At 69.9% G+C, this 56,591-nt stretch carries 48 protein-coding genes, 1 pseudogene and 1 riboswitch (1 of these 50 running past the window's edge); of the genes and pseudogenes, 11 read left to right on the top strand and 38 right to left on the bottom strand.

The window, feature by feature from the left end; all coding sequences use genetic code 11:
* The 16 genes from ACFWJW_RS22170 to ACFWJW_RS22095 all read right to left on the bottom strand — a co-directional run.
* A protein-coding gene (locus ACFWJW_RS22170; protein WP_387243960.1) for a TauD/TfdA dioxygenase family protein crosses the window boundary here: on the bottom strand, positions 1-136 show its start. The gene continues 764 nt to the left of window position 1, outside the view; the window shows 136 of its 900 coding nt (coding positions 1-136); the start codon lies at positions 134-136; the stop codon falls past the left edge of the window.
* A gap of 13 nt (positions 137-149) precedes the next feature.
* Positions 150-1,538, bottom strand: a complete 1,389-nt coding sequence (locus ACFWJW_RS22165) for an LLM class flavin-dependent oxidoreductase (RefSeq protein WP_387243957.1) — start codon at positions 1,536-1,538, stop codon at positions 150-152.
* 43 nt (positions 1,539-1,581) lie between these two features.
* The gene (locus ACFWJW_RS22160) at positions 1,582-2,610 is read right to left on the bottom strand and encodes an ABC transporter permease (RefSeq protein WP_387243954.1); all 1,029 of its coding nucleotides are present in this window, start codon (positions 2,608-2,610) and stop codon (positions 1,582-1,584) included.
* Positions 2,607-3,470, bottom strand: coding sequence for an ABC transporter ATP-binding protein (locus ACFWJW_RS22155; protein ID WP_387243951.1), 864 nt, complete (start codon positions 3,468-3,470; stop codon positions 2,607-2,609). Before ACFWJW_RS22155 ends, ACFWJW_RS22160 begins: the two co-directional genes overlap by 4 nt.
* 4 nt (positions 3,471-3,474) lie before the next feature.
* Positions 3,475-4,560 carry an ABC transporter substrate-binding protein gene (locus ACFWJW_RS22150; protein WP_387243948.1) on the bottom strand — a complete coding sequence of 362 codons (1,086 nt, stop codon included), beginning with the start codon at positions 4,558-4,560 and terminating at the stop codon, positions 3,475-3,477.
* A 347-nt stretch (positions 4,561-4,907) separates the two neighbouring features.
* A complete protein-coding gene (locus tag ACFWJW_RS22145; protein WP_387243945.1) occupies positions 4,908-5,045 on the bottom strand; it encodes a putative leader peptide in 138 nt (45 codons plus the stop codon).
* Positions 5,046-5,162: 117 nt separating this feature from the next.
* Positions 5,163-6,287, bottom strand: coding sequence for an LLM class flavin-dependent oxidoreductase (locus ACFWJW_RS22140; protein WP_387243942.1), 1,125 nt, complete (start codon positions 6,285-6,287; stop codon positions 5,163-5,165).
* Positions 6,284-7,675 (bottom strand): NtaA/DmoA family FMN-dependent monooxygenase, encoded by a 1,392-nt coding sequence (locus ACFWJW_RS22135; RefSeq protein WP_387243939.1) that lies wholly within the window; start codon positions 7,673-7,675, stop codon positions 6,284-6,286. Before ACFWJW_RS22135 ends, ACFWJW_RS22140 begins: the two co-directional genes overlap by 4 nt.
* Before the next feature lie 18 nt (positions 7,676-7,693).
* Entirely contained in the window at positions 7,694-8,950 is a 1,257-nt protein-coding gene (locus ACFWJW_RS22130) for an LLM class flavin-dependent oxidoreductase (RefSeq protein WP_387243936.1), read from the bottom strand.
* A gap of 87 nt (positions 8,951-9,037) precedes the next feature.
* Positions 9,038-9,574, bottom strand: a complete 537-nt coding sequence (locus ACFWJW_RS22125) for a flavin reductase family protein (RefSeq protein ID WP_387243933.1) — start codon at positions 9,572-9,574, stop codon at positions 9,038-9,040.
* A 92-nt stretch (positions 9,575-9,666) separates the two neighbouring features.
* Positions 9,667-10,404, bottom strand: a complete 738-nt coding sequence (locus tag ACFWJW_RS22120; protein ID WP_387243930.1) for a GNAT family N-acetyltransferase — start codon at positions 10,402-10,404, stop codon at positions 9,667-9,669.
* 153 nt (positions 10,405-10,557) lie between these two features.
* On the bottom strand, positions 10,558-11,583 hold the full coding sequence (locus ACFWJW_RS22115) for an ABC transporter substrate-binding protein (RefSeq protein WP_387243928.1): 1,026 nt from the start codon (positions 11,581-11,583) through the stop codon (positions 10,558-10,560).
* Positions 11,584-11,762: 179 nt separating this feature from the next.
* On the bottom strand, positions 11,763-12,566 hold the full coding sequence (locus tag ACFWJW_RS22110; RefSeq protein WP_387244056.1) for an amino acid ABC transporter ATP-binding protein: 804 nt from the start codon (positions 12,564-12,566) through the stop codon (positions 11,763-11,765).
* A 116-nt stretch (positions 12,567-12,682) separates the two neighbouring features.
* Entirely contained in the window at positions 12,683-13,732 is a 1,050-nt protein-coding gene (locus tag ACFWJW_RS22105; protein ID WP_387243925.1) for an amino acid ABC transporter permease, read from the bottom strand.
* Between the two features lie 335 nt (positions 13,733-14,067).
* Positions 14,068-14,176: riboswitch (SAM riboswitch) on the bottom strand.
* Positions 14,177-14,383: 207 nt separating this feature from the next.
* Positions 14,384-14,980, bottom strand: coding sequence for a hypothetical protein (locus tag ACFWJW_RS22100; protein ID WP_387243922.1), 597 nt, complete (start codon positions 14,978-14,980; stop codon positions 14,384-14,386).
* A gap of 109 nt (positions 14,981-15,089) precedes the next feature.
* Positions 15,090-15,728 carry an LPXTG cell wall anchor domain-containing protein gene (locus tag ACFWJW_RS22095; protein ID WP_387243919.1) on the bottom strand — a complete coding sequence of 213 codons (639 nt, stop codon included), beginning with the start codon at positions 15,726-15,728 and terminating at the stop codon, positions 15,090-15,092.
* Positions 15,729-16,829: 1,101 nt separating this feature from the next.
* Here ACFWJW_RS22095 and ACFWJW_RS22090 point away from each other — a divergent pair.
* Positions 16,830-17,075, top strand: a complete 246-nt coding sequence (locus tag ACFWJW_RS22090; RefSeq protein ID WP_387243916.1) for a hypothetical protein — start codon at positions 16,830-16,832, stop codon at positions 17,073-17,075.
* A gap of 598 nt (positions 17,076-17,673) precedes the next feature.
* Here ACFWJW_RS22090 and ACFWJW_RS22085 read toward each other — a convergent pair.
* A complete protein-coding gene (locus tag ACFWJW_RS22085) occupies positions 17,674-18,876 on the bottom strand; it encodes a DUF2993 domain-containing protein (protein WP_387243913.1) in 1,203 nt (400 codons plus the stop codon).
* A 241-nt stretch (positions 18,877-19,117) separates the two neighbouring features.
* On the opposite strand from ACFWJW_RS22085, the gene ACFWJW_RS22080 reads away from it, so the two are divergent.
* Positions 19,118-19,999 carry an LLM class F420-dependent oxidoreductase gene (locus tag ACFWJW_RS22080; protein WP_387243910.1) on the top strand — a complete coding sequence of 294 codons (882 nt, stop codon included), beginning with the start codon at positions 19,118-19,120 and terminating at the stop codon, positions 19,997-19,999.
* Between the two features lie 129 nt (positions 20,000-20,128).
* Positions 20,129-20,758, top strand: a pseudogene (locus ACFWJW_RS22075) (histidine phosphatase family protein); the annotation flags it as partial.
* 46 nt (positions 20,759-20,804) lie between these two features.
* Here the strand turns inward: ACFWJW_RS22075 and ACFWJW_RS22070 are convergent.
* From ACFWJW_RS22070 to ACFWJW_RS22055, 4 genes are all read right to left on the bottom strand, one after another.
* Positions 20,805-22,166, bottom strand: a complete 1,362-nt coding sequence (locus ACFWJW_RS22070; protein ID WP_387243907.1) for an aldehyde dehydrogenase family protein — start codon at positions 22,164-22,166, stop codon at positions 20,805-20,807.
* Complete coding sequence (locus ACFWJW_RS22065; RefSeq protein ID WP_387243904.1) at positions 22,166-23,224, bottom strand: AMP-binding protein; 1,059 nt, start codon at positions 23,222-23,224, stop codon at positions 22,166-22,168. The genes ACFWJW_RS22070 and ACFWJW_RS22065 overlap by 1 nt, the downstream gene beginning before the upstream one ends.
* Before the next feature lie 68 nt (positions 23,225-23,292).
* Positions 23,293-24,387, bottom strand: coding sequence for an NAD(P)/FAD-dependent oxidoreductase (locus ACFWJW_RS22060; RefSeq protein WP_387243901.1), 1,095 nt, complete (start codon positions 24,385-24,387; stop codon positions 23,293-23,295).
* Entirely contained in the window at positions 24,384-25,352 is a 969-nt protein-coding gene (locus ACFWJW_RS22055) for a hypothetical protein (protein ID WP_387243899.1), read from the bottom strand. Before ACFWJW_RS22055 ends, ACFWJW_RS22060 begins: the two co-directional genes overlap by 4 nt.
* A gap of 353 nt (positions 25,353-25,705) precedes the next feature.
* On the opposite strand from ACFWJW_RS22055, the gene ACFWJW_RS22050 reads away from it, so the two are divergent.
* Positions 25,706-26,002, top strand: coding sequence for a hypothetical protein (locus ACFWJW_RS22050; protein ID WP_387243895.1), 297 nt, complete (start codon positions 25,706-25,708; stop codon positions 26,000-26,002).
* A gap of 291 nt (positions 26,003-26,293) precedes the next feature.
* Here ACFWJW_RS22050 and ACFWJW_RS22045 read toward each other — a convergent pair whose 3' ends face one another.
* The 5 genes from ACFWJW_RS22045 to ACFWJW_RS22025 form a co-directional block, all read right to left on the bottom strand.
* Positions 26,294-27,580 (bottom strand): MFS transporter, encoded by a 1,287-nt coding sequence (locus ACFWJW_RS22045; protein WP_387243892.1) that lies wholly within the window; start codon positions 27,578-27,580, stop codon positions 26,294-26,296.
* Complete coding sequence (locus ACFWJW_RS22040) at positions 27,564-28,439, bottom strand: TauD/TfdA dioxygenase family protein (RefSeq protein ID WP_387243889.1); 876 nt, start codon at positions 28,437-28,439, stop codon at positions 27,564-27,566. Before ACFWJW_RS22040 ends, ACFWJW_RS22045 begins: the two co-directional genes overlap by 17 nt.
* A 45-nt stretch (positions 28,440-28,484) precedes the next feature.
* Positions 28,485-29,456 carry a quinone oxidoreductase family protein gene (locus ACFWJW_RS22035; RefSeq protein WP_387243886.1) on the bottom strand — a complete coding sequence of 324 codons (972 nt, stop codon included), beginning with the start codon at positions 29,454-29,456 and terminating at the stop codon, positions 28,485-28,487.
* 26 nt (positions 29,457-29,482) lie between these two features.
* Positions 29,483-30,541, bottom strand: a complete 1,059-nt coding sequence (locus ACFWJW_RS22030; protein WP_387243883.1) for a 3-keto-5-aminohexanoate cleavage protein — start codon at positions 30,539-30,541, stop codon at positions 29,483-29,485.
* Between the two features lie 171 nt (positions 30,542-30,712).
* The gene (locus ACFWJW_RS22025; RefSeq protein WP_387243880.1) at positions 30,713-31,732 is read right to left on the bottom strand and encodes an AraC family transcriptional regulator; all 1,020 of its coding nucleotides are present in this window, start codon (positions 31,730-31,732) and stop codon (positions 30,713-30,715) included.
* A gap of 247 nt (positions 31,733-31,979) precedes the next feature.
* Here ACFWJW_RS22025 and ACFWJW_RS22020 point away from each other — a divergent pair, with 247 nt between their 5' ends.
* Entirely contained in the window at positions 31,980-32,468 is a 489-nt protein-coding gene (locus tag ACFWJW_RS22020; protein WP_387244053.1) for a GNAT family N-acetyltransferase, read from the top strand.
* Between the two features lie 73 nt (positions 32,469-32,541).
* Here ACFWJW_RS22020 and ACFWJW_RS22015 read toward each other — a convergent pair whose 3' ends face one another.
* Genes ACFWJW_RS22015 through ACFWJW_RS22000 form a run of 4 tightly spaced genes read right to left on the bottom strand, consistent with a single transcriptional unit; the run spans position 32,542 to position 37,937 of the window.
* Positions 32,542-34,356: a prolyl oligopeptidase family serine peptidase gene (locus tag ACFWJW_RS22015; protein WP_387244050.1), complete on the bottom strand. Its 1,815-nt coding sequence runs from the start codon at positions 34,354-34,356 to the stop codon at positions 32,542-32,544.
* Position 34,357: 1 nt separating this feature from the next.
* Positions 34,358-35,593 (bottom strand): MFS transporter, encoded by a 1,236-nt coding sequence (locus ACFWJW_RS22010; RefSeq protein WP_387243877.1) that lies wholly within the window; start codon positions 35,591-35,593, stop codon positions 34,358-34,360.
* Positions 35,590-36,756 (bottom strand): cytochrome P450, encoded by a 1,167-nt coding sequence (locus ACFWJW_RS22005; protein WP_387243874.1) that lies wholly within the window; start codon positions 36,754-36,756, stop codon positions 35,590-35,592. The genes ACFWJW_RS22010 and ACFWJW_RS22005 overlap by 4 nt, the downstream gene beginning before the upstream one ends.
* An 11-nt stretch (positions 36,757-36,767) precedes the next feature.
* Entirely contained in the window at positions 36,768-37,937 is a 1,170-nt protein-coding gene (locus tag ACFWJW_RS22000) for a cytochrome P450 (RefSeq protein WP_387243871.1), read from the bottom strand.
* A gap of 850 nt (positions 37,938-38,787) precedes the next feature.
* Here ACFWJW_RS22000 and ACFWJW_RS21995 point away from each other — a divergent pair.
* Positions 38,788-40,440, top strand: a complete 1,653-nt coding sequence (locus ACFWJW_RS21995) for an APC family permease (RefSeq protein WP_387243868.1) — start codon at positions 38,788-38,790, stop codon at positions 40,438-40,440.
* Positions 40,441-40,686: 246 nt separating this feature from the next.
* Here the strand turns inward: ACFWJW_RS21995 and ACFWJW_RS21990 are convergent, their stop codons facing one another.
* The 5 genes from ACFWJW_RS21990 to ACFWJW_RS21970 form a co-directional block, all read right to left on the bottom strand.
* The gene (locus ACFWJW_RS21990) at positions 40,687-41,859 is read right to left on the bottom strand and encodes a hypothetical protein (protein WP_387243865.1); all 1,173 of its coding nucleotides are present in this window, start codon (positions 41,857-41,859) and stop codon (positions 40,687-40,689) included.
* A gap of 46 nt (positions 41,860-41,905) precedes the next feature.
* A complete protein-coding gene (locus ACFWJW_RS21985; RefSeq protein WP_387243862.1) occupies positions 41,906-42,712 on the bottom strand; it encodes a dioxygenase in 807 nt (268 codons plus the stop codon).
* Between the two features lie 276 nt (positions 42,713-42,988).
* A complete protein-coding gene (locus ACFWJW_RS21980) occupies positions 42,989-45,358 on the bottom strand; it encodes a LuxR C-terminal-related transcriptional regulator (protein ID WP_387243859.1) in 2,370 nt (789 codons plus the stop codon).
* An 824-nt stretch (positions 45,359-46,182) separates the two neighbouring features.
* Positions 46,183-46,443, bottom strand: a complete 261-nt coding sequence (locus tag ACFWJW_RS21975) for a hypothetical protein (protein WP_387243856.1) — start codon at positions 46,441-46,443, stop codon at positions 46,183-46,185.
* Positions 46,444-46,621: 178 nt separating this feature from the next.
* Entirely contained in the window at positions 46,622-46,912 is a 291-nt protein-coding gene (locus ACFWJW_RS21970) for a hypothetical protein (protein WP_387243853.1), read from the bottom strand.
* 683 nt (positions 46,913-47,595) lie between these two features.
* Here ACFWJW_RS21970 and ACFWJW_RS21965 point away from each other — a divergent pair.
* The 5 genes from ACFWJW_RS21965 to ACFWJW_RS21945 all read left to right on the top strand — a co-directional run bounded on the left by ACFWJW_RS21965 (position 47,596) and on the right by ACFWJW_RS21945 (position 52,037).
* A complete protein-coding gene (locus tag ACFWJW_RS21965) occupies positions 47,596-48,324 on the top strand; it encodes a class I SAM-dependent methyltransferase (protein WP_387243850.1) in 729 nt (242 codons plus the stop codon).
* Complete coding sequence (locus ACFWJW_RS21960) at positions 48,321-48,851, top strand: DedA family protein (protein WP_387243847.1); 531 nt, start codon at positions 48,321-48,323, stop codon at positions 48,849-48,851. Before ACFWJW_RS21965 ends, ACFWJW_RS21960 begins: the two co-directional genes overlap by 4 nt.
* Before the next feature lie 167 nt (positions 48,852-49,018).
* Positions 49,019-49,663 (top strand): GNAT family N-acetyltransferase, encoded by a 645-nt coding sequence (locus ACFWJW_RS21955; protein ID WP_387243844.1) that lies wholly within the window; start codon positions 49,019-49,021, stop codon positions 49,661-49,663.
* Between the two features lie 199 nt (positions 49,664-49,862).
* Positions 49,863-50,873: a DMT family transporter gene (locus ACFWJW_RS21950; RefSeq protein WP_387243842.1), complete on the top strand. Its 1,011-nt coding sequence runs from the start codon at positions 49,863-49,865 to the stop codon at positions 50,871-50,873.
* Positions 50,874-50,978: 105 nt separating this feature from the next.
* Entirely contained in the window at positions 50,979-52,037 is a 1,059-nt protein-coding gene (locus ACFWJW_RS21945; protein WP_387243839.1) for an RICIN domain-containing protein, read from the top strand.
* A 54-nt stretch (positions 52,038-52,091) separates the two neighbouring features.
* Here the strand turns inward: ACFWJW_RS21945 and ACFWJW_RS21940 are convergent, their stop codons facing one another.
* The 3 genes from ACFWJW_RS21940 to ACFWJW_RS21930 form a co-directional block, all read right to left on the bottom strand.
* The gene (locus tag ACFWJW_RS21940) at positions 52,092-53,723 is read right to left on the bottom strand and encodes a serine/threonine-protein kinase (protein ID WP_387243836.1); all 1,632 of its coding nucleotides are present in this window, start codon (positions 53,721-53,723) and stop codon (positions 52,092-52,094) included.
* A 123-nt stretch (positions 53,724-53,846) separates the two neighbouring features.
* The gene (locus ACFWJW_RS21935; RefSeq protein WP_387243833.1) at positions 53,847-54,521 is read right to left on the bottom strand and encodes a DUF5825 family protein; all 675 of its coding nucleotides are present in this window, start codon (positions 54,519-54,521) and stop codon (positions 53,847-53,849) included.
* Between the two features lie 47 nt (positions 54,522-54,568).
* A complete protein-coding gene (locus ACFWJW_RS21930; protein ID WP_387243830.1) occupies positions 54,569-56,503 on the bottom strand; it encodes a RiPP maturation radical SAM C-methyltransferase in 1,935 nt (644 codons plus the stop codon).
* Positions 56,504-56,591: the final 88 nt, after the last annotated feature.

Here is a 56,591-nt window from a genome sequence, read left to right as displayed (position 1 = left end):
CCTTGTGTTCCAGCAGAGCCGCATTGATCTCAGTGACGATCGCCGGGTCGAGGTCGGCGGAGAGGTCGACGCCCTTGATCTCGGCGCCGATTCGTCCGCCGATCCGGCGGATGTCGAAGCCTGTGCTGGTGCTCATGTGCGGGTTCCTTTCAGGAGTTTCGGCCGTTCGGGATTTCGGGAGTTTGGGAGTCTCGGGTGTTCCGGCCGTTGTCGTCGGCCAGGCGGCTGCGGGGCCGAGGCAGCCCGTAGTGCTCGCGCAGGGTGTGTCCGGTGTACTCGGTGCGGAACAGGCCCCGGTCCTGGAGGATCGGCACGACGTGGTCGACGAAGTCCTCCAGGCCGCCCGGCAGATGCGGCGGCATGACGTTGAAGCCGTCGGCGGCGCCCTGCGTGAACCACTCTTCGAGCTGGTCGGCGATCTGCTCCGGTGTCCCGGCGAAGACCCGGTGGCCGCGCCCGCCGCCGAGGCGCGCGATGAGCTCGCGCAGGGTCAGGCCGTCGCGCCGGGCCAGTTCGGCGACCAGGGTGAAACGGCTCTTGTTGCCGTTGATGTCCCGCTCCTCCGGCAGCGCGGGCAGCGGACCGTCCAGCGGCAGCCCGGTCAGGTCCGTCCCGAGCATGCCCGACAACTGGGCGAGTCCGTACTCCGGCACCTGGAGGTCGGTCAGCTCCTGTTCAAGGGCGCGGGCCTCCGCCTCCGTCGAGCCGATGACCGGGCAGATCCCGGGCAGGATCTTCAGGTCGTCCTCGGAACGTCCGTAGTGGGCGAGGCGGTTCTTCACGTCCTTGTAGAAGCCCTGCCCGTCGGCGAGGGTCTGCTGTGCGGTGAACACGGCCTCGGCGTACTGGGCGGCGAACTCCTTGCCGTCCTCGGAGGACCCGGCCTGCACCAGCAGTGGATAACCCTGCGGGCTGCGCTGGACGTTCAGCGGGCCCCGTACGGCGAAGTGCTCCCCCCGGTGGTCGATGGGCCGCACCTTGCCGGTGTCCGCGTAGATCCCGCGCACGCGGTCGAGCAGGACCGCGTCATCCTCCCAGCTGTCCCACAGCTTGGTGGCGACCTCGACGAATTCCCGCGCCCTGTCGTAGCGCAGACGGTGTTCGAGGTGTTCGTCCTGCCCGAAGTTGCGGGCCTCGTCGACGGTGCCGGAGGTGACGATGTTCCAGCCGGCCCGCCCGCCGCTGAGGTGGTCGAGGGAGGCGAACTTCCGGGCGGTGTGGAAGGGCTCGTTGAAGGTGGTGGAGACGGTGGCGATCAGGCCGATGCGCTCGGTCACCGTCGCCAGGGCGGACAGCAGCGTGAGTGGTTCGAAGCCGCCGAGCGCGTTGTGCTTGACCTTGCCCCACAGGGCCAGGCCGTCGGCGAAGAAGATCGAGTCGAGCTTGCCGCGTTCGGCGGTCTGCGCGAGGTGTTGGAAGTAGCGCCGGTCGGTGACGCGTTCGGGCCGGGTACGCGGATGCCGCCAGGCGGCATCATGGTGGCCGGCGTTCATCAGGAAGGCGTTGAGGTGAAGGCGGCGGGGTCTGGCTGCGGGCATGGAAAATCCCTCCGGGTTCCTTGCACTGGGGCGGCTACGGGCGTCAGCTCGTCGCGGGGACGCGCCACGAGCTGAGCCGCTTCTCCACGGCCACCAGCAGCTGGTTGAAGGCCACGCCGATGACGGAGATCGTGACGATGCCCGCATACATCTGCGGAATGGCGAAGTTGTACTGGGACGCGTTGATGAGATAGCCGAGACCGGCCTTCGCGCCGATCATCTCGGCGGCGACCAGGACGACGATGGACACCGCCCCGGCCAGCCGGATTCCGGTGAAGATCGTCGGCACCGAGGCGGGCAGGATCACCTTCTGGAACAGCCGCGGGGCGGACAGGTCCATGGACTTCGCCAGCCTCAGCAGGGTGGGGTCGACGGTGCGTACCGCGCTGATGGTGTTGAACAGGATCGGCCAGGCGCACGCGTACACCACGATGGAGATCTTCGACGTCTCGCCGATGCCGAGGAGCAGCACGAATACCGGCAGCAGAGCCAGGGCGGCGGTGTTGAGGAAGACCTGGAGCAACGGGTTGAGGAGATCGGCGACGGGCCGGTACCAGCCGATGAGCAGGCCCAGCGGTACGGACACGGCGACGGCTATGCCGAATCCGCTGAACGAACGCACCAGGCTCGCCTGTGCGTTGTCGGCGAGCTGGCCGTTGGCCACGAGTCCCCACCAGGCATCGGCGACCTCGCTGAACGGCGGCAGGAAGGTCCGGTCCACCAGGCCGAAGCGCGGCGCCAGCTCCCACGCGAGCAGCAGGGCGACGATCGCCGCCGACTTGGTCGCGCCGGTCAGTACCGCGCGCAGGATGCGGGGAAGCACGGAAGGACGGTGAAGCCGCGGCCTGCCCGCCACGAGGGGCAGGCCGCGCTTCTCGGTGGACGCGGGCTTCGCGCTGGACGCGGGCTTATCGGTGGACGCGGACTTCTCGCTGGGTGCCGACGGCGTGCGGGTGGCCGCGGCGGAGAGTTCCTCCGCGGTGGGGAGCTCCTCCGGGTTGTTGAGTTCCTCCGGGCTGTCGCGTTCCTCCGTGATCTGGCGTCGAGTGCTCGAACCGCTTGCGAGGCTCATACGGAGACCTCCTCCTTCTCCAGCAGTTGGGTCCTGGTCACCTCGTCGTGCAGGAGCGTCCATATCTCGTGCCGGTACCGTGCGAACTCGGGGCTGGACCGGAGGTCGTCCGTCTCCGTGCGGGAGTCGAAGCCGATCGGCACGACCTGCTTGATGCGACCGGGCCTGGAGGTCATGACAGCTACCCGCTGCCCCAGGTAGACCGCCTCCTCGATGCCGTGGGTGATGAAGACGACGGTTTTTCCGGTGCGCTGCCAGATGCGCAGCAGTTCGTCCTGGAGTGACTCCCTGGTCTGGGCGTCCAGTGCGGCGAACGGCTCGTCCATCAGCAGGACGTCGGGGTCATAGGCGAGGGAGCGGGCGATCGCCACGCGCTGGCGCATGCCGCCGGAAAGCTCGTGCGGATGACGGTTCTCGAATCCGGAGAGCCCGACCAGGTCCAGGTACTCGCGGGCCCGCGCGGCGCGCTCACGCCGCGGCACGCCGGTCGCCTCCAGGCCGAATTCGACGTTGCCCAGGGCGGTGCGCCAGGGCAACAGGGCGTACTGCTGGAAGACGATGCCGCGGTCCAGGCCGGGCCCGGTCACCGGTTCCCCGTCCAGCAGGATCCGTCCGCCGGTCGGCCGGGCGAGCCCGCCCAGCAGGTCCAGCAGCGTGGACTTGCCGCATCCACTGGGGCCGACCACGACGACGAACTCCCCCGCCTCGATCCGCAGGTCGACACCGTCGAGAGCGGTGAACTCGCCGTCGCCGCCCCCGTCCCCGTGCGCCGGGCCGCGGCGCTGGGCTCGCCCCTTCTTGGCGGGAAAGGTCTTACGCACCTGCTCGAACTCGATCTTGGGTGTGGAGATTCCTGACACAGGATCAGCTCCCGCTCTTGGAGGTCGGCTTGGACCCGGACGGCTTGTCCTTCCGGCTGTCCTTCGGGCTGTACGCGTTGAACTCGTTGGTGTAGAGATCCTTCGCCTTGACCTGGCCCTTCTCGATGTCACCGCGTTGGGCGAGCCAGTCGATCCACAGCTGGAGGTCCTTGTCGGTGATGCGTCCGGCGGTCTCGGCGACGCCGAAGGACTTCCAGTACTTCAGCGGAGCGGTGTCCTCGTTGCGGCCACGCTTCTTGACGATCTCGATCTGGCGGGCGATGACCTCCTCGCGCGGGGTGGTGCGGGCCCACTCGATGGCGCGCGCGACGCCCGTGACGAAAACGCGCGCGGTGTCGGGGTTCTGCTTCAGGAAGCGGTCGTTCACCACATACGTGCCGGCGGAAAAGTTGCCGAGCAGCTGGTAGTCGGTGAACAGCGGCCTGATGCCGCCGGTCTCCAGGGCCCTGTCACGCAGGATGTCGCCCAGGACGCCCACCTGGATCTGCTTCTGCCGCAGCGACTGCTCGGTGTTGACCGGGGGCACCACCAACGGCTCGACCTTCTTGATGTCCGCCTGCGACAGGCCGTGGCGTTGCAGGTAGATGTCGAGCATCGCCTCGGAGTGCGCGCCGAGGGTGTTCATCCCGACCTTCTTGCCGATCAGGTCGCGGGCCGAGTGGACCGGGCTGTCCTTGAGGACGTAGAAGCCGTTGTAGGCGGCCTTGTCCACGCCGTAGTAGCTGATGACCGCCGTGATGGGAGCCTTTCTCGCGGCGAGTTTGACGACGGCTCCGTTGAACGCGCCGCCGAAGTCGACCTGCCCGGTGGCCGCCGACTGGATGTCCTGCGGCCCGCTGATCGTGTTGCCGACCCACTTCAGCTTCACGTCCTCCAGGAAGCCGAGGTCCTGGGCCAGTTCGGGCAGGATGACGGTCCCGGCCCAGCCCTGGTATCGCAGGGTCTTGGTCTGCTCCTTGGCCGAGCCGCCGCCCCCGGTGCCGCAGCTGACCGCGACCGTCGAGAGGCCCAGGAGGGTGAGGAACTGTCGTCGGTTCGATGGGGTGGTCAGCTTGCTCAGGGAACTCATGGAAGGGTCCTGTTCGAGTGGGTGGGTGGGTTGAGCAGCGGCGGGTACGCGTACGGCGTCTGTGACGGACCGGCTCGATCGAGGTGGGGAGGCCGAGCGGCCGGCAAGAGCCGCGGTTCCGTTTCCGGCGGGCGGGGGCGTAAAGGAACGCCCGAGGTACGAAGCCCAAAAAGGGAAAAGCGAATGGTGCGGCGAAACCGGCCGGCTCGGGTACCGATCCCGGCGGATTCCAGGTGGGTACGCGGCGAGAATCACCAGGCGAGAGAATCACCCGGCGACGGGGAAATCCCGGTCCGGAAGTGCGCCGGAATCAGGCGTCGCTCAGGGGCTGACGCCGGCAGGCCGCCTTAGCGGCCAGCGGCACAGATGGCACAGATGGCACTGGCCTGGCGTCGCAGATCGACGTGCAGGCGTGCGGTGAAGTGCTCCGAAAGGTTCACACTCAGGAGGCTGGCAGCGAAATTCAGCCACGTCAATGCGGCCATAGCCGTTGTCTCACTCTCTGGTTCTCCCGCCATGCGCGCGCAGCATTTCGTTCACAATCGCCGCCGCGGTTCCGCGCGCGGCGGCGGGTGCCCCCACCGCCGCGCGCGGCCCCCGCCTCATCTGCGCCGCCACTCCTCGGCCAGCAGTTCGTAGGAGCGCACCCGGTCGGCATGGCCGTGCGTGATGGTGGTGATGAGCAGTTCGTTGGCGCCGGTGGCCTCCTGGAGCTGCTCCAGTTGGTCGGCCACCCGGCCCGGTGAGCCGACGAACCGGGTCTCGACACGGTCGGCGACCAGTGCCCGGTCCGCGTCGGTCCACACCTGGGCGCGGGCCTGCTGGGGCGTGGGGTACTCGATCGCGCCCTCGGCGGTGCGGATGCTGCGGACCCACGGGCCGTAGCCGGTGGCGAGTTCGCGCGCGGTCTTGTCGTCCTCGGCAACCACGACATCGGCCGAGACGCTCACGTACGGCTTGTCGAGCACGTCGGAGGGCTCGAACGCGGCTCGGTAGCCGTCCGCCGCCTCCAGCACGGTGGCCGGGCTGACATGGTAGTTCGCCGCGAACCGCAGACCGTTGCGGCCGGCGGCCTCGGCGCTCTGCCCCCCACTGCTGCCCAGGATCCACACCTGTACGTCGGCGCCCTCCCCCGGGACGGCGTGTGCCTCGATGCCGTCCGCGGACCGGTACGTGCCGGCCAGCAGCGCGAGGATGTCGTCGATCTGCTCGCCGTAGTCCTGCGACTCGGCGCCCGGCAGCTGGAGCAGTCTGCGTTGGAGCGCGACCCTGGGCGAGCCCAGCAGGTGCGCGAAGGAGAAGCGCTCCGGGATCCGCAGCCCGTTGGGGGCGCGGCCGTCGACGACAGGGGTCGTGGTCGGCGGCGGGGTGGCAGGCGGTCCGGCCGGGCGGCCGCCGGAGCGTCCGAGCCCCAGGTCGAGCCGCCCGGGATGCAGCGCGTCGATCAGGCCGAACTCCTCGACCGTGGACAGCGCGGTGCGGTGCCCGAGCTGTACGGCGCCGGAGCCGAGCCGGATGGTCGACGTCGCGGAGGCCGTCAGGGCGAGGACGACGGCGGGCGAGGTGCCCGCCACGCCCGGATTGAGGTGGTGTTCGGCGAACCAGTAGCGGGCGTAGCCGAAGCGCTCAGCCTGCCGGGCCAGGTCGATGGAGTTGCGGAGCGCCTCGGTCGCCGTGGAGCCGGACGAGATCGGGACCAGGTCGAGGACCGCGAGGGGCGCGCTCATGAGGCCACCCGCCGGGCCCGCGCCTGGGCATCCGGGTGGTCCAGGCCGAGGTGGTCGCGCAGGGTGGTGCCCTCGTACTCCGTACGGAACACTCCGCGCTCCTGAAGCAGCGGTACCACGGTGTCGGCGAAGGCGTCGAGGCCGCCGGGGGTGAGGTGCGGGACGAGAATGAAGCCGTCGGAGGCGTCCGCCTGGACGAACTCGTTGATGGTCTCGGCGACGGTGGCCGGGGAGCCGATGAACGACTGGCGGGTGGTGGTCTCGATGACCAGCTCGCGGATGGAGAGGTGCTTCGCCTCGGCGCGCTCGCGCCACTCCTTGGCGACGGCGAGCGGGTCACGGAACTGCCGTACGCTGGCCCGGCCGAGGGCGATGGTGTTCTCGCCGGGGACCGGGTCGACGTCGGGCGGCGGGCCGTCCGGGTCGTACGCGGACAGGTCCCGGTTCCAGACGTGCTCCAGGTACTTGATCGCGGTGGCCCCGCTCACCTGCCGGCGCCGTACCTCGTGGGCGATTTCCCGCGCCTCGGCGTCCGTGTCGCCGAGGACGAAGGTCGCGGCCGGCAGGATCAGCAGCTGGTCGCGCCTGCGCCCGTAGCGGGCGAGGCGGCCCTTGACGTCCTGGTAGAACGCCTGCCCCTCCTCAAGCTTGCTGTACCGGCTGAAGATCGCGTCGGCACTGGAGGCCGCGAACTCGCGTCCCTCCTCGGAGGCGCCGGCCTGGAAGATCACCGGGCGTCCCTGGGGGCTGCGCGGGACGTTGAACCGTCCGCTGATGTCGAACTGCCGGCCCTGATGGACGAAGGCTCCGGCCTGGGCGTCGCGCAGGAAGGTGCCGGTCGCCTGGTCGGCGATGATCTCGTCGCCGCGCCAGGAGTCGAACAGTTCATGGGCCGTGGTCAGGAACTCCTTGGCCCGGGAGTAGCGCTCCTCCTGCGGCAGGAAGCCACCGCGGCGGAAGTTCTCGCCGGTGAAGGCGTCCCAGGAGGTGACCACGTTCCAGGCGGCGCGCCCACCCGACAGGTGGTCGAGGCCGGCGAACTGGCGGGCCACCTCGTAGGGCTCGTTGAAGGTGGAGTTGATGGTGCCGGTCAGGCCGAGGTGTTCGGTGACGGCGGCGAGGGCGCTGAGGACGGTGAAGGTGTCGGGCCGGCCCACGACGTCGAGGTCGTAGATCTTCCCGCCCTGCTCGCGCAGCCTGAGCCCCTCGGCGAGGAACAGGAAGTCGAACTTGGCCCGTTCGGCGGTCCGCGCCAGGTGCGCGAAGGAGCTGAACTCGATGTGGCTGCCTGCCTCGGGGTCGCTCCACACGGTGGTGTTGTTGACGCCCGGGAAGTGTGCCGCGAGGTGGATCTGCTTGAGCGGCTTGTCCGTTGACGATGTGCTCATGAAAGGGTTCCCTCCGGCTCAGGCGGTGGCAGGGGCGGCGTAGCGGTTGGCGGGGCGGGCGAGCCCGAGCAGCCCGCGCAGGGTGTCGGCCTCGTAGGAGCTGCGGAACGCGCGGCGGCGCTGGAGTTCGGGGACCAGGCCCCGGGTGATCGCGGGGAGGTCGTGTCCGAGGACGCCGGGGCGCAGCCGGAAGCCGGACAGCCCGGCCGCCCGCAACTCCAGCAGACATTCGGCGAGTTGGGCGGGCGTGCCGGTGAAGATCCGGGCGTCGCTGGTGTACGCGTATCCCGCGAGGGCGTCGAGACGCTCCCGGCGGGCTTCCGCTACGGCGGGGTCGTCGTCCAGGAAGACCACCAGCTCGCCGAAGAGGTGCAGCGGCTCGCCGGCACGCCCTGCCGCGTCCTGCTCGGCCCGCACCGCGGCGACGACGGCGCGCGCCTGCTCGGTGTCGTGCGGCGTGACGTACCCGACGTCGGCGGAGCGGGCGACCAATCGGAACGGGGCGCCGGTCGCGTTCTCGTGCGCGAGCGCGCTCACCAAGGGCTGGCCCTGCGGCGGCCGGGGCGTGATCGAGGGGCCCTTGACGCTGAAGTGCTTGCCCGCGAAGTCGATGTAGTGCAGCTTGTCGCGGTCGAGGAAGCGGCCGGTGGCGACGTCCCGGATCTCCGCGTCGTCCTCCCAGCTGTCCCACAGCCGGCGCACCACTTCCACATAGTCGGCGGCCTCGTCGAGGAGGCCGGTCGTCAGTTCCCGTACGGCCGGGCTGTCCAGGTCCCCGGGGTCGAGCCGGGGGAACGTGCGGCGTCCGAAGTGCGCGGCCTCGTTCGGGCGCGCCGTCACCTGTACGCGCAAGCCCGCACGACCGGTGCTCACGTAGTCGAGCGTGGCGATCGCCTTGGAGGTGTGGAACGGCTCGGTGTGGGTGGCCACCACGGTCGGCACGAGCCCTATGTGCCTGGTCAGCGGGGCGACACGGGCGGCGATGAGGACGGCGTCCAGCCGTCCGCGCACCTGGTCCGTGCGCCCGTCCGGTTCCAGGAAGTGCGAGGACTGGACTCCGAGCGAGTCCTCGATCGTCACGAAGTCGAGCAGGCCGCGTTCGGCCTCGGCGACGAGGTCGGCCCAGTAGCCGGCGGTGAACAGGTCCCGGGGGCGGGCCGCCGGCTCGCGCCAGGCGGCCGGGTGCCAGCCCGCGCCGTCGAGCGCGACGGCCAGGTGCAGCGGAGTGGAGGTAACGGCTGAAGAGGGCAGCGAAGAGGAGGAGGGTGAGGACACGGTGGGGCGCCTTCCTGAGGGGTCGTACGTACCGGGAGCGGGCTCATCTCGTCGTGATCGTGCGTGATCGCCGTGATGTCGTGATCGTCATGAAGCGCGACGGATCGGTTGTGGGAGCAGGGGGCGGGCCGCGGCGAACGCCCCGTCGTGATGCACCAGTGCCGTCGCTTCCTGATGCACCGCGCCGGATTCGACCTCGCCGACGACCAGCAAGTGGTCGCCGACAGGCTGACGCAGCGTCACCCGTGCGGTGAGCCAGGCGGGTACGTCGTCGAGCAGGGGCAAGCCGTCCTCGTGCGCGGTCCAGGCGACGCCCTGGAAACGGTCGGTGCCGCTGCGCGCGAACTGCCGGGCCACTTCGGCGTTCTGGGTGCCGAGGAGGTGGACGGCGAACCGGTCCGCCTCCCGTACGGCCGGCGCGGTCGATGCGCCGAGGCCCAGGCAGAAGGACACGAGGGCCGGCCGCAGCGATACGGAGGTGAAGGAGGTGGCCGTGAAGCCGGCCGGGCCCGGGACGGTGATCACCGTGACTCCGGCTGCGTGGCGCCGCAGGGTGCTGCGGAGTATGTCGCCGGCGGCAACGGCCGCGGAGGATCGGGCGGGGCGGTTCTCGGAGGTGATCATGTCGGTTCCCCTCGGCGTCTGGGCGTGGTCGGACATGGCGTGGTCGGATGGCGTGGTCTGGCAGGGCGCTGCCGGGGAGGGCGGCCGCCCGTTCAAGGCGTCGGTGCCGGATGGCGGCCCGGGGTGCGCACCAGCAGGAAGCTGGTGTGGCGGCGCAGGGTGAAGCCGATCGACTCGTAGAGGCGGATGGCGGTGGTGTTGCTCGCGTGGGTGTGGAGGAAGGGGGTCTCCCCGCGGTCCCTGATCCCGGCCGCCACCGCCCGGACCAGTCGCGTGGCCAGGCCCTGCCCACGGTGTGCCGGGTGGGTGCAGACGGCGCTGATCTCCGTCCAGCCCGGCGGATGCACGCGTTCCCCGGCCATGGCGATGAGCCGCCCGTGGCGCCGGAAGCCGAGGTAGGTGCCGAGTTCGACGGTGCGGGGCAGGAAGGGGCCCGGCTTGGTCAGGGCGATCAGGTCCAGGATCTCGGGGACGTCGTCGAGCCCGAGCCGTACCGCCTCGGGTGCGGGTTCGGCGCGCAGCCCGGTGTCGACCAGTTGGACGCCCTGCCCTTTCTCCACGATCTCCCACCCGTCGGGGACGGTCCGCGCTCCCGTGACGACGGTGACGCTGTCCGGGCCGGCCAGCGCGGTCAGGTCGTCCCAGGCCGCCGGGTCGGCCGGGTCGGCGAGGGCGCTGAAGGGGCACATGTCCGGGCGGTAGCGGGCGGCGCGGCCGACGCGCTCGGCGATCCGGGCGTGCGGGCCGGTCAGCGCGGCCCAGACGGCGTTGTCCAGGACGTGCGGTTCGGCCGGACGCTGCGCGGGGGAAGGAGAGACGCTGGTGGACATAGCGGTGAGAAGGCTCCGTGTCATCTGTGGCATCGGTGTCATCCGTGACATCCATGGCATCGGTGTCGTCCGTGGCGGACGGGGCGGGCCGGTGCGCCCGGGTCTCGACGTGACGCCGGAGTCCCGGGCGGCAGACGCCCGTGCGAGCGTTGATCAGGAGTTGTCGAGCGGCAGGCCGGGCGGGTTGACCTGGGAGGTCTTGACGGCCTCGTTGGAGAGGTTCCAGGCGGCCAGCCACTTGGCGTACTGGCCGTGCTTGATCAGGTAGTTGATCGCCTCGGAGACCGGCTCGGCCAGCCCGCTGTCCTTCTTGGAGGTCGCGGCGATCAGTCCCTGGAGCTTCGCTCCGGCGCCGGAGAACTTGCCGGCGTTACGGGTCGCGTTGGGGGTATTCGCCGTGTGGGTGGTGTGATAGGCGATGCTGGGGTTGGGACCGAAGTGGGCGTCAATCTTCCCGCTGTTCAGCGCCAGGTAGACGCTGTTGTTGTCCGGGTAGTACTTGACGGTGAGGTCCTTGCCCTCCTTCTTCAGCTTCGCCTTCCACTCCAGCAGAACCTTCTCCTGGTTGGTGCCCCGGCTCACCGAGACCGTCTTGCCGGCCAGGTTCTTGTAGTCGCCGCCGAAGGCCCAGGTGCTCTTCTTGGGCACCTCGAACCCCAGGTTGTCCTGCCGGTAGGTGGCGAACTCGTACTTCTTCTTGCGCTCCTCGGTGTCGGTGACGTTGGAGAAGGCCGCATCGACCTTGCCGCTGTCGATGCCGACGAACAGGTTCTCCCAGGTGACGTTCTTCAGCTCGGGCTTGAGGCCGAGGACCGCGGCCACCAGCCGGCCGAAGTCGGGCTCGGCTCCGGTGAGCGTCTTCTGGTCGTCGCCGACGAAGTTCAGCGGCACGGAGCCGGTGGGCAGGGCGCCGACGCCGATGACCAGCTTGCCCTTCTTGGCGATCGGCTTGGGCAGCTTGCCGCTGATGGACTTGACCTCGGAGACCTTGAGCTCGGTCTCCTTGGCGGCACCGTTGGAAAGGGCCCCCACGGTGACCGTCCCGGACGGCTTGCCGTCGGACGTGCCGGCCGCGTCGCTGTTACCCCCGCAGGCGGCGAGGCCGGTGGCGAGGGCGGCGACGGTGGTGCCCGCGGTGAGGCCGCGGAGGAGTCTGCTGCGGAGGCTGAGGGTGCGCATGGCTGTCCTTGATTGGGTGAGCGGTTGTGGTGGCGTGTTGCTTGTTCTTCGGGTGACGGGTGGGGGGTTCTTCGGTGCGTGTTGGGGGTTGTTCTTCGGCGGTGTGTGGGGGCGGTTCTTCGGTGGTGTGGGGGTACGCGAGCCCGGGCGGGCGGCGGGCAGTGGGCCGAACGGCGGGGTCAGAGCACCTTGCTCAGGAAGTCCCTGGTCCGCTCGTGTTCCGGGTGATCCAGCACCACGCTGGGCGGGCCCTGTTCGACGATCCGGCCCTCGTCGAGGAAGACGATCCGGTCGGCGACCTCACGCGCGAAGCCGATCTCGTGGGTGACGATGATGAGCGTGGTGCCGCTGGTGGCCAGGTCCTTGATGACGGCCAGCACCTCGCCGACCAGTTCGGGATCGAGCGCGGAGGTGGGTTCGTCGAAGAGGATGACCCCCGGCCGCAGGGCGAGGGCGCGGGCGATGGCCACCCTCTGCTGCTGGCCGCCGGACAGCTGGCGCGGATAGGCGCCGGCCTTCTCGGCCAGGCCCACCCGACCGAGCAGTTCGCGGGCCAGCTCCTGCGCCTCGGGCTTGGTCAGCTTCCCGGTGGCCACGGGAGCGGCGGCCACGTTGTCCAGCGCGGTCAGGTGCGGGAAGAGGTTGAAGTTCTGGAACACGAAGCCGATCCGGCTGCGCTGGCCCAGGATGACCCGTTCGCTCAACTCCTTGAGCCTCGCCCGGCCCGCGGCCGGCGCGGCCCCCGCCGCGCTGCGCCCGCCGTGCCGGCGTACGCCGATCAGCTCACCGTTCACGCTGACGTACCCGACCTCGGGCTTCTCCAGGTGGTTGATCACCCGCAGCAGGGTGGACTTGCCGGACCCGGACGGCCCGAGAATCACGGTGACCTCGCCCGGCCGCACGATCAACTCGACGCCGTCCAGCACCCGGTGAGCGCCGTACCACTTGTGCACACCGTGAACCTCGACCGCAGCAGGCCGCATCTCGGTGGTGTCAGTGGCGCCCGTCGCGTCCGTCGTGTCCGTGGTGTCCGTCATATCGGTGGTGTCGGTGGTGTCAGGGAACTCAGTCAAATCGGTGCTCTCAGCGGTCTCGATGGTCATATCGCCGCCTCCCTCCGGGCTCGGGCCCGCAGATCACGCAGACCCGTCCGCACCTTCTGCAACGGCGTCGGCGGAAGGGTGCGCGTCGCGCCCCGGGAGAAGTACCGCTCGACGTAGAACTGCACGACGGAGACCGCACTCGTGAGGATCAGGTACCAGACGGTGGCGACCAGCAACAGCGGGACGATGTCACCCGGGTAGGTGCTGCCCATGCTCTGCGCGGAGCCGAACAGATCGAGCAGCGACACATAGAAGACGAGCGAGGTGCTCTTGATCAGATTGATCAGCAGATTGACGTAGTTCGGGGTGATGGACCGCAGGGCCTGCGGGAAGACGATCTTCGTGAACTGATAGCTCTTCGGCAGACCGAGTGCCAATGCCGCCTCGTGCTGCCCCTGGTCGACCGCGAGGATGCCGCTCCGCACCACCTCGGACGCGTACGCCGCCTCGTTCAGGCTGAGTCCGACGACCGCGACGACGAGGTCGGTGGCGAGCCGGGACTCGTCGAAGGTGAAGAAGGCGGGACCGAACGGCACCCCGAGGCTCAGCGTCTTGTACAGCGCGCTGAAGTTGTAGAGGAACAGCAGCACCACGATCAGCGGAACCGAACGGAACAGCCAGGTGTAGGTCCAGCTGACCGCCCGCAGCACCGGGCTCCGGGAGAGCCTGCCCAGGGCGATCAGGATGCCGCCGAGCAGACCGAGCACGGCGCTGTATGCCGTCACTTCAAGGGTGATGAACAGACCGTCAAGGATCGTCGGGCGCAGGAACCAGTACTGGAACCGGTCCCACTGATAGAAGGGGTTGGTCACCAGCCCGTGGGCGATCTGGGCGACCAGCACCAGCACGATCGCCGTGGCGATCCACCGGCCCGGCCTGCGCAGCGGCAGCACCCGCTGTGCCGCCAGTGGCCGCGGTGCGGTGTCGTCGCCCGGCCGTTCGGCCTCGGCAAGAGGTGCGGCACGAGGCTCGGCGGAGGGTTCGGGGGCGTCGTCGGCAGGTGGCGCTGAGGCGAGGGATACCACAGCGCCGGGGGATTCACTCATGGAGGGCTCCAGCGAATTCGGACACCCCGGACCACGGATACGTCAACGGCACCACAGAGCCGTCAGGACTCTGCGTGACGATGCGCACGGGACACGCGGAACGGGGGCTGGGCAGGAAGACGCACACCGCGACTGCGGTGGCATCAGGGATTCAGAAAGCCGTCAGCCTCGGAAGAAGGCGCGGCAGGCGCAAGTGCCGGTACACAGTGCGCTGTTGACGCGGAGCAGATCGACGGACCGGTTCGCGCACAGCAGCAGGCAGCCGCAACGCCGCCATGCGGCTGTCACGAAGGCTGCGTACATTCCGTCACCGTCACTGTTCCAGCCCCATGGGGGCCTCGCGCTTACCGAAAGGCTTCCGGTCCGGTCCTCACCTGGGGCACCCCACCGCGGCGCGAGGGTTGCCGGTCAGCAAGCCAGGGCTTGTCGCTGACACTCATGACCGATCTGCGGCGTAAGTTAGACAGATCTCGGACATGGTTGTCAAAGCCTGCCCGACCTGTGGGACGACAAAACCGAGTCGGGGCGAACCTGGGGGATGCCGCCGAGGTCCGGACGTGACATCAGAATCGCTGGGCAAGATCCGTGCGAAGACGGGCCCTGGGGGGGCTGCCGCCGTCAGGTCGCGACGGCGGCAGCCTCCCGCAGGTTTCAGCCCTCGCGGGGGGAGAAACTGCCGCTGGCCTCGCCGTCGGCCGTGCAGTCCGTGTCGTGCCAGCGGTCGACGAAGGTGCCGGTGAGGCCGGTGAACGCGTCGTACGTCTGGTTCATGGGCAGGTCTTTGCTCACCCTGAACCGCAGCTGCATGTGGACGGACTCGCGGGGCTTCAGCGTCTTCGGGCCGGGGATGGTGCCGCCGGCGTTTCCATTGGCCTGGCGCAGCGTCTTCCAGGCGCGCTGCGAGGTGTCCCAGTACTGAAGATCGCCGTACTGGCTCAGGTCGCGCTCGCCCTCGTTGTAGACATAACTGCCCAGCTTGGCGCTGAGTTCGAACGACTTCAGCTCCTTCGCCGAGGCGTTGGTGAGCGTGGCGGTGTAGGCCGTCCAGTGGGTGCCGAGAGTGATCGACTTGGGTATGCCGAACGAGCGGCCCACGAAGGTGTTGTCGTGGTACTGCCCGTTGCTGACGTCGTAACACGTCGGGGTGTCCGGAGCAGGGGCCGCCTGGGAAGCGGGCGCGGCGGCCACCGCCACGGGGAGCAGGACGGCCGTCACGGCCGAGGCCGACAGGGCGCGGCGCAGTTTCATGAAGATCTCTTTCCTGGTTCTTCGGACCCTTGGAGCCTTTGTTTCCAGCGTCATTGAGTGCCAAGGCCGTGGATCCTGGGTTGTCAGGTTCTTAGAGAAGTGGTGGGGCCTACGCGGTGACGTCCGTGGCGCCCGGACCGGCCAGGCCCTTCCGGCGGCGTACGCCGATGACCACACCCGCGCCGGCCACCATCGCGGCACCGCCGACGAGAGCGATCGCCGGGAGCGCCGACGAGGAGCCGGTCGCGGCGAGCTGGGCGCCGCCCTGCGGGCTGAGGCCACCGGAGGAATCGGAACCACCCGTACCGCCGCCGGACGCGGCGCCCTGGCCCGGCTCGGCCGTGCCACCCGGCTTGCCCGGTTCATCCGGCTTGGCGGTCGGGGACTGCGTCGGCTTCGCGCCCGCGGGGAGGATGGTGAAGTCGTACCAGGCTTCCTTGGCCGAACCACAGGACCCGTCGCGGTTGCGGTAGTCGCCGGCGGCGAGCGCGTACCCGGCGCCGGGTTTGGCGTCCTTGACCACGCGGGTGCGCAGTTGGAGCGTGATGCTGCCGCGCGGACCGACGTCAAAGAAGCCGAACAGGTCCTCGGGCTCCGCGTCATGGAAGGTCTTCCATCGCCCCGTCTTGGCGTCGCGGTACTCGGTCTCCAGCTCCCAGTACGGCCGGTCGACATCTTCGGCGGAGGACACACGCAGGAAGGGCAGGACCTGCCCCAGGGGCTTGCCGGTGGTGTTGCTGAGCTTCATGGAGAAGGGGGTCCAGGCGCCGCCCGCAGTCAGCTGACGCGGCAGCCCGTGGACGGCCACCTGCAACTGGTCGGACTCGAACGCGCAGGACTGACCCTCACCATCGGAATCACCGGCGTCCTTGCCTCCACCGGTGGCACTACCAGCGCCGGTGGTCCCCTCAGTGGTCCCTTCGGCGGTCCCGGTGGCTTTCGGCGGCTTCCCTGAGGCGTGACGGGCGGCCCCGCCGTGGTCCTGGGATGCCGGGCCACCGGCATCGGCTAAGCCCGGGTGCCGCGGCTCGTCCGGCTTGCCCGTTCCGCCGCCGCTCGTTGCGGAATCCGCCGGCCGGGCCGCCGGTTTTGCGGCATCGGGGGAATCGGAAGAGGCAGTCGTGCGAGGACCGGCCTTGGACACCGGCTCCGTTGCGAACGCGACGGCGGGCGCGGCCAGTACGGCGGCGGGCGCTATCACGGCGGCCGCTGCGGCGGCCGTCAGGGTGCGGCGAATCTTCATCCAGCAGACCTTTCGTATCCCAAGTGCCGCCTGGACGGCACAGGTTGACGTCGTCATGTTCAGGACGCAGGTGTGCGTGAGCGCGCATGCAGACATGCCGTACATGTACACACCTGCGCCTCATGTAGGAGGACTCGCTCTGCGAGAAGGTTCCACACTCAAGTCACTGAAGTGGCGCATGGGAGCGCAACGGCGACGGCCATACGCGAGAGACGAGTCACGAGACGCGAGACGCGACGAAACACAGCAAACCCCTCGACATGGCGACTCGACCGTGCCGCGTTCTCCGAGTGGTAATGAGTGCGCCAGCCGGGTGATCGTCGCCGCGTGCCCCGGTCCGGAAGCGCTCCGGTTCGAGCGCGACAGAAACACTGGCGAGCGGTCTGACGACGGGAGCAGCCATGAACATCATCGGGACCCGGAGCCTGGAGAGCTCGGTGGTGCGCCGATCGCACCGCCGGTGTTGCTCACGTACTGCGTCGGCGCCGGTCCGCCCGCCCCGTCGGACCCAAAGGATCCACGCAAGCCGCTGGACATCCTCAAGCGGTAGCCGATCCCCAGGCCACTCTCACCCTCTGATCTCCCCCTCTGACTTGAAGGAGTGTCATGAAGAACAACAAGAAGAACGAGTTCAAGTTCGTCGTCACCGGCGTGGACCTCACTGAGGAGCAGCAGGAACAGGTCAGCCGGGCGATCGCCCAGGCCGGCGCCTTGGCGCTGGGCCACCTCGCGCCGCACGACGCCGTGGGGGTGCGGCTGAACCCGAAGCTCCGCTGGTACGGCAGACCGATCGCCGGCGTGGTCGAGGAGCTCCAGGAGTTCGCCTTCTCGGAGGCTGGGATCGACCGATGAGTCACGGTGGGGCGGACGGGGCGGAGCCTTGCGCCGGCTCGCTGAGAGCCTGTCCGAGTGCCTCGTGTACGCCTGGTGTCTCTCTGCTCGGTGTGATGACTGATGCCGGGCGACTGGCCTATCTCCCGCTGCCGGTGTCCGTCGATCAGAAGTTCGCCGACCAGCTGGAAGCATCCGGCAGACCGGAGAGCCGCTACCGGTTCACCGGGCCGTGTGCCGAGGGCGGCTGCCCTCAGTGGACAGGCAGCGCCTGCGACGTCATCGACCATCTTCTGGACGAACCGAACGAGGCCGAGCAAGCCCGCCTCCGGCCGGCGCCCGGGTCGGCGAACGAGGACCGATCGCTCCCGGCCTGCGGTATCCGCAGTGACTGCCGCTGGTTCTCACAGCGGGGTGCCGCAGCATGCGCGGTCTGTCCGGCGATCGTGGCGGATGTTGGTGGGACAGCGACGTATCAATCCATCCACAGGCCGTGATCCTCCGGTCGTCGCTGCCGATCGCTGCCGATCGCTGCCCGAGACGCGTTCCCCACCACACGACCATGATCGACGATCAGGAAAGCTCGTTGCCTTACTGCCAACCACCAGGCACGAGCTCGCTAGCCCACCGGTACGTCCTTGCCGGTCAGGTGCGCCCGAATGCCGTTCTTCGTCACGGATATGTCGCGCAGGCAAATGTCGCCCGGCAGGTTGTCCGGCAGCTGCGCGGAGAACTCCATCTGCTGCGCGACCTTCGGCTCCCGGAGCTTCTGTAGGCCCTGGATGAGCGAGGGATCGATGCCGGTGGGCTTGAGCAGCGACGGATGGTCCACCAGCGTGTCCAGCACGCCGCCCTTCATCATCTGCTGCGGAACGACGTGCTTCCCGGCCGCCTGTTGCAACGCGCCCTCGTCCATCTTTTCGGCGACGGGTGCAGTCAGCTGCAAGCCACCGCCCTTGCCCGGTGTGTACGTGAGCAGGCCGGGCACCACTACGCGCGTGTCCTGCACGGTCATGCGCAGGCCGCGGTCCCCGGTGCGCTGCAACTGCGCACGGCCCCGGACCTCGGCCTGCTTGTCGCCCACCGGCAGGTCGCCGCCGGCCAGCACCGTGTTCTTCCCGGGGCCGGGCCTCAAGTGGATCTGCGACGCGCCGACTTCGCGGTTCAGGTCCTTGAAGTCCAGCAGGATGTCGCCGCGTACCCGGCTCAGCACCGCGCCCTTGACCGAGGACGGCAGGCTGCCGACGATCCGGATGCCGTCCACCGCCCCCTCCCCCTCGGCGACGGAGACCGGCCCGGCGTCGACATCGGGGACGTTGACCTCGACGTGGTCGATGTTGCCCGCGAGCACCTGCCCGATGAACGGGAAGCTGTCGATGTGCACCTCGGGCTCGGCGTGCAGCTTCAGCGCCTTCTGCACCTGCTGCGCCGCCAGGTTCTCCGCGTAGAGCACGGCCCACCGGTCCCCGAGCGCGAGAAACGCAAGAACGATGGCCAGCGCGACGACCACCTTGGCGGTCCTCCGCACGATCCGCCGCGGCTTGCGAGCGGCCCGCGGGTGCTCCGTCTCATCGCCGGTGCTCGTGTTGCCGGTGCCTGCGTCGGCGGCGGTAGCGCTAGCGGTAGCGGCGGCGGCACTGCCGGTGCCGGTACCGGAGTCGGCGCCGGCGGTGTGGCCCTGGGTCGACGAGGCGTCCGGCCCTTCACCGCCCTGGGGCGACGGCTTGTCCGGGCACTGGTTGTCCGAGGCCGGGCCGTCCTGGGCAATACGGCTCGCCGGTACCAACGGCTCGGTGTCTGCGGAAGGTTCGTTGGAAGGCATCGCCACCATGCGACCACAGCCCGGGCACTCGAACCAAGTTGTGCACAGGCTTCGAGAGATTCATGCCGAGGGCGGCGAAGCCGGAGTCGGTGCGGTGCCCGCCGCTGCGTCCAGTTGAAGATGGTTTGTGATGGCCGCGGTCTTCTCGTAATGGGTGACAATGCGCGCCATTGCTTGAAGCGGTTGATGCACGGCTCGACGGTGTCGTAAGGGAAAAATTACCGTATGGTATACAGGCGTAATGCATTTACAGCGCCCGTTCCGCTTCGGTGTCAACATGTTCGTTCCCGGTTCGCGACGCGAGTGGAGCGCGAAGTGCCGGAGAGCCGAGGAACTCGGTTTCGATGTGGTCGGAGTGGCCGATCACCTGGAATTCTCCGCTCCGTTTCCAGCAATGGTGCTCGCAGCCGAAATGACCGAACGGGTACGGCTGAGTACGTTCGTGTTGAACACACCGTTCTACAACCCCGTCCTTCTCGCGCGTGACGTGGCGAGCACCGACCAATTCGTCGACGGGCGTATGGAACTCGGGCTCGGCGCAGGCTACGTGAAGGCCGAGTACGACACCGCGGGGCTACCGTTCCCCAGCGGTGGAAGGCGGATCGAGCAGCTGGAACGGGCGGTCACCACGTTGCGTTCTCTGTTTGAGGACACGGAATATCAGCCGCGTCCGGCCCAGCCCTCCGGGCCACCCCTGCTGATTGGGGGCTGGGGCGACCGGCTGCTGCGGCTGGCCGCCACGCACGCCGACATCATCGCCTTCACCGGCGGCTGGGCCAGCGCCACCGGTGAGGTACTTCATCTGGCCGGAATCGCGCAGACGGAAGAACGGGTCGCCTACGTGCGCGGCCTGCTCGGTGACCGCGCCGACGCCGTGGAGCTGAATATCCTGGTGCAGCAGGTGATTCCGCCCGCCGAACGCGCCTCGCTACCCGACAGGTTCGAGCCGCTGCTGCCCGACTCCACGGACAGCCCAGAAGAGCTGCCTTCTGTGTTGGTCGGAACCCCGGCGGAGATGGCGCAGCAACTCAAGGAACGCCGCGAACGCTACGGCTTCACCTACTTCACGGTCATGGAATACAACATGGAGAACTTCGCGCCGGTCATCGCCGCGCTGCGCTGAACTGCGCACACTTCGCCACCATGCCGCCGGCGCACGGGGGCTATGACCGAAAGGGGAGACCCGATTCGCATCGGCTCCGGAACCAATCGTGGAACGGCCGGCGTTGATTTCGCGCTCGCCGGCCAGGACACCGCCACGACCCTTCTGCTGCTACGCCACGGTGAGACGGCATTGACACCGGAGAAGCGGTTGTCCGGCAGCGGCGGCTCCGACCCGGCGTTGTCGGAGGCCGGGCGGCGGCAGGCCGAGGCCGCCGGGAGGAGGCTCGTGGCACGCGGCGCGGTGCAGGCGGTGGTGTCCTCACCGCTGCGCCGGGCCCAGCAGACGGCCGAGACGGCGGCACGACGGCTGGGCCTGGAAGTCCGAGTCGACGAAGGGCTCACCGAGGCGGATTTCGGTGTCTGGGAGGGACTGACGTTCGCCGAGGTGCGCGAGCGCTACCCGGACGAGATGGCAGCGTGGCTCGCCTCTCCGGAGGCGGTGCCGGGCGGAACCGGGGAGACCTTCACCGCGGTTGCGCGCCGGGCCGCGCTCGCGCGGGACCGCCTCCTGGCGCGGTACGAGGGGCAGACGGTGCTGGTCGTTTCGCATGTCGGGGTGTTGCGGACGCTGATTCGGCTGGCGCTGGGCGCGCCGCCCGAGTCGCTGTTCCGGATGGAGCTGTCGGCGGCCTCGCTGTCGGCCGTGGCCTATGACGGAAAGGGGAATGCGTCGGTGCGATTGCTGAACGACACATCGCACCTGGCGGACCACCACTGACCTCGGCAGCCGAGGAGGGCGCTGCCCGGCGCAGCGCCCTCCTCGGTCAGCATCGAATGGTCTTGGTGCGCATGAGGAATTCAGCGAGATAGCCGTCGTGCGGCAGTCCGTGCTCCATCCACGGTGTCGGATGGTCACCGACATAGACGTTGGCGATGGTCGGCTCGGCCATCAATGCGTCGATCAGGTCCGCGTCGGTGGTGACGGCGGTGAGCACGAGGGTGTCGCGCAGCGGCCGGATCCCGGCGTCGCGGTCCCACGGTGCGATCCACGCACAGGGGAAACCCAATTCCATCCCGAGCTGTTCGGCGAACGGGCTGTCGAGCTGGTGCACCGCCGGCCGGAGCACCGCGGAACCATCGCCGAGATCGTCGACGATTCCGTCACCGCCGAGCCACGCCTTGGTGCCCGCCGCCCGCTGCCGCAGATACGCGTCCCACCGGCGGGCGGGACCGACGGGCATCACGGGCAGGACGGCGCGTTCGTCCGTCGCGGGCAGGCTGGGCAGCGCGGCGAGGCGTTCGGCGATCGCCGCGGCCACGGGGGAAGGGTCGCCCTCGACCAGTACACCGGTGGCGTTGACGCAACCGACGCCCCCACCACTGCTGATCGACTCCACGAGGGTGTCGACGATCGGCTCCCACTCGGTTTCGGCGGTGATGAGTATCTTGGAGCGCCCGGGGCCCTGCGGCAGAATGCGCGGATCACCCGCGTATTTGCCCACGACATCCGCACCGCCGTACACCATGCCGAGATCGGCGTGCCGGAGGATGTCGCCGGCCACGTGGTGGTCGGTGGGCAGCAACGCGATTCCCTCGTCGCCGAAACCGGCCTCGCGCAGGGCAGTGACCAGCCGATGCGGGGTGAACGGCTCACGACGGGAGGGACGCACGGCAACGCGATAGCCGAGCGCGAGGGCATCGAACCAACCCTGGTGCACCGCAGGGTGATTGCCCGCCGCATGGACGGCGAACACCTCACCGCGCCGGGTCCACAACGCCGCACCGCCCCGAGCCCGCGGATCGCGCCACGAGCCGACCGCGGCGGCCGGCCGCGCGTTCTCCACGGTGTGGTGGATCCGCTCGGCGGCCCGCGCGATGTCGTCGCTGGCATCGCGCACCACCGTGATCGGTATCCCGGTGACCGCGCTGACCGTTTGCTGATATTCCTCCGGCGTCAGTCCCGCGATCGACTGCGTGGCGAAAGCCCGGCCCGCGCGTGCGAACGCCGCGATCCGGGTGTCGACGGGTAGCGCCGGCGCTCGGCGCAGGGCCTGCATCGCGCGGGTGATGTAGAGCGAGGGTGCGAGACTCAGTGTCGCGACGGGTTTTCCGGCAAGATCTCGAATGGTCTCCTGGCGCCGGGGCCGATAGGAGCCGCCGGGGCCGAGAACGTCCAGGGACCACATCAGTACACGCCCTCGATCACCGTCGTGTCACCGAAGGACGCCACGGGTGCGACGTCCGCGACCGCATCACCGAAGCCGCCGGCCACCGGTGCGATCCGGGTTGCGTAGTCCCGCTCGATGTTGTTGACCAGCAAGGCACTTCGGCTCATGTGATGCAGCACTATCTGCCCGCGCTCGCCGTACGGAACGACCCGGCCGGTGGCGGGGTCGGTCACCCGGAACGTGGTGTACGGAGCGAAGGAGTCGAACACGCACGGCTCGTCGTCACCGAGGCCGGGTCGCTCCACCGATGTCCCCAGCATCATCGTGCCGCCGTACCCGCCGACGAACTTGGCGCTTCCGAATACCTCGTCGCGCAGCAGATCTCGGGTGTCCGCGTCCAGATGTGTGCCGCCCCAGATGATGGCGCGGACCTTCCGGTTCACCAACTCGACCAGCTCGTCGTGCTGCGCGAGGCGCTCCAGCATCGGCGGGGTGGCGAAGAGGACGCCCACATCCTGGCCGGCCAGGATGTAGCCGACCTGTTCGATGAGGTGGTCGGTGTATGCCTCGGCCATGTCCGTCCGGCCCTGCGCGAGCATCTTCTTCACCCATCGCGGGTCCAGATCGATGCTGAAGTTCAGCCCACCCCGAGCCATCGCGGTGTCGACCGCCATTGCTCCGACATTGTGCGGTCCGGTGGGAACCGCACTGAGCCAGTCGACATTTCGAGGTACGCCGTGCGCATCCAGTCGCTCACTGAACCATTCGACGCTGCGCCGATGCCACTCCGCGGCGTACATCACTCGCTTGGGCTGCCCTGTGGTGCCGCCGCTTTCGTAGACGGCCGCCCCGTGCTCGTCACCGTAGCCACGGGGAATCAGGTCACGGACGCCGACATCGCGCAGCTCGTCCACCACATTGGGAAATAAGCCTAGGTCGTCGAAGTCCCGGACATCGGTCAGCGGATCGAAGTCGAGGTCCTTGGCGCGCTTCAGCCAGAACGGTGACCCGGTCTCCGGACTGAAGTGCCACCGCATCATCTCCCGGACGAACTCTCCGTCAGCGTGCTCGACCATGGATTTCCTCTCGAAAGAATTGAATGAATGCCCGGCGAGAACGCGGGATCGCCTCCTGTTGGACCGGTTCACGCCGCGCAGCGGGCGGTGGAGAGACCGGAAATATCGGTCCAGGACTCCTTGTCGAGCACGAGGTCTCGGATGATCTCTCCGGCGGCAGGCGCTTGGCACAGTCCCTGACCGGAGAATCCCGCCGCGTAGAGGAACGGGCGGGAACGGTCGCGGCCGATGAAAGCCATCCCGTCCGGACTGACGTCGAGGTCTCCGCTCCACCCGTTGTCGAGCCCGTGGCCGGCGAGGGCCGGGTAGGTCGTGCCGAGATGGTTCGACACCCGTTGCAGCCAGGTCTGGCGGGTTTCGTCCGGGGCGGGGCGGCCCATCCCGACGAGGATGCGGTCTCCCCAGCTTCGGATCCGCAGGCTGGACGGGTGCATGGTCATCGGCAGAGCGTTGCGCGGGGCGCTACCAGGGGTGTCGGTCAGGAGCATTTCGACGGGGTATGTGGTCACCGGAAGGTACACGTCGGCCATGGCGGCGACCGTTCCCGCCCAGGGGCCCGCGGCGCAGACGATGGTGTCGGCGCGGATGCTGCCCGCGGGCGTGTGGACCCGTCCATCCGGGTCGATGCCGGTGACGGGTGTTTCCGTGCGCAGGATGGCGCCGGCCTGCTGGGCGGCGATGGCGTAACCGCGCACGATCGCGGCGGGATCGCAGGCGTACGCCTCGGGCGACCAGGCTGCCGCCAGGATGGTTCGCTCGTCGACCAGCGGGTTGAGCCGCGCCGCTTCGGCAGCGGTCACGAGTTCCACGTCCACTCCGGCTGCCTGCTGGGCAGCTTGGGTGTGCCGGAAGTCCTGCACCTGGCCTTCGTCGGTGAACAGCACGAGTAAGCCGATACGCCGCAAACCGAGATCGATTCCGGTCCGTTCGGTGAAGGCGTGGTAGGCCGCCAGGCTCCGGGCGGCGAGGCTGCTGATGAGAGCGTTGCCGGGAAAGTAGGTACGCACGACGCCCGCAGTGGTCCCGGACGATCCCGATCCGAGCGCGCCACGCTCCAGCAGGACGGTACCGACGCCCGCCTCGGCGAGCTGGCACGCGATGGAGTTGCCGATGACGCCCCCGCCGATGACGACGGCGTCCGTGCGTTCGGGGAGTGGGCTCACGACTGGCCGACCGATTCCTTGAGGCGCAGTTGGCGCAGGTGGTCTCCGGCGTCCCACGGGTACAGGTGCAGATTCCAACCGCCCAAACAGTTGACGTAGAGGGCAAGTTGGCTCACCACGCTCAAGAAATCGTCGCGATCGAGCTGGTCGAGGCAGGCCAGGAAGCGCTGGGTGAAACTCCACAGCTGCTCCAGGCCGCAGTAGCCCAGGAACTCGGCCGGAAGACCGACCAGCAGGCGCGCCATGTGACGCAAGGAATCCATCGGCATGCCCTGGACCGTGGCCCGGACCAGACCACCGTAGGTGGCATACCCCAGCGGGCGGGTCTCGCCGTTGACGAACAGCAGAGTGGGTAGCACCGTCTCAAAACTCCCTGCCCCGGAAGGGATCACCCCCTCGTGGAGGTCAGCGAGCTCCTGTGGTGCGGACAGCCAAGCCCGGTCGGTCGCGGTGTACACGTCGTGGATGAGACGTTTCGCGTCGGGATCCGCGGCGGTCAGATGCGGAATACGGTGGCCGCCTTCGGTTCCCGCCTTCCGGACCTCCGCCAGGATCGGCTTCTTCGTCGAATAGACCGAATCCCAGACCGCCTGCCCGGCCTCCAGCAGTGCGGGAATGTCCTCCTGCCGGATCCGGCCCACCGGGGAGGCCGGCATCGGTTCGGTCAACGTGCCGTACTTGATGCCCAAATGCTGTAGCGCGGAGCAGAATACGGTCCCATCGGGCGCCTCGCGTCGATCTGCGATCCGAGTGGACGCGGATAAATGCAGCAGCGACGGGATCGGTGCCGCGTGATAGAGATGCTGCCCCGCCACCAGCGCGTGTCCTTGCAGACTCTGGTAGGGCAACGCCTCCCACAGCGCGTCGACGAGTTCAGGGTTGCGGCCGTCGAGTTCCGCGGTCACGGTGATACCCAGGTCGGGCCAGGCGATCTCGATATGCCGACCGGAAAGCGTTTCAGTCAAGATTTTCCCCTTCGTTCTGTGAGATGTGCCGTGGCTGTTTCTCTGCGAAAGAAGATCTCGTCTACGTCCTTGCGAGTGCGCGCTGTTGCTGGTTGAGCTGTTGCTGGCGGACGGCGCGGAGCGCATGCGGCAGGGCGGTACCCGTCCGGGGCTGATGCGGATCGTGTGCAGCACGCGTCAGCTGTTCAGCTGGGCGAAGGGCCGCTCTGCGAGGGCTCGTAGGCGTGCAGGGGCGGTGGCGGTCAGCGCCTGCACGTTCGTGCCGTGTTCGCGGTGATTGGCCTGGTAGGGCGCACCCGGGTGCCCTCGGTGGCCAGGCTTGAAGCCGGCGCGGCGAGGGCATCGATGCCCTCGTGGACGTAGCGGCGGGCGGTTTTGGTGCCGGTCCCGAAAGTGGGATCCGAGCGGTTCAAGGTGTCGCCGGGCACGGCGAGATGCGCTCAGTCACCTGCCGGGAATTCACCTGGCCGGCGGCATGCTTGATGAGCCATTCATATCGCTCGGGAATGGACGTGAATTTTTCGAGTCTCGCACAAATGGCGGACTCCACACAATTGTTAGCAAATCCTCAACAATATTTCGCGCATACCGGCACCACAAGTCAGGCCGAAATGCCCGTACTCCAGATTGCCTGGCATATCTTTACGTGATCGCCCCTCCGACACATCGAGGAAGAGGTATGCAATACAACAGCTTAACTGGATCGCCAACTTGCCACTGCCAACCGAACCGGTCTAACGAGGATTCCTCCCATCTGCCGAGGTCTTCCTAAACGATGCCGCCGCTCAATGAGAGAGTACATGCCAGAACCAACTGGTCAACCCTGGACATCGAATTCGCCCCAAAGCGCTCATGCAGCGCCGGTGGATGTCCGGAAACCGTCCGGCAGGCCGATGCCGGTGACCGGGCACGAGCACGGCCGTGGGCGCGGGGTGCGCGGTTCATGTCGGGAGCTCCGTTTTCCTGCGGGCCCGGGCCGAGGCCGAGACGAGACCCTGGTCGTAATGGCGTCTGCCGAGAGCGAAGGCCAGGCCCGCCGCGAGGGAGACGAGCGGGATCACGCCGAGTGCGGCATGCAGGCCCATGCGGTCGGCGAGCAGGCCGGTGACCGCGGGTCCGGGTGCCAGGCCCAGCAGGCTGTTGGCGAGGGTGAGCGTGGCCATGGCCGTCGCCGCGACGGCTGCCGGGGTCAGGCTCGCCACCATGGCAGCGGCGGGGCCCGCGGTGGCGTTGGACAGCAGGGTGCCGATGCCGACGAGAACGAGTTGCGGTGTGCCGGGAGGCAGGTGGAACCCTGCCGTGAGCAGGATCAGCGACCCGGCGCTGCACACGATGGCCACGGTCCATTTGAGATGGCGGTTCCCGCGTCCGAGCCGGTCGCAGACCAGGCCGCCACCGATCATGCCGATCCCGGTGATCACCGCGAAGGCTCCGGCGGCGAGCCCGGCGCCGGCGGGTGCCAGACCGTAGGAGCGATCGAGGAAGCTCGGCATCCAGGCCAGCAGCGCCATCGCGAGGAACATCTGTAGCCCGCTGCCGACATAGGCGCACAGGACGGAGACGGAGGAGAACAGCCGCGGCAGCAGCGACCGTACCGAGCCCGCTGTGCCCGGTGCGGCCCCGCGCTCGACGCCGGCCGCCGCCAGCTTCCGCTCCGTCACGACGACGCCATAGACGGCGGCCAGGGCCAGGCCGAACAGCCCCATGACGCCGAACGTCCAGCGCCAGCCCAGGTGTTGGGACACCACCCCGCCGATCGACACGCCGAGCACCGACCCGAAGGCGCCGCCCGCGATGAACGCGCCGGAGAGGGTGGCCCGCAGGCCCACCGGGAACACGCTCAGCACCACCGCGATGCCGACGCTCCCATACGCCGCCTCCCCCACGCCGACCATGAAGCGGCCCAGGAACATCTGCCCGTAGCCGGCGGAGACGGCGCAGCCCAGGGTCGCCAGGCTCCACACCACCGCCGCCAGGACCAGGCTCCTGACCCGGCCCCAGCGGTCGGCGAGCAGCGACAGCGGGACGGTCAGCAGGCCGACCATCAGGGCGACGATGCCGCTCAAGGAGCCCAACTGGGCGTCCGAGAGCATCCAATCGGCCTTCAGCAGCGGAAACACCGCGTTCAGGACCTGCCGCGACATGTAGTCGGACAGCAGAAGTCCGAAGCTGAGGGCGAAGACCAGCCACGCGTAGCCGCGGGTCACCGGCTCAGCGGGGCCGGTCACCGGCGATCCCGGCGCGTTCCATCTTGCGGACGGCGGGCCAGTAGTCCTGGACGGCGTAGTGCTGCGTGGAGCGGTTGTCCCAGATGGCCACACTGTTCTCGGTCCAGCGCCAGCGGACCTGGTACTCGGGGATCGCCGCCTGACTGATCAGGTAGTTCAACAGGAGGCCCGCGCCGGGGGCGTGGTCCTGGCCGAACCGCACGTTCTCGGGGGTGTGGTGGTTGACGAAGTGAGTGGTGAAGGCATTGACGAAGAGGATCTTCTCGCCCGTCTCCGGGTGGGTGCGCACCACCGGGTGCTCCGGGTCCGGGTAACGGGCCTTGAGCTCGTGGCGCTGTTCCGTCGGCAGGACCGCGCCGAAGCTCGCTTCGATGCTGTGCCGGGCGCGCAGGCCCGCGATCTGTGTGCGGAGGTGCTCGGGGAGCCTGCGGTATGCCTCGGCCATGTTCACCCAGATCGTGTCACCGCCCACCTCGGGCGTCTCGACGCAGCGCAGCACCGCGCCCATGGGCGGGCGGTCGCGCCAGGTCGCGTCGCAGTGCAGGGCGTTCTCGTAGTGCTCGGGCTTGCTGTCCAGGTCCTTGTAGATGCGGACGAGGCCGGGGTGGTCGGGGTCGCTGCCGAGGACCGGGTGGTCCTCCAACGGGCCGAGGCGTGCGGCGAAGGCGACGTGGTCGGCCCGGGTCAGGTCCTGATCGCGCAGGAACAACACCTTGTGGCGGAGCAGGAGTTGCCTGATCTCGGCGAAGAGGAGGTCGTCGTGAGCGGCGTCGCTGAGCTGGACTCCGTGCAGTTCGGCTCCGATGGTGCAGGTCAGGGGCTCGGCCTGGATCCGGGTGCGGGTGGAGGTCTGCGTCATGGCATCTCCTGGGGCGGCTTGGGGAGTGCGGGGGATCGGGGAATCTCAGGGAAGGAGGACGGACGAACCCGTGGTGCGGCCCGCTTCCAGTGCGCGGTGCGCCGACACGGCGTCGTCGAGGGCGTAGCGCTGGTTGACACGGATCGCGATCCGGCCGGCGGCGACATGACCGAACAGTTCGGCGGCCAGCGCGTCCCGCTCCGCCGGCTCGGCGATGTAGTCGGCCAGCGCGGGCCGGGTCACGAACAGCGAGCCGTGCAGGGCGAGTTGCATCGCATCGAGAGGCGGCACGCCGGATGCCGTGCCGAAGCACACGAGCAGGCCGCGGCGGCGGAGCGAGGCCATGGAACCGTCGACGGTGTCCTTGCCGATGCTGTCGAGGACGAGGGGCACTCCTGCCCCGTCGGTCAGCTCCCGCACCCGCTCGGCGACGTCCTCGTGGCGGTACAGGACGGTGTGGTCACAGCCGTGGGCGCGGGCGAGTCCGGCCTTCTCCTCGGTGGAGACCGTGCCGATCACGGTGAGACCGAGCAGCTTCGCCCACTGGCAGATGATCAGGCCGACACCGCCCGCGGCGGCGTGCAGCAGGATCGTGTCACCGGGCTTCAGCGGATGGATCCGGCGCAGCAGGTAGGCGGCGGTGAGGCCCCGCATGGTCATCGCGGCCGCGGTCTCGCAGTCGATGGCGTCGGGCAACCGGATCAACGGGTCGGCGGGCATGATCCGTTCCGTGCTGTAGGCGCCGAGCGGACTGCCGGTGTACGTGACGCGATCGCCCTCGGCGACGTGGGTGACGCCCGCGCCGACGGCCTCGACGATGCCGGCGCCCTCGACACCGAGACCGGCGGGCAGCGGGGCCGGGTACAGGCCGGTACGGAAGTAGGTGTCGGCGAAGTTCAGGCCGATGGCCTCGTGCCGGACACGGACCTGGCCGGGGCCCGGGTGGCCGACGGTGACCTGCTCCCGCCGCAGGACGTCGGGGCCGCCGGTCTCATGGAAGCGGATGGCATGTGCCACGGGATGCTCTCTTCGTTCGGTGGTGGTCAGCGGGCGGTGTCGCGGAGCATGAAGCCGCGGCGTCCGGGGCGCCGGTTGGGCACCATGCCGAGCCGGGCCAGGGTCTGGTCGGTGTCCGCGTAGTACTCGCCGATGCGGTAGATCTCCTTGGCCTCCGCGCCGCTCGCGATGTCGCGGCCGAGGGCGTCGGCGATCCGCACCATCTGCTCGACCTGCCGTACGGAGCTCATGCGCGCGCCCTTGCGTGCCCACAGGTTGTCCTCGTTGCCCACCCGGACGTGCACGCCGAGGGCGATGGCGATGGCGTTCATGGGGGCGACGGCACGCATCGAGGACTCGATGGTGAGGACGGCGCCATCGGGGACGCGGCGGACGAACTCGATCAGGTCAGCGGGGTGACGGCCGGCGAACCCGCCGCCGATGGCCACGTAGTTGAGCACCAGGGGGCCGGTGTACACACCGCTGCGGATCAGGCGCTCGACGGTTTCCAGCTGCGCCATCGTGGCGAGCTGGAAGTGCGGCTGGATGCCGCGGGCGCGCAGGCGCTGGAGGTGCTCGAGGTAGAAGTCGGGACCGGCCTCGACGACCATGTCACGGTATGCCTTGTAGTAGTCGGGCTTGGCGATGGAGGTGCCGGCCAGGTCGTCCTCCGTCATGATCTCGACGATGTTCATCTGGCTGGTGTTGATGGCGATCGTCACCTGGTCGGGGCGCGGGGTGAGGTCGGCAAGCAGGTGGCGGGTGTCGTAACTGAGCCACTTCGCCTCGGCGCCCTCGTCCTCGGGAGCGAACGAGATGGACCCCCCGATCTGGAGGACCATGTCCGGCACGGCCTCACGCAGCCGGCCGAGCAGTTCGTTGAACAGGGACATGCGCTTGGACCCGTGCCCGTCCAGTTCGCGTACGTGGATGTGGAGCACGGTGGCGCCCGCGTGGTAGCAGTCGACGGCGGCCTGGACGTGCTCGTCCATGGTCAGGGGAAGGTCGTCGGCGTCGCCGGGGAGCCACTCCGGCCCGTAGGGAGCGGCCTGGATCACCAGCTTCTCCTGGTTCTCGGGCAGCAAGGAGTCATCGAGGAAGTGCATGGGTCATCTCCTGATACGCGGACGTGGCGGGCCGAGGGCAGTCGAGAGCCGTCGTCCCAACTCGCGGTCTCCGCAAGGGTGTTGCTCGGAGAAGCTGGGGTTCCCCTTGCGGTACCGCCACGTTAAGAGCGGGCTACGCGCCGCGCTTCACACGAGGTGACACAAGACTTGTCACTTGGGGACAGGGCCGGTGTCCGTCCGGCGGCTGCGCCATTCACGTGCACTGGTGCCGAACCGGTCGCGGAACCAGCGGGAGAAGGCGCTGGGCGCGGAGAAGCCGAGCAGGCCGGAGATCTCCGTGAGGGAGCGGCGCGGGTTCGCCACCAGCTGCTCGGCCAGCTGGGTGCGCGTGGCGTTGACGAGCGAGGAGAAGGTCTCACCGGATGCCGCCAGATGCCGGTGGACGGTCCTGCGGTCGACGCCGAGGCTCCCCGCGACCTGTTCGACCGAGCAGCGTCCGGTCGGCAGCAGGAATTCGATCAGTTCGCGCACCCGGTCCAGCTCGGTGGCCTCCGAAGCCACCGCGATGGACTCGAAGTACTGACGTGCGTAGCCGCGCAGCAGGGGGTCCGACATCGAGTTGGGCGTATCGAGTTCGGTGGCGTAGAAGACGATGCCGTTGAATTCCCGGTCGAATTCCACCACGGGCCCGAAGTGGCGCCGGTGCGCGGCGATGTCACGAGGGGCACCGTGGGTGAAGCACACGGACACCGGCTGCCAGCGGGCGCCGAGGAAGACCCGCAGAAATCCGTGGAAGACGCCGACGGCCAGCTCGACGGCCTGCCGGGCCGGGCGCGCCTCCCCCAGCTCCAGACTCACCTTGACGGTGGCGAGTCCGTTCGCCTCGCTGAGCCGGCTGCGCAGCAGCTCGTTGTACATGCGCTCATGGCGGACCAGGAGCTGTACGGCGCTGCGGACATCGGGTTCCTCGCGCAGGACGAGGCTGATCGGCCCGAGGTGCGCGAAGCGGCGGCGCTCGGCGAGGAGCAGGCCGAAATCCACCCGGCGGGCGGCCACGGCGGAGAGTTCGAGGAGCTCGGTGACGGCGACGCCGGAGATCCACCGGTCCTGGACGGCGAGTCCGACCGGATCGATACCGACGCGTTTCATCAGGGCGCGCGGGTCGATGCCGAGGGACTGGCTGAGCTCGATGTAGCTGCTCAGTGCTGCGTTGCGGACCAGCGGCTTCATCGGGGCGCTCCCAGGTCTGTCCCAAGTTGATAGGTCATCCGCCCCGTCAGGTCAACCGATGTGCGCTCGCGGCCGCCGGCGTGGTGGTGGTTGACGTCGCGGGGTGGCTGTGGGGCTGCTCCGAAAGCGTTGGACGCCCATTGGGTCAGTCAGCGAGCATCCGTACGTGACAGATGAAGCCGATTACGGGGGACCGTTCACGCGGAGCCCGAGGTGCGTACGTTTCGTCGAGCTGTCCGGCGGAGCGATGTCCGCTTTGCTCAATGGTGACCTGCCCGCAGCCGGCAGGGTGGCCGGGGTTTCGCTGACCGAGTACTTCGTGACCGACAGCGCACGGTGGCTATGGCGGTTCCGGCTCGACCAGATGGCCGCCGATCCCGGCCAGGCGCGGTGGATGGTGCGACAAGCGATCGTCGGCGACAACGGTCTCGTCGTCGGGCATGCCGGTTTCCACGGACCGCCCGATGAGGCCGGCATGGTCGAGCTCGGCTACTGCGTCGCTCCCGGCTTCCGTCGCCAGGGATATGCCCGATCCGCGCTGACCGAGTTGCTCCGCCGGGCAGCGGCCGAAGCCACCGTCACGACCGTGCGGGCGGCGATCAGCCCCGACAACGTGGCGTCTCTGGCCACGATCTCGGGCTTCGGCTTCGTTGAGGTCGGAGAGCAGTGGGATGAGGAGGACGGTCGTGAGCTCGTCTTCGAGGTTCCTGCCCGCCGGGTGGGACCAGCGGGGTAAAGGGCCGGCCGGGCCTCCCGCCCACTGGGGGTCCGGGCAGGCCAGGCCGATCTCCTTGCGCCAACTGGCCGGATCAGGCGGGCAGATGGGTGCGGGCGAAGGCGATCGTTGCCCCGATCTGTTTGATGCGTTCGTCGGCGACGAGTGAGCCGTGTCCCGCGTCGTAGCGGTATACCTCGTGTGGCTTGCCCAGTGCGGCGAGGCGGTTGACGTAGTTGTCGATCTGGCGGATCGGGCAGCGGGGGTCGTTCTCGCCCGCGATCACCAGGACCGGTGCGGTGACCCGGTCCGCGTAGGTGAGGGGGGAGGACGCCCGGTACCGCTCGGGGACTTCGTCGGGAGAGCCGCCGAAGAGGGAGCGGTCGTACGCGCGCAGCGCCTCCATCTCGTCCTCGTAGGCGGCGAAGTAGTCCGCGACCGGCATGGTGCTGATGCCGACGGCCCAGTTCTCCGGGCGGGTGCCGAGGCCCAGCAGGGTGAGGTAGCCGCCCCATGAACGGCCGGACAGGACCAGGCGCTCGGGGGCGGCGAGGCCGCTGGTGACGGCCCATTCGCGGACCGCCTCGATGTCCTCCAGCTCGGTGAGGCCGGGGCGTCCCTCGATCGCGTCCCGCCATCGGGAGCCGTAGCCGGTGGAGCCCCGGTAGTTGACCTGGACGACTGCGAAGCCGTGGTCGACCCAGGCGGCGACCACGGGGTCGAAGGCGTCGTCGTCGTATCCGATCGGACCGCCGTGTACCTCGAAGACGCACGGGAGCGGGCCGTCGGCCCCCGGGGGCCGGGAGACCAGCGCGTGGATCCGGCCCCCGGGGCCGTCCACCCAGGCGTCGGTGACCGGGACGGAGGGCGGGGCCGTCGGTCCCGGTGGGGCCAGCACGGTCCCGCCCGAGGTGGACCTGACGACCGGCGGGTGTGCGGCGCTCGACCAGACGAACTCCACGGTGCCGTCCGGACGTGTCCCGGCGCCCCTGATGACGCCCTTGGGGGTGTCCAGGCGAATCAGTGCGCCGGCGTCCGCGGTGCCGAGGTCCAGTCGGTAGAGCTCGTCGCGGGCGTGATGCGTATGCCAGATCAGCAGCGCCGAGCCGTCCTGGTACCAGGCCGCACTGACCTCGCCGGGCAGGTCGAGGGCGATCTCCTGCTGTGCGCCGGTGGCGACGTCCAGGATCATCGGCTCGGGCCGGCTGTGGCGCTCGTGCTCGATGAGCAGCCTGTTGTCGCCGGGGACCGGGGAGAACGCCATACCGCCGAGGCCCTTGCCCGGGCCGTCCCAGATGCCGCCGAGGCCGCGCCCCTCGCCGTCCCACAGGTCGGCGACCACCCGGCCGTCCAGGCTCAGTACGCGCACCGCCTTGTGCCGGCTGTCGCCGTGTTCGCTGTGGCCGATCGCGACGAGGGTGTCGTCGGCGGACAGGGCCCCCACGTGGGCGTCCGAGGGGTGGGTGTAGAGCGTCCGTGGTGCGGATCCCGGGCGGCAGACATGGACGGTGGTGCCGCCGGTCCTGGTGGTGCCGAGGACGGCGAGGCCGTTCGCGCCGAGGGCCAGGCCGGACTGGTGTGCGGGACCCAGAGCGGGCACGGCGGGTTCCGCGTGGTCGCCGCCGAACGGTTGGCGCATCCAGACGCCACGTTCGTCTCCGTCGGTGTCGGCGAACCACCACACCCAGTCGCCGGCCGGGTCGATGAAGCTCAGGGCGGTGCCGTGGGGGCGGTCGGTGAGCCGGCGTCGTGCGTCACCGGCCCGGTCCCACTCGTACACCTCCCATGTACCGGTGGCGTTCGACCGGTAGACACAGCGGTCGGGGGCGTCGCGAGCCCAGCGGGGCACCGTCACATGGGCGACTCCGATGCGTGCCTTCCATCGCTCCTCATCGGCCCCGCCACTCATCTCAGCCACTGACGACTCCGTCCGCACTCCTGGGACTCCCTCTCTCGGTGTCGAACACCGCGCCGCGCAGCAGCAGGACGACGGCGAACAGGCCGGTCACCGCCCCCGCGCAGATCACGGTGCTCGGACTGAACAGCTCGGCCATCGCGCCACCCGCGGCGAAGCCGAGCCCCTGCCAGAACATGAGCCCGGCCGTCTGGAGGCTGAGCGCCCTGGCCCGCAGTTCTTCGGGCACCACCTGGAGCAGCAGCCGGTCCTGGCCGAGCTGGGTGCTGAACCCCAGGCCGCACACGAACAGCACGGCGATCGCGGGGACCAGGCCCGGGCGGAGCGCGAAGAGGAGCATCGGCACGAACACCAGCAGGGCGGCCGGCCCGATCATGCGGATCTGCCGTTCCTTCGGGACCAGCCAGTTGGTGAGGACCTCGCCCGCCACGGTTCCCAGCGGGATCGCGGTGAGCAGCAGTCCCGCGGCGGTCGCCCCTCCCCCGAGCCCCGCGGTGTACGGCACCGCCAGCGCTTCCGGTATCACTCCCAGTGCGGGCACCGCCCAGCCGAGGAGCAGCATGCGGCGTACGGCCGGCACCCGCATCACCGCGCCGATCCCGTTGAGGGAGTCGCGCAGCAGGGAGGTCCGCCCGGTGGCCCCGCCGTCGGGGTGCAGCCTGCGTTCCTTGGTCCCCAGCCGCAGCACGAGGGCCGAGAAGAGGAAGCAGCCCGCGTTGATGAGCAGCATCACCTGCGGCGAGAAGGCCGCCATCAGCAGGCCGCCGACCGCGAATCCGCCCAGCTGTGCGCCCTGGGCGACCAGTCGCATGAGGCTGCGGCCCGGCACGTAGGCGTCGCCGGGGAGTACGTCGGGCAGGGTGGCCGCGCGGGCGCCGGAGAACACCGGCTCGATCAGTCCGAGGGCGAACGCCAGCGCCAGTACGGCGGCCACCGGGGTGCCGGACAGCGATATGACGAGAACGAGCCCCGCGGAGAGCAGATTGCAGCAGACCAGCAGCCGCCGGGCCGGGAGCCGGTCGATGAGCGCGGACAGCAGGGTGCCCGCGATCAGATGCGGTGCGAGGACCAGCGCGAAGACCAGTGCGGACAGCAGCGACGAACCGGTGCGGGAGTAGACGAGCATGGCCAGCGCGAAATTCGCGGTGACCGCTCCCACCATGGAGACGATATGTGCCGTGAAAATCGCCCGGAATTCGCGTATGCCCAGCGCAGTGCGGTACCTGCTCATTGCGTCAATTCCAGGGGAAGTTCTGCGAGGGTGCGGACGGTGGCGAGCTTCTTGTGTACGGCGGGTCCGGCCGGCTTGAGGGTGGTGCCGCGCTCCACCAGCACGGTCAGCAACTCCCGCAGGAGCAGATGGGCGAGCAGTGATCCGGTGCAGGCATGGGCGCCGTAGCCGAAGGTGAGATGGTGGTTCGGCCACCGGTCGAGCCGTACCGTGTCGGGGGCCTCGAATTGCTCGGGGTCGCGGTTGGCGGCGGCGAAGAGCATCAGCATTCCCTGGCCGCGGCGCACCTGTACACCGTTGAATTCGATGTCCCGGACGGCCAGTCGGGTGGTTCCCTGGATGGGCGCCTCGTACCGGAAGAACTCATGAGGCGCCCGGTCGATCGCCTCGGGACCGCCGAGCTGGTCGGCGAGGAGGCTCGCATCCCGGGACAGCACGTTCAGCGCGTTGCCGAGGGAGGCCGGTACGGCGGTGAATCCGTTGACGACCAGGGTGCGCAGTGAGTTCATCGCGATATGGCGGGGGACGCCCGCGGCCATGGCGTCGGCCACCAGTGCGCGGATGGGGTGGCCCGCGTCCATCCCGGTCACCCAGTCCTCGATCATCGCGGCCAGTTGACGCTGTGCCGCGACGCCTGGCTCCCTGGCTGCCGGGTTGAGGCCGGAGTCCATGGCCTGGGTGATGGCCTCGGCCATCGGCCGCACGGTGGTCAGATCGAAGGGCGGAACCCCGATGGCCTCGGGGATGAACCAGCGTGCCAGCGGCTCGGTGAATTCGGTGATCGCGTTGAAGGGCCCGGCCGGCCGCGCGTCGAGCACCTCCGCGATGTGTGCCCTGGTGCGGGCGGCGAGGCCGTCCGAGGCCATGTCCCGCAGTGAGTCGGCGAGTACGCCGTAGATCGCGGTGTGGTCGGGCGGGTCGATGGTGTGGACGTCCAGCGCGGGGTCGGGGACGGTCTCGCCCGCCCGCCTCCAGTCCGCCGCGAAGTTCTCGTGGTCCAGGAGGACTTGGCGGCAGTCCCGGTACGAGGTGAGCACCCAGCTGTCGAGCTTCTCGTTCCACACGGGTGCGCCGGTCGCCCGCAGGGACGCGTACACCGGATAGGGGTCGAGCAGGGTGTGCGGGTCGAGCGGGTGGTATTCGACCGCGGCGTCAGTGGTCATGGCTCTCACTCTCAGCGTTCGGGCTCAGCGTTCTGGAACGTGACGGGCAGCCGGTCCGGATAGCGCAGGGTGGCACGCGGCACCCTGACGGGCGGGGCGGCGAGTCGCGGGGGCGCGGGGGCGGCCAGCAGTTGCTGGACGAGGGCCCTGATGATGATCCGGGCGAGGAGGGCGCCCGAGCAGGCATGCGGGCCCCAGCCCAGGGAGAGGTGCCGGTTGGGGTGCCGGTCGAGCAGCAACTCGTCCGGGGACGCGAAGCGTTCGGGGTCGCGGTTGGCGGCGCCGAAGAGCGCCAGCACCAGCTGGCCGCGCTCCACGGTGACGTCGTCGAACCGGGTGGTTGCGACGCAGGCGCGGGTGGTGCCCTGGACCGGGCCGTCGTACCGGAGGAGTTCCTCCACTCCGGAATCCAGCAGCGCCGGGTCCCGCAGGCGTTCCAGCGCGCCGGGGTGTTCGAGGAGGGCGAGCACGGCGTTGGCGGCCGCGCCGACGGTGGTGCTGAACCCGGCCAGGAAGAGCACCCGGACGTTGTTCCACACCGCGTCTTCCGTGACGCCCGCGGCGGCCGCGCCGTGGAGGACCTGGGTGAGCAGGCCCGGCCGGCGGTGAGCGGTGAACCACTCGGCCATGAGCTCGTTGATCCGGCCCCGGGCCGCCATCGCCGGTTCCAGCACCTCGGGCAGCAGGCCCGCGTCCATGCCGCGTACGAGTGCGTCGGACAGCTCGGCGAACGCGGCGACCGGCGGGGGGTCCACGCCGAGCAGCCGGCATACCGCCTGGAGCGCCACCGGACGGGCCACTTCGGCGGTGAAGTCAAAGGAGGGCGCATCGGCCAGCTGCGCGAAGACGGCGGCCGTGTCCCGGACCGCGAAGGCCGCGATCCCGTCGAGATCCTGGTCGCGGAGGGCGGTGGTGAACAGCCGGCGGACCGGTGTGTGGTCGGGCGGGTCGAGTTCCTGCATGCTCAGGGCCGCGGTGGGTGGCGCCTCGTGCCCGGCCCTGCGCCAGTCACTGGCGAATACGTCCACCTCGCTGAGCACGCGGTGACAATCCGAGTAGCGCGTCACGATCCACGAGCCGAAACGCTCACTCCAAAACACCGGTGAATTCTTCCGCAGCCGCTCATAGACGGGATACGGATCGGCCACCGTGGCCGCGTCCAGCGGATCGTAGTCAGACACATTCCGTCCTGAGCGAGTGAGAGGAACACGAGGGCCACGCACCATCAAAAGTCGCGCGGGCCGGGGCCCAGTGACCCCGGCCGACGCCTCATATACCTCAGTACGCGTAACGCATAATGGCACCCCCTTGCCGTAGCGCAACGGCCCATTGAAACGGAATCCAGAAATCCGCGAAGGGGAATCAGAATTTCCGCTCCCAAGGGCAACCGGCGAACTCCCGCCGGACACCAGGACTCTATTCACACAGGAATTCGTCGCACGAGCCGCCCGACATGGCCGAAATGGTGCGTTGCTGAAGTAGGGGCGACTTTGAGCCCTCGACAAAATCTCCCAAAGAGTGCGTACCGACACCGAAACGTGACTCACATCACGGGCCGGGGTGGCGTTTCCCGGCCACTGCGGCCGAATAACGCTTACGGAATGAGGAATTCGGGCTCGGGAAAATACTGCGGTTTAATGATCTCCGTGGCCGTACGGTGGCACCGCTCGAAGGCACCGGCGACGGCCCGGTCGCCGGCCCGGCGGGACTGGCCGCCGAAGTGATGTTGAATCGCTCCCGTCCGATCACGCCCGCACCCACGGACAACCACCCCCCTCCTCCCTCGCTGTGACGCGTCTCATGCGGTGATCTCCCCGGCCGCCGAGGAGTGGCGGCCAGGGAGTGAACGGGCCGTGCGGGCGCAGCTGTTGGCGTCGGGGGGCGTGGTCCGGCGGGGCCGGGGCGTGTGATGTTCGGGCAGCTCAGCGGCGTTCTCGCTGGTTGGCCGGAAATAAGGTGGTCGGCGGCAGACGAGAGCGGCCCCGCCGATGGTGCGGGGCATGTGCACCACCAGGACGGACAACACTTCCCATGGATATGAGCGCCGGCGAGCGCAAGGGGCTCAGCCTCTTCGCCCTCATCATGATCGGCATCGGTTCGATCTTCGGCTCCGGCTGGCTCTTCGGGGCCGGCTCCGCTGCCCAGGTGGCGGGCCCCGCGGCGCTGGTCGCCTGGGTGATCGGCGTCATCTTCATCGGGATGATCGCGATGTCGTACGCGGAGGTCGGTTCGGCCTACCCGATCCCCGGCGGGATGGCCCGCTACGGGCACCTCTCGCACGGGCCGGTCCTCGGCTTCCTCACCGGCTGGGCGGTGTGGATCGCGACCGCCTCACTGATTCCGATCGAGTCGATCGCGGCCACCCAGTACATGACGTCCTGGAGCTACGGCTGGGCGAAGGGCCTGGTCGATCCGGGCACCCACCAGCTGACCCTCTCCGGCACGGCGGTGTCGCTGGTGCTGACCCTCGCGCTCTGGCTGACCTGCTTCTGGTCGGTCCAGCTGCTGGCCCGCGCCAACACCGTGCTCACCCTGGTCAAGTTCGCCATCCCGGTGCTGGCGGTGCTCGCCCTCGTCGGGTCCGGCTTCCACACCTCGAACTTCACCGACCACGGCGGCTTCGCCCCGTACGGCTGGCCGGCCGTGCTCACCGCCGTCACCACCTGCGGCGTGGTCTTCGCCTTCAACGGCTTCCAGGCCGTGGTCAACCTCGGCGGGGCCGCGAAGAACCCGGGCCGGGCCATCCCGGTCGCGCTGATCGGTGCGCTCGCACTGGGCCTGGTGATCTACTCGGCGCTCCAGGTCGCCTACCTGGGGTCGGTGCCGCCCGAGCTGCTGGAGCGGGCCGGCGGATGGCAGGGCGTGAACCTCAACTCCCCGTTCGCCGACTTGGCGGGGCTGCTGATGCTGCACTGGGTGGTCACCATGCTCCAGTTCGGCGCGTTCATCTCGCCGGCCGGGTCCAACATCGCCAATGTCGCCTCGGCCGCGTACATGGTCACCAACCTCGCCGAGACCGGGTTCTTCCCCCGGAAGCTGGCGGCCGTGCATCCCCGTTACGGCACCGCCCGCCCCGCGATGTGGCTGAACCTCGCCTTCTCCGTGGTGCTGCTGCTCACCGTCGGCCGCAGCTGGCAGGCGCTCGCCGGTGTGGTGTCGGCGGCCATGGTCATCTCGTATCTGATCGGCCCGATCGCGGTGGGGGTGCTGCGGCGGACCCGCCCGGAGCTGCCCCGTCCGTTCCGGCTGCCGGCCGCCGGGGTGCTGTGCCCGGTCACCTTCGCCTTCGCCGCCTGCGCGCTGTACTGGTCGAAGTGGCCGGAGACCGGAAAGATCACCGTGCTGACGCTGGTGGCCGCACCGATCGCGGCCGTGGTGCTGTGGCGCCGGGGCGAGCGGCGGCTGCTGCGGCAGTTCGCGCCGGCCTGGTGGATGATCGCCTTCCTGGTGTGGACGGCCGCGGTGTCCGCGCTGGGCGGCGAGGAGTTCGGCGGCCGGGGCGTCCTCCCCGGCGTACTCGGCACCGCCCTGATCGCGGTCACCGCCCCGGTCTTCTACTTCTGGGCGGTGCGCTCCGGGGTCAAGGCCCACGAACGCGGCCTGACCAGCGCTCCGACCCTCGCCGAAGCCGGCCCGGCCGCCACCGCCGCCCCCGAAGACGCCCGCCCGATGGCGTCCGTCTGAGGACACCCCGCCGGGTCCGGGCGCGCGAAGAGGCCGTAGAGCAGAAGGGCGAGCCGCGGGGCTCTCCAGGCGCCGTCGCCTGAATCAGGTGACGGCGCCTTGGCGGCCCCCCAAAGGTCGGCGGTGAACCGCCTCTTGGGCCAGGTTCCGCGGCCTCGACCAGGGTCCGAAACCGCTGGTCGGCGTCGCTGTCATCGATTGCTCACACGACGGGGAACAGGTCGTCGTGCCACGCGGAGTGCGCCCCTAGGACGTGCCCGAGAAGCGGGTGACGGCCGGGACGAGGTCGCCGTGTGTGGCGAGGCCCGCGACCCACAGCCGGGAACTCTTCGGGACGGTCGTGAATCCGCGGACGACGACGCCGGGACCGGTGATGTGCTGCCACCGCTTGGCCGGTGCGTTCCATTGCAGCGCCACGGGAGCGCTCCCCTTCCCGCCCACCGCCCGCAGCGTGCCGTCCGCGGCGCGGCCCACGGCGCGCAGCCGGCCGTCCGGGACGTCGGGAGTCGTGGTCGTGGACCACTTCGTGCCGTCCCAGTGGACCGCGTACGGGCGCTCGGAGCCGCCGGACACAGCGCCGCCGACCGCCCAGATGTCCTCGGCGCCGAGCGCGGTGGCGCCGGTCAGCCAGTGGTGGGCGCCCGCCGGACCGGGCGCGGTGACCTTCTTCCAGGCGGTGCCGTCCCAGTGCAGCAGCAGAGCCGTCTGTGGCGTCTTCTCGTCCGCGGTGTACGACGTGCCCACCGCCCATACGTCATCGGCGGCGACGACGGTCACTCCGCTCAGCTCACCGGTGCCCACGTCGGGCAAGGTCTGCCGCTTCCACGACGTGCCGTCCCACAGCTGGATGGCCGGCACTCCGTCCTTGACCGAGCGGGACATGGCCCGTCCCACCGTCCATGCCCGGCCGCCGGGCGCGGTCGCCACGGCGTCCGGGACGACCCGGCCTGCCGGGTCCCGGTCCAGGGGACGGGTGGTCCAGGTGCTGCCGTCCCAGTGCTCGGTCGCGGAACCGACCGCCCAGATGTCGCCGGCCGAACGGACCGCGAGGGCCTGCGGAAAGCTGTTCGCCGGCAGCGTGGATTCCTGCGTCCAGGTGGTGCCGTTCCAGCGCAGGGCGACCGCTTCGAGGGCGGTGGCGCTCTTCAGCCGGTAGCCCACGGCCCAGGCGCTGGTGTCACTGAGCGCGGCGACGGCGGTGAGGTCGCCCTTCGCCACGGGTACCGTCGTGCGCTGCCAGGTACCGGCCTGCGCGGCCGCTACGGGTGTCGCGGGCGCGGCCGATGCGGCGGGGTCGCCGGCCAGGGCGGCCAGGCCGAGGGGCGCGGCGACAACGGCGGCGGCGAGCGCCACGAGCAGCGGCGCTCGGCGGCGCCTCGGCTCCGGTGCCGGGGTGGTGGATGGCTGCGAGGGCGTCATGGGGTCCTCCGTCGGGTGGGGAGTCATGGGCGGTGGCCGGCCGGGCTCAGGCGGTGGTTTTGAGGACGAAGTCGAAGGTGCCGGAGTAGGCCCCGCCGGGCCGTGCGGTGAGGGCGATGGTGCAGGCGCGGTTGAGCAGCCGGTCCGCGGCATTGAGGGCGGCGAAGTCCCGGCCGTACGCCTCGGTGTCGTCGGGGAAGTACAGCTGGGTGACCAGGACGGGGCTCCCGGGAGCCTGGACCTGGGTGTGGATATGTGGTGCCCGTTGTCCCCAACGGCCCCAGTAGTCACGGGGGATGATGGTCCGGAGCAGGTAGGCGCCCCGGTTGTTCGTGTACTGATGGCCGCGGAGGGCGAATCCCGAGGTGTCGTAGTCACCGTTCTGGTCGCACTGCCAGAATTCGATGAGGGTGCCCGGCAGCGGGGTGCAGGAGGTGTCGTAGACGACGCCGGCGAGGTCGATCCGCACGCCCTGGGTCCCGGGCGTGACGACATCACCGCGCTCGGGGGACGCGGGCTTGAAGAGCGGGCCTTCGATCGAGGCCGGGGTCTCCTGGCCCGAGCAGGCGGGCGTGACGGCCTTCGTGAGCGCTGCGGGGCGCACCCGTGACGGCTGCTTCGGCGCGGTGGCCGGTACGGTCCGCTGCGCCGCGGCCGCCGAGGTCGCCGCGACGCCGGCCGTTGCCGCCAGGGCCGCGGAGGTCACGCCCGCGGAAGTGGTCCTGAGGAACGCCCTTCGGGAGTTGCCCTGTTGACCGTCCGTGACGTCCGTGCCGTCCGGGACGGGCGGGGTGTCCGGGTGCCGGGCGCCGCCGTGGGCGTCCGCCGCTTTCGCTTCGTCGTCATACCGCATTGCGCCTCCAGGTGGCATCGGCGTCGAGTCGAGCCGCGGCTTCAACTCGGTGGGTGGGGTGCCCCGGTGGGCCGGAAGCCGCAGGTCCGGCAGCCCCGGAGCGCCCCGTTCCGCACAGTTTCCGGGGTCGCGCCGTCCCGTACACGGATCGGATGACCGGTGACTTGCGCGCGTAACGAAACCGCGGGGCCGGGCCCCGTCACCGCGAGGGCGGGCCCCTTCGCCACGAGGGCGGGCCCCGTCGCCGCTCATCAGCGGGCGCAGGACCGCAGGGCCTCACCGAGCGGGCCGAGGGTTCCGACCGGTGATCCACAGGGCGATCTGCGTGCGGGTACGGAGCCCCGACTTGTCGCGGACCCGGTCGAGATGGCCGCCCACGGTGCTCGGGGAAAGGCCCAGGTGCTTGGCGATCTGCCGATTGGTCAGGCCCTCGGCGACCAGTCGGGCGACCGCCGCCTCACGTGCCGTCAACGGCGGCCCGGCGGCCGGGTATCCGTAGTGGTCGCCGCCGAGCCCCTCGGGCGTGCCGGAACCGGGCCCTTCGGCGGCGGAGGGGTGGTAGCCGTCCGCGGCGGCTTCGCTGCGTACGGACGCGCTGTCCGTGCGCCGCAGGGCGTACCCGGTCAGCCGCTCTCCGCGCAGCCTTCGGCCGGCGGCCACGGCCCGGTCCGCGGTGGCGGGGCGCAACCGCTCGCGCGCCCGTGCGGTGGCGGTGCTCACCTGCCGCTGCCAGTGCGCCTCGGGCTCCGTGTCGATCCGCCGTCGCATCTCCGAGGCCGCCGCACACAGCCGCAGCGCCCGCTCCGCCTCACCCCGTCCGGCCGCCGCTATGGCGAGGCCCTCCAGCGGATACAGCGAGTGATAGCTCTCCATGGGCGCCTGGTGGAGCACCTCCACGAATAACTCCTCCGCGCCGACGGTGTCGCCCTGGGCCAGCCGGATGGCGCCGGCGGTGTGCAGCGCCGCCGTCAACTGGCCCGGAGGGGCCTCGGCACGCAGCGTGGGCAGGCATTCGGCCATCAGCGCGTCGGACGCGGTCACCCGGCCCGTCTGGAGCTGCGCCCAGGCCAGGTGGTGCAGGCACAGCGCGGTGTCCAGCGGGCGAGAGAGCGGGCGGACCACATCAAGGCACTCGGCGAACGCGGCGACCGCCTCGGCGAATTCACCCCGGCACAGCCGGGCGGCCCCCAGCGCGTCCAGCGCATTGGCCGTCGCGGCGGACCCACGCTGGGTGCGGGCCACGGCGACCGCCTCCTCGGCGAAGGCGAGGGCCGCTTCGTGATCCGCCTGGAGGCAGGCTGAACGGGTCGCCAGCGCCAGCGCCGCGCCCCGGGCTCCGCCGTCCCGTGCCCGGCCCAGCACTCCGGTCAGCAGTGCGCGGGCAAGCGTCAACTGCTCCTGGTGGTAGTGCAGTCGGGCCAGGGCGAGCGCGAGCGGGACATAACGGGGGTCGGGCCGGTCCGTGGTGTACGCGACGGCTGCGACGAGGTTCTCCCGTTCCAGGGCCGGCGTACGCACCGCGGCATCGGCGAACACCGAACCGTGGTCCGCGGCCGCCTGGACGGCCAGGCGGTCGAGCGCGCGGTGCCAGGTGGCGTGCAGCTCTCCCGCCTCGGTGAGCCGGTTCCTCGCGTAGGCGCGGATCGCGCTCAGCTGCCGGAACCGGGCCGCGTCCGGTTCGTCACCGGGCACCCGGACGATCAAGGACTTGGCCTCCAGCGCGCAGAGCACCCGTAACACCTGCCCGGAAGGCACCCCGGCGACCGGCCTCGCCCCGTCGCCCGCCCCCTCCACCGCCTCGTTGCCGGGTTCCGTACCGCCGGCACAGACCGCGGCCGCCCCCGCGGCGTCGAAGCCGCCTTCCAGCACCGAAAGGCGCCGGAAGACGAGCCGCTCCGCGGGGTCCAGCAGCCGATGGCTCCAGTCGATCGCCGCGCCGAGTTCGCGATGGCGGCCCGGTCCCGTCCGGCTGCCGTCGGTGAGCAGGCCGAGCTGGTCGTCCAGCCCGCGCAGAATGTCCGCCGGCGTCAGGGAACCGACCCGGCGGGCCGCGAGTTCGACGGCCAGCGGCAGGCCGTCCAGCCGCCGGCAGATCTCCGCCACGGTATGGGCGTTGCCGGGCCCCAGCGTGAACTCCGGTGCGCAGGTCCGGGCCCGCGCGACGAACAGCCGGACCGCCTCCACGGGCTGCTGCCCGTCCGCACCGGGCTCCTCCCCGTCGGGAGCCAGCGCGAGCATCCCCACGCGGAACACCACCTCGCCGGGCACTCTGAGGGCCTCCCGGCTGGTGGTGAGGATCCGCAGGCCGGGGCAGCGGCTGAGCAGGGTCGCGGCCAGCGTGGCACCGGCCTCGATCACATGCTCGGCGTTGTCCAGCACGAGCAGCATGCGGCGGGTGCCCAGCGCGTGGACGAGCGCCTCGATCCCCGCCCGGCCGCCGCGCTCGCCGACGCCGAGGGCGACCGCCACGGCCTGCGGCAGCAGCTCGCCGTCACGGAGCGAGGCCAGCTCGACGAGCTGGGCGCGTCCCAGGCGGCCGCTGCGCACCCGGCCCGCGAGCTCCAGCGCGAGCCGGGTCTTGCCGACCCCGCCGGGACCGACCAGCGTCAGCAGCCGGGATGAACTCAACAGAGTGCGCAGGCGCACCAGTTCACGTTCCCGTCCGACGAACTCGTCAAGCGGCTGCGGCAACCCGTGTCCCGGCCTGCCCGCCGTACCGTCCCGCGGCGCCGTACCGTCCCGTGCCTCCCTCGCGTCTTGTCGGCCGGCGCCCTGACGACCTGCCCCCTGACGACCGGCGCGTTGCCGGAACGCACGTTGCCGGCAGGCGCCGGAGCAGTAGCGGGCCGGCCGCCCGCCCGGGTCCTTGCCGTCTCGCGCGCGTGGGGTGGTGGAGCGCAGCTCAATGCCGCACGTCTCACAGGTCCGCGTGATGGTCACCTACCGCATCCTTCCGCAACTCCAAGAACCGGCAGGAGGATCCTTCGTCACACTGAGGGCGCCTTATGCACGGCCCTTTCCGGAAGGAGGGCCGCCCGCGAAACCGCAGGGGACCGGTGCGGAGCGGCCGGTTGTCGGGCTGAAGACCGCCGCGGCACGGCAGGCGGAGCGGCACCGAGGACGGACGCCGCACTGGTAAGGTAAGCCTTACCTAACCCTCGGGAGTCTTTATGCGTATCTTCGGTGGCACGGAGCAGCAGCCGACCAGCGCCGAAAGAGTCCGGGCGATCCTGGCCTCGGCACACTCGATGACGATGGAGGCCGATGGCCGCGGCATCGAGGTGTCCCGCGGAAACGGGCCAGGAGCGACACAGCACGTCCACCTGCACCCGTCCCCCGCGGACGCCGGTCTCACCGGCGCGGCCGGGGCGGGTGAGCGGGTGCCCGCCACCCTGAAGTTCACGGATGTCGCCCCGCTCCCCGTGCGTGACCGGGTGCGTGCACGCGTCACCGTGCGGGGGTGGCTGACCTCACGGGACAAGGCGGCCTCGCCCGCCGGCGACTGCATGGAGTTCGCCACGGCGGTGTTCGAAACGGCAAGAGGAGGCGTCGGCCGCGGAGCCGCCGACGCGCTGGTCGTCGCTGACGGCGTACGCCTGGGAGGCGCCCTCCGGGGAGAGCCGGGGCAGCGCCAGCAGGGGGCCGGTGCCCGGCCATATCTGGGCCTGCTCCGGGGGCGCCGTCTCGGGCGGGAAGGGCCCGACCATGTGGCTGTCCGAGGCGGTGCCCACACTCACATTGGTGGTGGGGCTGATGGCTTCGAAGGTGCCGCTGGTGCGCTCACCGAGCAGCCCCGGCTCGCTCTCGGTCGTGTACCGGGGGCAGCCACTGAGTGGGAGTCCGGGTGTCCAGCCGGGTGTAGTCGTGGGTGCCCACGATGCGTCCGGCGCGGTCGATGTCGCGGGGGTACTAGTAGTCGTAGGGCACTCCCGCGGGCCAGAACCACTGGAGCGGTACGGCCGCGGCGCCCCTCCTGGCGGGCCAGACGAGGCCCGCCGACCACGACTCGTCGTCCTTGACGGCCTCACCGGAACCGGCGATCTGGCCGGCGTTGTTGAGGGCGGTCACCGAGGTCAGCGAGTATCCGGCCGGTGGCGCGAGCCGACGCCGGATACTCGTGCCCTCCCATGCGAGGCCAACGAGGGCACCGTTCTTGACCGCGTCACCGACGATCAGCCCCTGATCGTTGACGGGGCGCACGCGGCGGAGAAGCCAGGACCTGGAGGGCGGGCCGGCAGTCCGCGGGCTCACGGGCGCCGTCGGTGGGCCGGCCCGACGAGGCGGGCGCCGGACTCGCCGCCAGCAGGGGCATGAGGAACGCGGTCGCGACCACCGTCACCGCGGCACGGATGGGTCTTCGCATCATGGTCTCCGTTTCCGAGAACACGGGAATGACCCCGTCGGCGCCGGAATGAGCCGGTGAATGACGGGTGGGACCCTCGGCAACGCCGGAGTGGGGTGTTCATTCGGTGCGCTCGCGGGAGAGGCGGAAGCCGGCCGCGGACCGGCCCCTTTCCTACCGCACCCGTGACCGGTCGGGACGACTCCACCGCCCAATGGCCGGAACTCGTCCGGGAGTGTCCGGGTCCGTCCCGGGAGCGGCCGGCTCCACTTGAAGCGCTCAGCCTCCCAGCGTCAGAGGGGGGAGTGCCGTAGCTGTCGTCGTGCGCCGCCAGGGATTACGGGACAGCACTACGGGTCAGCCCTTAGGTCCCAGGTCGGGTGGCCGTCCGTCCAGAGGATGACGCCGGGAGCAGCGGTGGCACTTCAGGACCGTCCGGCTTTGCGTCCCTGTGGGGGAGGACGGCGCTGACCCGTGCGTTCGAGGATGGGGCAATCGAATCCTCAGCCGCTTCGCGCCCTCCCAGGAATGTCTTTTCTTCATGAATGAGAACACTGCTCAAAGTCATGCCCGGACTCCGCGTGCCACCGAAGGCTGGACCTTCTTGGTTGAATCGATACGGAACCATCGCACGGTCGGTTCCATCGCTCCCAGCAGCAAGTCGTTGGCCCATTTGCTGACCGACCCGCTGCTGGAACGAGCGCCGCGGAGTGCGAACGTCCTGGAAGTAGGCGCGGGTACCGGCTCGGTCACCCGAGTCCTGCTGCCCCGGATGCCTCGGGGAAGCCGACTGGACATCGTCGAAGCCAACTCCCATTTCGCCGCACATCTGCGCCGCCTGGTGAGCGGCCACCCGAACCTGCTGGACAAGCAGGAGCAAGTCCGCGTCCACAACACGTTTGTCGAACGGCTCAGCACTGACCGCCGCTATGACGTGATCGTCTCCGGCCTGCCGTTCTCCAACTTCTCCCCCGGTCAGGTCGGGGACATCATGGGCCGGTACTTCGATCTCCTGCGCCCCGGGGGCACTCTCACCTACTTCTCCTATTGCGGCAGCCGCTGGGTGCGCACCTTCCTGACCTCCCGGCCGGAGGCCCGCCGTCAACGCAGCGTCAAAGATCTGTTGAACCAATTCCACCACCAGTACGCGACCGGCTGTTGGACCGTGTGGGGAAATCTGCCACCCGCGCGGGTGTGGCAACTGCGCCGGCCCATCGATGCTGACAACCTCTCCGGCGCGCGGACTCCCCCGCTGGGCATATCGCGATGAATACCCTCGCCAGTCTGCTCGGCAAGATTCCCCCCACCGCCGCCTACACGGTGCTGGGCACCGCAATCATCGCCGAATCCGTTTTGTTGGTGGGTGCGGTCATTCCCACTTTCGCCTTCATGCTCACCGCCGGAGCCCTGGCCCGCGCCGGCAGCCTGAACCTGCTGTGGGTCATCGCGGTCGCCGCCGTCGCCGTCATGGCCGGGGACGCTCTCGGCCATCGCACCGGTCACCTGATGGGCAAGCGGCTGCGTACCGGAAGGCTCGGCCGCCGCATCCCTGCCTCCGCGTGGCAGCGAGCCGAAACCCTCATGGCCAAGCGCGGCGGCCCCACTCTCCTGGTATTCCGCTTCGTGCCGGTGATGCGGACCGTCGCCCCGCATCTGGCCGGCGTCCTTTGTCTGCCGTACCGTCAGATCGCCCCGTACAGTGCCCTGGCCTCGGTCGCCTGGGCGAGCGTGGAAAGCGGCGCGGGCTACACCGCGGCCTTCTCCTTCCAGCAGGTGTCCGCGATCGGAGTCCCGTAGCGGTCAGGGCCTCCCTGATGGCCCCTCCGGACGCCGACCTACGCGAACTGCGCGAACCGCGTCCCTCGCCTCGCACGCACCGTCAGATCCCGGTTCACAGGCTTCCGCCCCCACGGGCCACGTCGAAACCGGATCCCCTTGTTACTCAAGATCATCGAGCGTGCAGAATGACCCGTATGCCGATAACGAACCGGAACCACCCCACAAACACCCCGATGACGGCCGCGATCGACGACGCGCCGCTCATCAGCCGCATCCTCGCCGACGCCTTCGACGACGACCCGATGATGCGCTGGTTCTTCCCCGACGATGCCGCTCGTCCGGCGGGGCTCGTCCGTTACTTCAGCACTCTTTTCACCCGGCAGTACGGGCGGCACGGCGTGTGTGAGCGCACCGGGGCGGCGGCTGCGTTCTGGGTGCCGCCGGAGGCGCCGGCCAAGACCGTCCCGGACGCGGAGACCGTTGAGGAGCTCCAGGAGATCCTCGGCGACCGGGCCGCCCTGTTCCGGGAGGCCGTCGAAGCGGCGGCCGAGCACGCGCCGCAGGAACCGCAGTGGCATCTGGCGGTGCTCGGCGCCGACCCCGCCGCCCAGGGCCAAGGGCACGGGGCGGCCCTGCTGCGCTCGGGGCTGGCCAAGGCCGACGCGGCGGGGCTGCCCGTCGCCCTGGAGTCGTCGAAGCGGAGCAACCTCCCGTTCTACGAGCACTTCGGGTTCACCGTGCGGCAGGAGCTCCAACTGCCGGGCGGCGGGCCGACGCTGTGGGCGATGCGACGCGAGCCGCGCCAACCGGGCAACGCCAAGGACGCCTAGGACGACCAGGACGCTAGGACGACCAGGACCCCTATGGGCAGTACGGGGGCCGCGCGGGTCGGCGGGGACCCTGCCGGACCCCACTATTCGCTTGTCAGTGCGGTGCGGCCTCTTACAAGCTGGCGGCTCAGGTGTGCGTGCAGGGCGTGCGCAACGAGCTTCGGGAGGCGCGGGAGTGAGCCAGCGGGTGGGAACAACAGTGGTGGATGACGATGGCGGGTCGGTGCGCCGGGCGGACGGGCGCGCGCTCGCCGCGGCCGCCGTCACCGTGGTGCTGTGGGCGTCGTCGTTCATCGCGATCCGTAGTTCCGCTGCGGATTTCGGGCCGGGTGCACTCGCGCTGGGCCGGCTGGTGGTGGCGTCCGTCGTCATGAGCGCCCTTCTGCTGGCCCGGCGTGGTGGGTTCCCGCCGCGCGAGGCATGGCCGGGCATCCTCGCTTCCGGAGTCCTGTGGTTCGGCGCGTACATGGTCGCGTTGAACTGGGGTGAGCGGCATGTGGATGCCGGAACGGCTTCCCTGGTCGTCAATGTCGGGCCGATCCTGATGGCGCTGCTGGGCGGGTGGCTGCTGAAGGAGGGCTTCCCGCCGAAGCTGATGGCGGGCATGGCGGTGTCGTTCGCCGGGGCCGTGGTGGTCGGGCTGTCCATGTCCGGAGGTGGCACGTCCTCGCTCGTCGGCGTACTGCTGTGTCTGTTCGCGGCGCTGGCGTACGCGGTGGGTGTGGTGCTCCAGAAGCCGACCCTGAAGCACGCCACACCGATGCAGGTGACGACGTTCGGTGCGCTGGCCGGAGCGGTGGCCTGTCTGCCGTTCGCCGGCCAGCTGGTGTCCCAGGTGAGCCGCGCCCCGCTCTCGGCGACGTTGCAGATGGTGTACCTGGGGGTGTTCCCGACGGCCCTGGCGTTCACCACGTGGGCCTATGCGGTGTCCCGTACGACCGTCGGGAAGATGGGTGCCACGACCTACGCGGTACCGGTGCTGGTCGTCTTCCTGTCCTGGCTGTTCCTCGGCGAGATACCCGGCTGGCTGACGCTGCTGGGTGGTCTCCTCTGTCTGTCCGGGGTGGCGGTGTCGCGGATGCGGGGGAAGGGGAAGGCGCAGACGCAGGCACAGACGCCGGTTCCGGAGGACGCACCAGGGAGTCGTGCAGACGCGCGGTCCGAGGTGCCGGCGGAGGCGGAGTCCGCCGCACAGTGCACAGCCGGCTGAGCACAGCCGGCTGAGCACTGCCGCCGGGGCATCGGGGGCGATAGCGTGCGGAACACGGTGAACTGCACCACCAACACTCCGAACAGATAAGGGGGTTGTTCTGGTATGAGACCGTCCGGACACAGCGGTTTACGCAGAACACTCACCGTCTTCATCGCCGTGCTCGCCGTCGCCCTCGGCCTGGGCACGCAGACCGGCACGGCCCGGGCCGATGACGGCTCGGGCCTGAACGGCCTGACGTTCACGTCGGTCAACAACGGCCGGAACCTGGATGTGCAGAACGGCAACACCGGGGACGGTGTCTTCATCGTCACCAACTCCGCGCCGGGCTACCACCAGAAGTGGAACGCCGGCCTTCAGGCCGACGGATCGTTCACCCTCGTCAATGACGCCACGGGCAAGTGCGTCGGAGCGGGCTACCCGCTCAAGCAGCAGGCATGTTCCGGATCGTCCGGCCTGCGCTGGTACTTCCAGCCGGTGAGCGGCACCAGCGACACCTTCATGATCCGTAACGCCGGTGACAACAAGTGCGTCGACGTCGTGCTGGGCGCCCAGTACAACGACGCATGGACCCAGACCTACGGCTGCAACGGCAGCAAGCCGCAGCAGTGGAAGATCCCCGCCTCGGCGACCGGCGCCGCGTTCAAGGCCGCGGTGACCTATGCGTCGAAGCGCTGCCAGAAGGACGCCGCGACCTGCTCGTGGACGAAGGGTTCGCAGGCCCCCGCCGAGCCCCTTCCCAAGCAGTGCATCTCTCCCGTCTGGTACAACGGCACCGAGGCGCCGGTGCCCTGGACGTTCTCGCTGAACACCTCCTCCGGCTGGTCGAGCCAGCTCGGGGTGTCCTTCACCTCCACCCTCGGCACCGGAATGGCGAGCCCGGTGCAGACCAGCGTCAGCCTCACCCTCTCCGGCCAGGTCACCTACGATCTGCGGACGGACCTCGGCAACAGCCTGGTGATCACCGTGCCGTCGCGTCAGTACGGCTGGGTGGCGCTGTCGGAGCTGGCGACGAAGGTGACCGGTGAGTGGACCTTCGACGCGAACGGCTACCCGTGGAAGGCGCAGGACACCGTCACCGTGCCGCTGCGCAGCGATGACCAGGGCCGGTCCAGCATCTATCTGGCGCAGACCAGCCCGGACTTCACGACCTGCAACAGCTGATCCAAAAGGTGGGCCCGCACGGGTCGTGCGGGCCCATCCTGAGGCGGAAGCTGCTTACGAGCACACTGACTTGAAGGTCTCGGCGTCGTCCTCCCACTCCTGGCGCGCCGAGCTGAACGCGTTCTTGTAGGTCTCGGCCCGCGAGCTGTCGCGGCGGTTGAGCGCGTCGTCGAACTGTGCTGCCGCGTCACTCAGCGCCCGCGCGTCGTCGGCGAGGTCGCGGAGCGCGGAGGCCACCTCCGAGTCGCCCGCGTCGCTCGCCGCGGAGTCAAGGCTGGCGGCCAGCGAGCTCAGGGAGGCGGCGCTTGCCTTGTCGTAGGTGTCGAGATTGCTGCTGAACACCTGATTGCCCCGCGCGCAGCCGTCGGGGGTCGCTTCCTCCGTCGGCTCCGGGGTCGAGGTGTCGCTGCCGCCGGTCAGGCCGGTTCCCCGGGCATTCGCGTCCGGCGACGAGGTGTACGACGGCGCGGAGTACGTCGATGAGGGGGACGGCGATTCCTTGAGCTCGTCGCTGAACGCGCCCACGACCTTGTCCGGGCCGATGACGAAGAACGCCACCGCGGCGAGCAACCCGATCACGGCGAGCGCGCCGCCGGACGAGCTCCCGCTGCCACCGGACGGGCTTCCGCCACCGGCCGGCGGCTTTCCCCCGGCCGTGCCCACGGTTTTGGCACCGGCCCGGTCCACCGTCTTGGCACCGGCCTGGTATCCGGCCGTGGCCTTCTTCTCGGTCTCGGCGGTGCGGGGTGCCGTGGCGCCCTGGCCGGCCTTCTTCGTTTTGGGCGGCACATACGCCTTGGTGTCGTACCCGGCCAGGGACCTCTCCACGGCCTCGGGGAGCCAGGAGCCGGCGAGGGCTAGCGTCTGACCGGACGTCTGCTTCCTGGCGTACGCCATGATCTCGCTGACGGCCGGCCGCTCCGCGGGGTCCCGGGCGAGGCACCGCTTGACGATGGTGCGCAGCGTGGACGGACAGGCGTCCAGCTCCGGGGCCTCGTTGAGGATCCGGTAGAAGAGGGCGTCCGGGTTGCCCTCGCCGAAGGCGGTGCGTCCGGTGGCGGCGAACACCGCGAGGTTGCCGAGCGCGAAGACATCCGTGGCCGGGGTGGCGGAGCGCCCCCGGATCTGCTCGGGGGCCATGAACGCGGGTGTGCCGACGCGGATATGGGTGCTGGTGAGCGTGGTGGCGTCGGCGGCGTGGGCGATGCCGAAGTCGATGACGCGGGGGCCGTCCTCGGCGAGGAGGATATTGGCCGGTTTGAGGTCGCGGTGGATCAGTTCGCAGGCATGGATCGCGGTGAGGCCCTCGGCGACGCCCGCCAGCAGCCGGAACACCGTGAGCAGCGGCAGCGGACCGTGCTCGCTGACGGCCTGGTGCAAGGTGGGGCCGGGCACGTACGCGGTGGCCAGCCAGGGCAGTTTCGCCTCGCTGTCGGCGTCGACGACCGGTGCGGTGTAGAGGCCCTGGACGCGCTGGGCGGCGTCGATCTCCTTCCGGAAGCGGCGCCGGAACTCCTCGTCCTGGGCGTAGTCGGGCCGTACGACCTTCACCGCGAGCGCGCGGCCGCCGGGGCTGAAGGCGAGGTACACGCGCCCCATGCCGCCCGCGCCGAGCCGTGCGCGTAAGTCGTAACCGGCCACGCGGGCCGGATCGTCGTCATCGAGCGGAGCGAACCGGACAGCCATCCGTACCCCCGTGCTGTCTCAGGACCGATGTCGGACACCGGCAGCATGCCACGGGACGTGCGACGGATACATGCCGCCTACGCAACCCGGTGCCGCGCGGGCGCCGGCGCTCCCCCGCGGTCCTCAGACGGCCATCGCCTCCTGGATCCACCGGTTCACCCGGTACGGCAGCCACCACAGCAGCGGGCCGGTGCGATGGACCAGGCGCTCCGCCAGGAAGTCGGCGGCGATGGCCGGGGGCACGTCCCGGAGCGGTGCGCCGTAGGAGAGCTGGGCGATGGCCTGCTGGTATTCGGGCTCCTCGGCGGTGAAGCGGCGCAGTTCGCCCCAGCGGCGGTCGCGGATCTGGACGAAGCCGGGGCCCTGCCGCCACAGGCACTTGCAGAGGTAGTGCCCGTTGCGCCACTCGGCCAGCGCGGCCGCGGGATCGGCGGGGCCGGTGAGGGTGCGGGGCGGCTGGAGGTGGCTGAGGTCGCGCCAGCCGTCGTCGGGCTCCGGGGGCAGCCGCAGCTGCCACTGCACCAATACGGCACGGGCGGTCAGATCGCGGATCAGGCACAGGCTCCGGACGGCCCGGTCGGCGTCGGTGGGGTCGTCGACCGCGGTCAGGTCGATCTCCCCGGTGAACTCCACCCGGCGTGCCCCGAGTTCCCACAGCTGGGCGGCCTGCTCGTCCGGCGGCGCGGTCAGGTCGACAGCGCCCAGGCTCATGCCCGGCAGGGCGCAGGCATCCTTGTCGTAGTCCCGCCAGGCGTGGAGGGCCGATGCGCGGTGGGCGGGGATGGCGGTGCTGGTCATGGCGTTCTCCTGCGGGGCATGGGAGTCCTGCTGCGGGCCGGGCGGGGTCAGACGTGGGCGACGAGGGCTCGGGCGGCGTCGTCGGGCCGCTCCGGCGGGACTGCCGCGGCGTGGGTGTGCCGCATGAAGTCGAGGCGCAGCAGGTCCTCGTTGACGGCGGCCGGTGCCAGGTGGACGTACTGGCCGCCGTCGGTGAAGACCAGCCCGAGCGTCACCCAGTGCTGGAGGAGGGCGTGCACAGCAGCCTCCTCGACGGTGTGCTCGGGGAGCCGGGCGGCGAGCTTGCGGGTCAGGGCGGCGGGGGCGTGCGGCTGGTCGAGCAGCCGGAAGGCCGCGATCTCGATGGGTGCGGTGAGTTCCAGGGCACCCCAGTCGAAGGCGTGCCGGCGACTGACGAGCACGATGCGGTCGCCGAGGTCCGCATGGGTGAGTCTGCTGTCCGCGTGGCGCTTCTTCCAGGCGGCGAGGGCGTCGTTGAGCGCGGTGACGGTGGGCTTGGTGATGCCGCGTTCCGGGGCCTCGAAGACATAGGCCAGGTCGAGGAGTTCGGACTCGGGCAGGTCGTAGGTGAAGCGGTAGTGCTCCTCGGGGCGCAGGCCGGTGAAGCCGAGTTCGGGCCGGTTGAAGTACGGGCTGAAGCGTTCGATGGCGATACGGGCGGACAGGTCGACGGGCGGGTCGAGGTGTTCCAGGGCCGGTATCTGGGCGATGACGGGCTCGTAGTCGGCGGCGCTCTCGCCGGGGAATCCGTGCAGGTAGTTCCAGGAGACGGAGAGCCCGGTCTCGGCTCCGTCGCGGAGCATGCGGACGTTCTGGCAGCCGCTGACGCCCTTGTCCATCAGGTCGAGCACCCGGCTGTTGAGGCTCTCGATACCGGGCTGGACGTAGATCATTCCGGCCTCGGCGAGGAGGCGCAGCTGGGGCCGGCGCATGTTCGCCTTGATCTCGATGTGCATCCGCAGGTCGTGGCCGCTCTCGATGATGCGCGGCAGGACGGTGGTGAGGTAGCCCATGTCGAGGATGTTGTCGACGAGGTACATGTCCAGCACCCGGTGCCGACGGGCCAGGTCCATGATCTCGTCGTAGAAGGTGTCGGGGCTCTTGCTGCGGAACTGCATGAAGGAGCCGTTGAGACCGCAGAAGGTGCAGTGGTGCTTCTCCCCCCACCAGCAGCCGCGGGCCCCCTCGACGACGAGTTTGGGCTCCACCCAGTTGCGGGCGACGGAGGACGCCAGTCGCTCGAAGTAGCCGGTGTAGTCGGGCGGCAGGATGGTCGCGGGCGGCAGCGGTGTGGTGCTCATCGGGTTCGCGATGCTTTCGCCGTCGGCGGCGCGGTGGCACAGCCCGGGGACGGCGGCGAGGTCGCCGCCCTCGTCGAGCGCGGTGAGCAGCTGGGGGAAGGCGGCCTCGCCCTCGCCGCGGACCACGAAGTCCACGAACGGGAAGTTGCGGTGGGTGGCGTGGCCCTGCTCGGCGTCGCAGTTGGCGCCGCCCATGACGGTTCTGATGTGCGGGGCGAGGCGTTTGACGTACTTGGCGGCGGCGAGCGCGGCGGTGTTCTGCTGGAAGGTGGAGGTGAAGCCGACGACGTCGGGGGCGGCCGCGACGATCCGCTCGGCGATCTCCTGCACGAACTCCGGTACCACGCGGTGCAGTTGCTTGGACATCTCCAGCCGCTCCGCGCGCAGTTTGCCGCGCATCGAGACGCTGAACTCCTTCACCCGCCACTCGGGGTCGTCGTACAGGGCCGAGGAGAACACCCAGTCGCCGCATCCCATGAAGTAGGAGGAGAGCGCGTAGTACTGGTAGTCGTCCGCGGTGAATTCGGTCCGCCGGGTGATCCAGTCGGTGAACTCCAGGTTCGCGTGCAGGACATCGGCCCGGCCGGAGGTGCGCTCGTCGACGCTTCGTCTGAGGATGCCGAGGGCGAGGGACGGCAGGTCGATCGGTGACCAGGGCATGTTGACCAGCAGGACGCGCATGGCGGCTCCTCGTGCGGCGGTGGGTGGGAGGCGGCCGGCGGCCGGCCGGTGACGTACGCGGGTCCGGCCGGCCCGGTGGGCACCGGGC

This window comes from Streptomyces sp. NPDC127097 (assembly GCF_042724075.1).
In the GTDB taxonomy this organism is placed as follows: Bacteria; Actinomycetota; Actinomycetes; order Streptomycetales; family Streptomycetaceae; genus Streptomyces.
This window is presented reverse-complemented; position numbering and strand designations above follow the sequence as displayed.

Excerpts from the sequence above, each read along its gene's own strand:
- ACFWJW_RS22105 (WP_387243925.1), bottom strand. The coding sequence starts at position 13,732 with ATGAGTGAATCCCCCGGCGCTGTGGTATCCCTCGCCTCAGCGCCACCT.
- ACFWJW_RS22115 (WP_387243928.1), bottom strand. The coding sequence starts at position 11,583 with ATGCGCACCCTCAGCCTCCGCAGCAGACTCCTCCGCGGCCTCACCGCG.
- ACFWJW_RS22120 (WP_387243930.1), bottom strand. The coding sequence starts at position 10,404 with ATGTCCACCAGCGTCTCTCCTTCCCCCGCGCAGCGTCCGGCCGAACCG.
- ACFWJW_RS22150 (WP_387243948.1), bottom strand. The coding sequence starts at position 4,560 with ATGAGTTCCCTGAGCAAGCTGACCACCCCATCGAACCGACGACAGTTC.
- ACFWJW_RS22145 (WP_387243945.1), bottom strand. The coding sequence starts at position 5,045 with ATGGCCGCATTGACGTGGCTGAATTTCGCTGCCAGCCTCCTGAGTGTG.
- ACFWJW_RS21930 (WP_387243830.1), bottom strand. The coding sequence starts at position 56,503 with ATGCGCGTCCTGCTGGTCAACATGCCCTGGTCACCGATCGACCTGCCG.
- ACFWJW_RS22080 (WP_387243910.1), top strand. The coding sequence starts at position 19,118 with ATGCATTTACAGCGCCCGTTCCGCTTCGGTGTCAACATGTTCGTTCCC.
- ACFWJW_RS21940 (WP_387243836.1), bottom strand. The coding sequence starts at position 53,723 with ATGGCTGTCCGGTTCGCTCCGCTCGATGACGACGATCCGGCCCGCGTG.
- ACFWJW_RS21985 (WP_387243862.1), bottom strand. The coding sequence starts at position 42,712 with ATGCGGTATGACGACGAAGCGAAAGCGGCGGACGCCCACGGCGGCGCC.
- ACFWJW_RS22030 (WP_387243883.1), bottom strand. The coding sequence starts at position 30,541 with ATGCACTTCCTCGATGACTCCTTGCTGCCCGAGAACCAGGAGAAGCTG.
- ACFWJW_RS22110 (WP_387244056.1), bottom strand. The coding sequence starts at position 12,566 with ATGCGGCCTGCTGCGGTCGAGGTTCACGGTGTGCACAAGTGGTACGGC.
- ACFWJW_RS22085 (WP_387243913.1), bottom strand. The coding sequence starts at position 18,876 with ATGCCTTCCAACGAACCTTCCGCAGACACCGAGCCGTTGGTACCGGCG.
- ACFWJW_RS22095 (WP_387243919.1), bottom strand. The coding sequence starts at position 15,728 with ATGAAGCTCAGCAACACCACCGGCAAGCCCCTGGGGCAGGTCCTGCCC.
- ACFWJW_RS22165 (WP_387243957.1), bottom strand. The coding sequence starts at position 1,538 with ATGCCCGCAGCCAGACCCCGCCGCCTTCACCTCAACGCCTTCCTGATG.
- ACFWJW_RS21935 (WP_387243833.1), bottom strand. The coding sequence starts at position 54,521 with ATGACCAGCACCGCCATCCCCGCCCACCGCGCATCGGCCCTCCACGCC.
- ACFWJW_RS22010 (WP_387243877.1), bottom strand. The coding sequence starts at position 35,593 with ATGAGCAGGTACCGCACTGCGCTGGGCATACGCGAATTCCGGGCGATT.
- ACFWJW_RS22160 (WP_387243954.1), bottom strand. The coding sequence starts at position 2,610 with ATGAGCCTCGCAAGCGGTTCGAGCACTCGACGCCAGATCACGGAGGAA.
- ACFWJW_RS22015 (WP_387244050.1), bottom strand. The coding sequence starts at position 34,356 with ATGAGTGGCGGGGCCGATGAGGAGCGATGGAAGGCACGCATCGGAGTC.
- ACFWJW_RS22100 (WP_387243922.1), bottom strand. The coding sequence starts at position 14,980 with ATGAAACTGCGCCGCGCCCTGTCGGCCTCGGCCGTGACGGCCGTCCTG.
- ACFWJW_RS21960 (WP_387243847.1), top strand. The coding sequence starts at position 48,321 with ATGAATACCCTCGCCAGTCTGCTCGGCAAGATTCCCCCCACCGCCGCC.
- ACFWJW_RS21965 (WP_387243850.1), top strand. The coding sequence starts at position 47,596 with ATGAATGAGAACACTGCTCAAAGTCATGCCCGGACTCCGCGTGCCACC.
- ACFWJW_RS22065 (WP_387243904.1), bottom strand. The coding sequence starts at position 23,224 with ATGGTCGAGCACGCTGACGGAGAGTTCGTCCGGGAGATGATGCGGTGG.
- ACFWJW_RS21945 (WP_387243839.1), top strand. The coding sequence starts at position 50,979 with ATGAGACCGTCCGGACACAGCGGTTTACGCAGAACACTCACCGTCTTC.
- ACFWJW_RS22125 (WP_387243933.1), bottom strand. The coding sequence starts at position 9,574 with ATGATCACCTCCGAGAACCGCCCCGCCCGATCCTCCGCGGCCGTTGCC.
- ACFWJW_RS21990 (WP_387243865.1), bottom strand. The coding sequence starts at position 41,859 with ATGACGCCCTCGCAGCCATCCACCACCCCGGCACCGGAGCCGAGGCGC.
- ACFWJW_RS22070 (WP_387243907.1), bottom strand. The coding sequence starts at position 22,166 with ATGTGGTCCCTGGACGTTCTCGGCCCCGGCGGCTCCTATCGGCCCCGG.
- ACFWJW_RS22140 (WP_387243942.1), bottom strand. The coding sequence starts at position 6,287 with ATGAGCGCGCCCCTCGCGGTCCTCGACCTGGTCCCGATCTCGTCCGGC.
- ACFWJW_RS21995 (WP_387243868.1), top strand. The coding sequence starts at position 38,788 with ATGGATATGAGCGCCGGCGAGCGCAAGGGGCTCAGCCTCTTCGCCCTC.
- ACFWJW_RS22040 (WP_387243889.1), bottom strand. The coding sequence starts at position 28,439 with ATGACGCAGACCTCCACCCGCACCCGGATCCAGGCCGAGCCCCTGACC.
- ACFWJW_RS21955 (WP_387243844.1), top strand. The coding sequence starts at position 49,019 with ATGACCCGTATGCCGATAACGAACCGGAACCACCCCACAAACACCCCG.
- ACFWJW_RS22005 (WP_387243874.1), bottom strand. The coding sequence starts at position 36,756 with ATGACCACTGACGCCGCGGTCGAATACCACCCGCTCGACCCGCACACC.
- ACFWJW_RS22090 (WP_387243916.1), top strand. The coding sequence starts at position 16,830 with ATGAAGAACAACAAGAAGAACGAGTTCAAGTTCGTCGTCACCGGCGTG.
- ACFWJW_RS22135 (WP_387243939.1), bottom strand. The coding sequence starts at position 7,675 with ATGAGCACATCGTCAACGGACAAGCCGCTCAAGCAGATCCACCTCGCG.
- ACFWJW_RS22020 (WP_387244053.1), top strand. The coding sequence starts at position 31,980 with ATGTCCGCTTTGCTCAATGGTGACCTGCCCGCAGCCGGCAGGGTGGCC.
- ACFWJW_RS22025 (WP_387243880.1), bottom strand. The coding sequence starts at position 31,732 with ATGAAGCCGCTGGTCCGCAACGCAGCACTGAGCAGCTACATCGAGCTC.